Here is a 57,671-nt window from a genome sequence, read left to right as displayed (position 1 = left end):
GGGGGTAGAAATATGAGCCAGTATTTATGCCCTGCTTCAGCGCGCGCCAAAAAGAACAAGCTGGAACAGGGGAATATACGATTTTATTCTGAGAAGGAGACAGACTGGCTTACAGGACTTTATAACAGGGAAGCGATGGCCCAGAGGATTACTGCATACATAAGGAAAGGGCTTTCCGGTACCATGATCATGCTGGACCTGGATCATTTTAAACAGGTAAATGACAGGTATGGACATATGGCAGGAGACCGGCTCCTTCAGAGCGTTGCCGCGGTTCTTAAAAAAATGGCCGGAAGCAACAGTCTGGTTGGAAGGGTCGGCGGTGATGAGTTTCTTATCTTTATCAGCAGCGATATGCCGCAGGAGGAGCTGATGGGCAGGTGCCGGAGGATCAGAGAGAGGTTTCAGCACGTTTATCTGAGCCAGTCCACCCTGATCCATCTCAGCCTGACCGTATCCGGCGTGACCAGCACCGGGTTTAAGCGGTACGAGGATATGTACGACTGTGTGTGCAGGAAAGTAAGGGAGATCAAGCGTTCCGAAAAGCAGGAAAAGGAACGGGGAAACGGCCCTGTTCGCAGAAAGCCGGAACTGGTGGAACCGGATATGAGCCTGATTGCAGATGACCTGGGGGAGGATGACCGGGGACCCGGGGCATACTGCCAGGATTACGAGACATTTAAACAGGTATACCGTCTGACCGAACGCAGGCTTCGGAGGGAGATCAGGGGAGTATTTCTGATCCTGTTCACTCTGACGGATCAGGACAAATGTTTTCTTGACATGGAACGGCAGGCCAGGGAGATGGAGCGGCTGGGGGACGGGATCAGGAAAAGTCTTCGCATGGGGGACTTGTATACCCGGTACAGCAGCTGTCAGTACCTGGTCATGGTGTCGGATATTAATGAGGAAGAGGCTGTGATGATCGCACGGAGGATATCGGATGTTTATTACGGCGGGCAGGAGAATGACGGCAGTGTAATACTGCGCTGCAGCTATCCTTTAAAGCCGGAGGATAAAGGATGGAGCGTTTGAGTGGGGAGGCGGGAAATGAAGGGTAAGATAAAAGCAGGAAGGATTTTTGTACTGGCCATACTATGTTCGCTGGCCCTGTGCTTTACCGTGTATGGGAACTGGAAGAACGAGGGCGGCCAGTGGCACTACTATGACAACAATGGGCAGATGGTAAAGAATGATTTTAAAAAGTCGGGGGATACCATGTTTTATCTGGATGAGAACGGAAATATATCCAAGAATTGTGAAAAGGTGATCGGAAACTATCTGTATCAGTTTGACGAACAGGGGAAATTTATCCGCTCCAAGCTGGGAACGGACGGACAGCCCGAGTACCTGGAAGGTGATTATGCCCTGAATCACCGGCAGCAGTATCTGAACAAGACGGCCAATCCATATAATGACGATCAGGTGGTACAGTGGTTTAATGCCACCTATGCCATCCTGACCAAAAGCAACAGCTGTAATATCCGCGCTTACGGCGGTACTCTGATGCTGTCGGGAGTCGAGGGGGAGGACGGGGCTTCCTCGGATGCATATACAAAGGAACAGAACCGGAAAATGCTGTCTTCCAGTTGGGGTGTCACTGACAGGGCCAGCGCGGACGCTGTTCTGGAACGATTGCTGGAATCGGGCGGAGCTACAGGCTCCGCATGGGATTACAGCCGGGCGATGTCCAATCTGGGGTTTTATTATCTGGCCGGTTACTATACCATGGATGAAGCCATGAACCGCTCCCTGGAGGTGGCAAAGACGATCCAGTCCACCTACCACTCATGGGATGAGTTTATATCCAGCTATCTGGCCGGTTACAATGCGTGGGCCGGAAGGGAAGCAGAGGGCCGTGAGTCCATTTATAAAGGGCTTAAGGGAAGCGCCTTTAATCCCTATGCGGTGGATTGGAATCTGGAACTAAAAAAGACCTGGTAGGGGGAGAGTACTGGAATTCATGGATGAGATCCGCGCCTTCCGGGGACCTTCCTTTGCCTGTGAGAAGTAAGATCAAGAGAAAAATGAAATAAAAATAATTTCCGGCCCATATCCTGAAATCTAAAGGTTTAATTAATTAAATAAAGGATATGGGCTAAAAATTTGCCAAAATATGCATTTTAACTTTAGAAATTTCATGTAAATCTTACCATTTTCCTAAAAAATATGGAAATAATTTTTAATCGGTGTTATAATAGGGCGATATTATAATCAAAGGAGTGATAGATACATGAAAGATGAAAATGGTTTTAAACCATTCATACCGGCTGATAAGGTGGTTCCGGAGATAACCTGGGTGTCCATTGTCCTGGGTATTCTTCTGGCGGTGCTGTTTGGCGCGGCCAATGCCTACCTGGGGCTTCGGGTGGGCATGACCGTGTCCGCATCCATCCCCGCAGCCGTTATATCCATGGGGGTGATCCGGGTGATCTTAAAAAGAGATTCCATCCTGGAGAACAACATGGTACAGACCATTGGATCTGCAGGCGAATCAGTGGCTGCAGGTGCGATCTTTACCCTTCCCGCTTTATTTATGTGGATGAGCGAGTGGGGGGAGGGAGCTCCGTCCCTGGTTGAGATCTCCCTCATTGCCCTGTGCGGCGGTGTACTGGGCGTACTCTTTATGATCCCCCTTCGCCAGGCTCTGATCGTAAAAGAACACGGAAACCTTCCCTATCCCGAGGGCACTGCGTGTGCGGAGGTGTTGATCGCTGGAGAGCAGGGCGGTTCCAAGGCCGGTGTTGTGTTTGCCGGAATGGGCATTGCTGCCGGTTATAAGTTCATTGCAGACGGCCTGAAGCTGTTCCCCAGCGATGTGGATTACGATATCCGGAAATACGGCGGCGGCGTAGGAATCTCCGTACTTCCGGCTTTAGCCGGTGTGGGATATATCTGCGGGCCAAAGATTTCTTCTTATATGTTCTCAGGCGGAATCATTTCATGGCTGATCCTGATGCCCATCATCAAGCTGTTCGGCAGCGGCCTTACGGAGCCATTTGCTCCGGCAACTGTCCTGATCAGTGAGATGGGCAGCCAGGCCATGTGGGGTTCCTATATCCGTTATATCGGCGCAGGCGCCGTGGCAGCTGCGGGTATGATCAGCCTGATCAAATCCCTTCCCATGATCGCCGCCACCTTCATGGATTCAATGAAGGATTTAAAGGGCGGACGCCAGACATCCACCCTTCGTACGGACCAGGATATTCCCATGAACATTGTGCTGCTCGGCGTGCTGGCAGCCGTGGTGGTCATCTGGCTGGTGCCGGCAGTTCCCGTAACATTTGTGGGAGCCCTTTTGATTGCTGTATTTGGTTTTCTGTTTGCAGCAGTGTCCTCACGTCTGGTGGGACTGGTTGGTTCCTCCAACAACCCTGTATCCGGTATGGCCATCGCCACCCTTCTGGTATCTGCACTGGTGCTTAAGGCGGTGTCGGGATCTGGCCATGACAGCATGATGGGCGTGATTGCCATCGGGGGTGTCATCTGTGTCATTGCCGCTATAGCAGGGGATACCTCTCAGGATCTAAAGACAGGCTTCCTGGTGGGGTCCACCCCTAAAAAACAGCAGCTGGGCGAGCTGATCGGCGTCATATCCTCAGCCATTGCCATCGGCGGCGTACTCTACCTGTTAAACCAGGCATGGGGATATGGTTCCACAGAACTTCCGGCGCCCCAGGCCATGATCATGAAGACCGTGGTAGAGGGGGTTATGGATGGTAATCTTCCCTGGAACATGATCCTGGCAGGCGGAGCTATTGCTGTTGTGATTGAAATTTTGGGCATTCCCGTTATGCCTGTGGCTGTGGGATTGTACCTGCCTTTGAGGACTACCGCGGCCATCATGGTGGGCGGATTGATCCGCCATTGGTTTGAGAAGCGTAAATTTGCAAAGGAGGAGGACAGGAAGGAAGCCGTGGACAAGGGTATCCTTTATACCTCCGGTATGATCGCGGGGGAAGGCCTGGTGGGTATCCTGCTGGCCGTGTTCGCTATTATTCCGTTCGCCAATCCAAGAGGCGGGAACCTTAGCAATTTCCTGGACCTGTCCGCCATGGATAACGGGCTGGGTGCATTTCTTGTAAGCCCGGGCGCCAAGATTGTTTCCTTGGTCGTATTCGCGCTTCTGATGCTCACCCTGTGCAAATTCACGATCTGGCATAAGGACAATAAGAAATAAAGGATGGTATAAGTTGAGCCGTATAAAGATTAAAGACAGAAATTATCTGGAGCAGATACCTGTCAAAAATCCTGAATTTCCCTGGAAAGAGAACGAACAGGGGATCGTAACCGTGGATATGGTGCATAAAGGTCTGTTTGACAAGCTTGCCCAGAAGCTGTGGATCACGCCCAAAGTCAGCCATATCAAGCTGGACCGGTTCGGAAGCTTTGTATGGAAACAGATTGACGGCAGCCGCAGCCTTATTGAGATCGGGATCCTGGTAAAGGAAGAATTCGGTGACAAGGCGGAGCCTTTGTATGAGCGTCTTGCCAAGTATTTCGACATGCTGAAGAACAACAGGTTTGTTTCCTATAGGAAGCAGTAGATGGTAATAGAACATAACAGAAACAGTTAACAGAAACAAGTTGAATCCGGCCGGAAATAAAAGAGTAAGCCGCTGTCTGACAGTGGGTGAACATTTATTTCCGGCTGTTTTTGTTTGCTGTCATTTCGCGGCGATTTGCAATTTCTTGCGTTTTCCGGATGGTGTTCCGCAGACTGGGCCATCTGCATTTTGCTTTCCCATCCTTCCAATAAGATGATAAATTTGGCATTTAAAGTAAAAAATGTCTTTGCTAAATGCCCCTCTATCAGTTATGATAAATAAAGAGTTGTGATTGGGAGGAAACGATATGAATCAATTGGAGGAGTTCCAGGAGATGAGATCTCTGACGAGGACGCAGAAATTCGGTCTGCTTTCCCTGATTCCGGTCTATTTTATTGTGATAGGGCTGTTGGTTCAGCCCATCCCGGAGATCGGACCCGGCATTGTACGGATCATCAGGGAGCCGGATTTTCTAATTACGGATTATTTTGTTGTGGGCGGTGTGGGGGCTGCCCTGATCAACGCAGGTATGCTGACCCTTATGAGTATAGGGATCATCTACTTTATGGGGATGGATATGGACGGGCATACCATCACTTCCAGCTGCCTGATGTTCGGCTTTTCGCTGTTTGGAAAGAATCTGCTGAATATATGGGCAATTTTGGCAGGGGTATACTTATATGCCAAATACCATAAGACATCCATGAGGCGTTACATCTATATCGGTCTGTACGGTACCAGCCTTTCCCCCATCATTACGCAGCTGATGCAGGTGGGAAGCCAGCCCGTGATCGTGCGCCTGTTCATATCCATTGGTGTGGGACTGATCATCGGCTTTGTGCTGCCGCCTCTCAGTACCCATGTCCACTACGCCCATAAGGGATATTCCCTTTATAATGTGGGATTTGCCGCCGGTATCATTGCCACGGTGATCGTGTCCGTGATCAAGTCCTTTGGCGTGGAGGTGGAGACAAGGCTGATCTGGTCCACGGGCCATAACCGGATGTTTGGAATCCTTTTGTCCCTGCTGTTTGCGGGCATGATCGTATTTGGCGTGGCGGTCAGGGGGAAAGGCATTATAGAGTCCTACTGCAGGATACTGAAATCCTATGGCATCGGCGGTACGGATTATCTGAGGGACGAGGGCGGTGCCACCACTGTTTTTAACATGGGGGTAAACGGACTCTTTGCCACCTTCTTTTCACTTGCAGTGGGGGGAGACTTAAACGGACCCACCATATGCGGGATCTTTACCATTGTGGGCTTCAGCTCCACGGGAAAGCATCTGAGGAATATCGCACCTATTATGCTGGGGGTTTACCTGGCCAGTTTTACAAAGACATGGGAGATCTATCAGCCATCCCCCATGCTGGCACTTTTGTTCTCCACCACCCTGGCGCCTGTGGCAGGGGAGTTCGGGGCAGTAGTGGGAATGATAGCCGGCTTCCTCCACTCATCGGTTGCATTGAATGTAGGGATCGTGTATGGCGGGATGAACCTTTATAACAATGGTTATGCGGGGGGGATCGTGGCCATATTCATGGTGCCGGTGGTGCAGTCCATCAGGGACAGGAGAGCCAGAGCCAGGGGCGGATTGTCACTGTAGCGCAAAACCCTACAGAAACAATTCCAGGACCAGCACGGCAGCGCAGCCGGCCAGGGAGACCTGGAACAGGCTTTTGCCCCTGTAGGCCAGAAGAATGGCTATGGCCAGGGCGGCGGCGCCGGACCATATGGATGCCGTTGCATACAGGATGGCAGGGAAAGTCATGACAGACAGCGTTACATAAGGGACATAATACAGGAAGGACTTTATATAAACATTCTTAATTTCCTTTTTTATCAATGTAAGCGGCAGGAGTCGGATCAGGTAGGTGACTCCTGCCATTACCAGTATATAGAGGTATACGTTATGATTCATTGACCGGTTCCTCCTTTACAGGGAAAAGGATTGCTGCTGCACCTGCAATCATGATGGTGAGTATAATGATCTTAAAGCCTGATGATATGTGGTCCAGGGCCGGGATCCGGGTAAAGAGGAAGCTGAGGGCCATGGATGCCAGGATCACGCCGGTGAGGATACGGTTGCCTTTGGCCGGGGGGATGACCACTGCCAGGAACATTCCGTAAAGGGCCACGTTCAGGGCGCTGAGAAGGCGGGCCGGGAGAAGGTCTCCGGAGATCGCCCCCAACAGGGTTCCCAGGGTCCAGCCGGGCACCGCAACGCATATGAGGCCGTAATTGTAAAAAGGACTCAGCATTCCGGGCCTGCACACGGATACGCCGAATATTTCGTCCGTCACGCCGTAGGCCATGAGAAATCGGTGGAAAGAGGGAATGCCTGATTCCAGTTTCTGCGACAGGGAGCAGGACATGAGGCAGTAGCGCAGATTGATGATCAGCTGGGTCACGGCCATTTCCACAAAGGGGGCTCCTGCCTGGATAATGCCCAGGGCTGCAAACTGGCCTGCGCTGGTAAGGTTGGTAAAGGACATGGCCACAGCCTGCCAGGTATCAAGTCCTGCCCCCCGTGCCATGATGCCGAATGTAAAGGATACGGCCAGATAGCCCAGCCCGATGGGAACACCGTCTTTCAGGCCGTATCTGAATTGGGATCCATTGCTATTTTTCATCTTTTCCTCCGATTGAGACGTCCACCCTATTCATGGCGAGTCATAACAAATTTGCCTTGGCGGGAGCCTTGATCCCCTTACGGGATAAAGCCGCCGGCGCCTTTTCCATTATATCAGGAATCTTCCGGATGTAAATTGGGTTTTTGCTAAAAAAGGGGAAATATTGCATGGCATGGCCTGTTACAAATGTGTGAAGTTGATTGACATTCCACTGTGCGTGGCGTAATATTGTTAGGAAGCTAACAGATTAAGGGAATATCCGGAGGCCATTGGAGAAGTGTTTCTTTATCATGAAGGGAGTTTTTGTCTTATGAGCGTACATTCAGGTCCGTCAGATCCCGCGCCGGTCAGTCCAAAGGCGGCCGGAACATTGCCGGTCAATCCCACGGTCCGGCTGATCGCCACGCTTTCCAACCTGGTCAGAAGAAAGATTGACAGTCTGGACTGCATCGCAGGCCTGACCCCGGCACAGAACGGGATCCTTCATTTTATCCTGAGCCGTCATAAGGAGAGGGATCTGTTCCAAAAAGATGTGGAGGAGGAGTTTAACCTGCGCCGTCCCACGGCAACGGAGATCCTGAAGCTGATGGAGAAACGGGGACTTATTTACAGGGAGGAGGCATCCCACGATGCCAGATGTAAGAAGATCATTGCCACTGAAAAGGGAGCCGGGATGGAGGAGCAGGTACTGCGGGACATCCTGGAAATGGAACATCTGGTCACCAGGGGGATACCCCAGAGGGAGCTTGAGGCATTCATTGCCACCGGTATGAAGATGATAAATAATCTTATGTGATGGGAAAGGGCCTATGGCCGCAAGGGGCGGCATTTATCTAGGCTCTTTAAATTACCTTAAAATCAGGAAAATGAAACAATGAAGGAGGTTTTAACTGTGATAGGGCAACATAAAAAAACGATCCGGACCCTGCTTTCCTCGGTCCGGGAATATAAAAAGCCCTCGCTCCGGTGCCCTGTATTCGTGGTTCTGGAGGTGTTGATGGAGGTGCTGGTGCCGGGTGTAATGGCACTTATCATTGACAGGGGGATCAATGGAGGAAGCATCCATTATATCCTTAAGGTGGGGCTGGTGCTGATCATCATGTCCATGCTGGCCCTGTTTTTTGGGATCATGGCAGGCACCAATGCCGCAAAAGCCTCAGCCGGCATGGCAAAAAATCTGAGAAAGGATATGTTTTACCGCATACAGGATTTTTCATTTGCCAATATTGACCGGTTTTCGCCTTCCAGCCTGGTGACCAGGCTGACCACGGATGTGACCAATGTGCAGAACGCATACCAGATGGTGATCCGAATCGCCATACGTGGGCCCATCATGCTGGTGTTCGCCCTTCTCATGGCGTTGAGGATCAGCAGGGAACTGTCCACTATTTTCTTTGTCATACTTCCCGTGCTGGGGGCAGGGCTGTTCTATATTGTGATCAAGGCCCACCCGTATTTTGAGGCGGTGTTTAAGCGCTATGATGTGCTGAACCGGGTGGTCCAGGAGAACCTAAACGCCATCCGCGTGGTAAAAGCCTATGTGAGGGAGCCTTATGAGGCGGAGAAATTCCACCGCATATCCCAGGATGTGTTTTACCAGTTTAAATATGCGGAAAAAATTGTGGCATGGAACAGTCCGCTGATGCAGTTTTGCATGTACAACTGTATTCTGCTGGTGTCGGGACTGGGAGCCAGGCTGATCGTGGGAAACAGCATGTCCACAGGCGAGCTGACCAGTATGATCATCTATGCGGTACAGATCCTTTCCAGCCTTATGATGCTGTCCATGGTGTTTGTTATGGTCATCATGGCCCGCTCCTCCGCGGAGCGTATTGTGGAGGTGCTGGAGGAGACCAGTACCCTAAATGCCCCGGAACATCCTGTCCATGAGGTGGCTGACGGCAGCATTGACTTTGAACATGTAAGCTTCAGCTACATAGGAGACAAGGAGAAGCTGGCCCTTAAGGATGTGGATATCCATATCCGGTCCGGGGAAACCGTAGGGATCCTGGGCGGCACAGGCAGTTCCAAGACCACTTTGGTACAGCTGATCCCAAGGCTTTATGATGTGACACAGGGAAGACTTTTGGTGGGAGGCCGGGATGTGAGGGAATATGATCTGGAACGCCTCAGGGACCAGGTGGCCATGGTGCTCCAGAAAAATGTCCTGTTCACCGGCACCATCCGCGACAACCTGAAATGGGGGAACCCACAGGCATCGGATGAGGAAATGATCCATGCATGCAGGCTGGCCCAGGCGGATGAGTTTGTACAGCAGTTTCCGGACCGGTATGACACATTTTTGGACCAGGGGGGAACCAATGTGTCGGGGGGCCAGAAACAAAGGCTCTGCATTGCCAGGGCACTGTTAAAAAAGCCCAGGATACTCATACTGGACGATTCCACCAGCGCAGTGGACACCAAGACGGATGCGCTGATCCGAAGGGCTTTCAGAGAGGAGATACCGGATACCACCAAACTGATCATAGCACAAAGGATCTCCTCGGTGGAGGATGCTGATAAAGTGATCGTGCTGAACAACGGCAGGGTGGACGATTTCGGCACTCCCTCAGAGCTCCTTGAGAGAAACAAAATATACAGGGAAGTGTACCAGTCCCAGAAGAAAGGAGGAGAGGAAGAATGAGAAAGGACAATCATTCATTTAAGCTTAACAGCCATTATGCCAGAACGGCAAAGCGGCTCATGGGATATGTGGCCAGCACTTACAGGCTGCAATTTGTCTGTGTACTGATCACTATTGTGGTCAGCGCTCTGGCCAATGTGGCAGGCCCTCTGTTCCTTATGGTTCTGATCGATGACTTTATCACCCCTCTCCTGGGGCGGCAGGGTCCGGATTTTACATCCCTGAACCATGCCATGATGGGGCTGGCCGTATTCTATGTGGTGGGTGTGGCCTGTACCTATATCTATAACCGCCTGATGGTGAATATCGGCCAGGGCGTGCAAAAGAGGATAAGGGATGAGATGTTTGAGCACATGCAGAGCCTTCCCATCCGTTACTTTGACCAGCATCCCCACGGGGAACTGATGAGCCGGTATACCAATGATATCGATACTTTGCGGCAGATGATCAACCAGGCGCTGCCCATGGCATTTTCCTCCCTGATCACCATCATCGCCATCTCAGGGGTAATGATAAGCATCAGCCTTCCCCTGTCCGTGCTGGCAGCGGCCATGGTGATCCTCATGCTGTTTGTCAGCCGTACACTGGCCGGAAGATGCGGGAAACATTTTGTGGCGCAGCAGCTGGCCATCGGCAGGGTGACCGGGTATATTGAGGAGCGCCTAAGCGGCCAGAAGGTGATCAAGGTGTTCAACCACGAGCCGGAGACAAAGGAGGAGTTTGACGCTCTGAATGAAACACTTTTTCACAGTGCCTTTAACGCCAACCGGTATGCCAATGTGATCATGCCGGTGATAACCAATATAGGAAACCTGCAGTTTGTGCTCACGGCCATCACGGGAGGAGTCCTTTCGCTCAGCGGCCTGGCCAGCCTGAGCCTGGGGCAGATCGCCTCCTATCTGCAGTTTACCAAGAGCTTTAACCAGCCCTTTGCCCAGATATCCCAACAGTCCAACTCCATTATCATGGCCCTGGCAGGGGCGGAGCGGATCTTCAACATGATGGATGAGGCGCCTGAGGCAGACCAGGGGGCTGTGACCCTGGTCAATGCCAGGGAAGGGGAGAACGGGGAGCTGACAGAGGTGGGGGAGCGCACCAACATATGGGCGTGGAAATATCCCAATGGCAACGGAACGTTTTCATATACGAAACTTAATGGGGATGTGCGGTTTCAGGATATGGATTTCGGATACGAACCGGGCCGCATGGTGCTGCACAACATAAGCCTGTATGCGAAGCCGGGGCAGAAGCTGGCCTTTGTGGGCTCCACGGGAGCCGGAAAAACCACCATCACCAATCTGATCAACCGGTTCTATGATATACAGAAGGGCTCCATTACCTATGACGGGATCGACATAGGAGAGATACGAAAGGATGATCTGCGCCATTCTCTGGGGATCGTGCTTCAGGACACCCACCTGTTTACCGGAACCATAAGGGAGAACATACGCTACGGCAAGCTGGATGCCACGGATGAGGAGGTTTACGGGGCGGCCATGCTGGCCAATGCGGACCAGTTCATAGGCATGCTGCCGCAGGGATATGACACCATGCTTACAGGAGACGGGGAGGAACTGTCTCAGGGGCAGCGCCAGCTTCTGGCCATTGCCCGGGCCGCCATTGCAGACCCGCCTGTCCTGATCCTGGATGAAGCCACTTCCAGCATTGATACCAGGACTGAGGCCCTGGTCCAGAGCGGGATGGATGAGCTGATGAAGGGCAGGACCGTATTTGTCATTGCCCACAGGCTGTCCACCATCCGCAATTCAGACGCTATCATGGTCCTGGACCATGGCAATATTGTGGAAAGAGGGGATCACGCCAGCCTGATCAGGGAAAAAGGAATCTATTATCAGCTGTATACAGGCGGACTGGAACTGGATTAAAAGCAGTTGATGAATGTATGATGGAATATAAAAAGCAGAAGTATGGGATGGACGGAGAAAGCCGCGCCGTCCCATGCTCCTGCTTTTTTTTTGTGTGGTGTCTCTGAGGGAACCGTTTGGACGGGTGCGGCAAGATAGGAATAAAACTTGTAAACCAAACGTGTAAACTTATTTTGTTTACCAAAACAGACGAATAGGAGAGAGCGATGTATAGGATATGAAAATTCCTAAAATTGGAGATTGAAATGTAATATATGCACAAAAAATACTATAAAAACTATGCAAAATAGCAGAAAATAATAAGGGATTCAATTTTCTATTGACATCTATAGTAAAGAATACTATACTTCAATCATGAGTAAACCGGTTTACTAAAAAGCGAAAAAGACAATGAATAACAAGGAAAAACAGGTAAACAAGCAGTAAACTTAGAAGGGAGTAAAGAAATGACAGGAATCATTGTAACAGGCCATGGACATTTCCCCACAGGGCTCTTAAGCGCCATTGCGCTGGTGGCAGGACGGCCTGAGAATACGGCCGGGGTGGATTTCCCGGAGGGGTGCAGCCCGTCTGATCTAAAGGAAGCCATGATAGGATCCGTAAAAGCCCTGGAGGGAGAGGAGATCCTGATTCTGGCCGACCTGGTGGGCGGAACGCCCTTTAATGTAGCGGCAGCCCTGAGGGAAGAACTGAGGGACAGGCGGATCAAGGTGATGGCAGGTGTCAATATGGCGGGGTTGGTGGAAGCGGTGTTCTCCAGACCCGTGTACGGTCTGGATGAACTGGCGGCAGCCGTGCTGGCAGCGGGCAGAGAGGGGATCAGGGACCTGGACTGCCTGGACAGTGAAGGGCAGGAACCGGAATTCGAGGACGGCCTGTAAAGAATATGATAGTATAAGGATGGGGAAAGGGAGACATGATGAGAGAGATACATGTGGAACCAATCAAAAAAAAGGACATCTACCTTGCAGGCGGACTTCTCTCCAGACAGGAGGTGGAGGAAGCCATTGACCGTGTGGTCGGGCAGGTGCGCTGTAATATGAAGTATTTCGGAACAAAGTTCCCTTCTTCGGCGGCGAAGGACCAGACATACGGCATCATTGAAAATATTGAATGGACAGACGGTTTCTGGACAGGACTTTTGTGGCTGTGCTATGAGTACACCGGGGATGGGGAATTTCGCCGTCTGGCGGAACAGAATGTATCATCATTCCTGAACCGTGTGGAAAAACGCATTGAACTGGACCATCACGATTTGGGATTCCTTTACAGCCTTTCCTGTGTGGCCGGCTATAAGCTGACCGGTTCTGAGGAAGGGAAAAGAGCGGGGCTTCTGGCAGCGGATAAGCTCTTGGAGCGCTTTCAGGAAAAGGGCGGTTTCATCCAGGCCTGGGGAGAGCTGGGAGCCAGGGATAATTACCGTCTGATCATTGACTGCCTTTTAAATATTCCTCTGCTGTACTGGGCATCCCAGGTGACAGGGGATGATACATATAAAAATGCGGCGGTACGCCATTATGAAACCGCCTGCCGGTATGTGATCCGTGAGGATGCCTCCGCATACCACACCTTCTACTTTGATCCTGAAACAGGGGAGCCGGTCAGGGGCGTCACCAGGCAGGGATACAGTGATGAGTCGGCCTGGGCCAGGGGCCAGGCCTGGGGGATATACGGAATCCCGCTGAATTACAGATACACAAGGGACAGCAGTGCGTTGCCGCTGTTTGAGGGAATGACTAATTACTTTCTCAACCGCCTGCCTCAGGATGATGTGTGCTACTGGGATCTGATCTTTACGGACGGGGACTGCCAGTCCAGGGATTCCTCAGCCGCCGCTGTGGCGGTGTGCGGTATCCATGAGATGCTAAAGTACCTTCCCGAGGTACATCCGGAAAAAGAGACCTATCAACACGCAATGCACAGCATCCTGAAGGCGCTGATGACCGGATACACCAATCCGGATATCAGGGAAGGCGCGCCCGTACTTCTTCACGGCGTCTACTCCTGGCATTCGGGAAAAGGGGTGGATGAGGGGAATATATGGGGAGACTACTATTATATGGAAGCGCTGATGCGTTTTTACAAAGACTGGAACTTATATTGGTAAAATAAACCGCTCCGGCGTCTGAAGGACGGATGACGGACAGCCATAGGAGGATATGAGAATGGCAGAACCAAATATTGTAGCATTCAGAATTGATGAGAGGCTGATCCACGGACAGGGACAGCTCTGGATCAAGGCGCTGGGGGTAAACACGGTGATCGTGGCCAACGACTCAGCCAGCGAGGATCCCATGCAGCAGACGCTGATGAAAGCCGTGGTGCCTAAAACTATTGCAATGCGTTTCTTTTCCATCCGGCACACCTGTGATGTGATCATGAAGGCATCCCCGAAGCAGACCATATTCATTGTGTGCAAGACAACCGGGGACGCCCTTAAGCTGGTGGCGGGCGGAGTTCCTGTAAAGGAGATCAATGTGGGCAATATCCATCATGCGCCGGGCAAGGAGGATGTAAGCAAATACATTGCCCTGGGGGAGGATGACAAGGCGGCCCTGCGGAAAATGCGGGATCAATATGGGATCACTTTTAACACAAAGACCACTGCTTCCGGGGATGACGGGGCTGCAAAAGTGGATTTGAATAAATACTTATAAAAAGGAGAATGGAGGGATTGATTGTGACAATCAGTATGTTTCAGTGTTTACTTATCGGTTTATGGACAGCTTTCTGTCTGGCAGGTATGCTGTTCGGTATCTATACCAACAGGTGCCTTGTAATGGCGGCAGGCGTGGGCCTGATCTTAGGGGATCTGCCAACCGGACTTGCCATGGGAGCTGTGGGAGAACTTGCGTTTATGGGATTCGGCGTATCCCAGGGAGGTTCCGTGCCTCCTAACCCCATGGGCCCCGGCATTGTGGGGACCATTATCGCCATTACCATGAAGGATTCGGGGATCGATGTGGGATCGGCCCTGGCGCTTTCCTTCCCCTTTGCAGTTGCATTCCAGTTTGTGATCACAGCCACCTACACATTTGCCACCACGCTCACCAGCTTTGCCTATAAAGCGCTGGACAAAAAGGATTTCAGAGGATTCCGCATTGCGGCCAATGCCACCGTATGCGTGTTCGCGGTGGTTGGTTTTATCATTGGATTTGGCGGCGCCTTCAGCTCCGAAGGCCTTTCAAAGGTCATCTCCCTGATTCCGGCCTGGCTCAGCAATGGACTGGGAGTGGCAGGGAAAATGCTTCCGGCCATTGGTTTTGCCATGATCCTCAATGTTATGGCTAAAAAGGAACTGATTCCTTTTGTACTGCTGGGCTATATCGCGATCGCATACCTGAACCTTCCTGTTATGGGGGTAGCGGTGATCGGAACAGCGATCGCATTACTTGTATTTTTTAACGCAGGCAGAGGATCCGGCGAATCTGTAGAAGAAGTGGAGGTTGAATTTGAAGATGGCATCTAATCAGTTGGAGAAAAAAGATTATTTAAAGACATCCCTGCGGGCGTATTTCCTGCAGAACGGTTTTAACTACGGCAATTACCAGGGCCTTGGATATGCCAATGTGCTGTATCCCTCCCTGCGCAAGATGTATAAGGATGATGATGACAAGCTTCAGGAAGCGTTAAAGGAAAACATTGAGTTTTTTAATACCAACATCCATTTTCTCCCATTTATTACCAGCCTTCATCTGGTAATGCTGGAGAACCGGACGCCTTCCAGCGAGATCCGCAATATCAAAATGGCTCTTATGGGCCCTCTGGCCGGAATCGGCGATTCCCTGGCCCAGTTTTGTCTGGCGCCCCTGTTTGCCACCATTGGAGCGTCACTGGCCATGGACGGCCTGATCATGGGACCCATCCTGTTCTTTGTGGCAATGAACATAATCCTTCTGGCAGCAAAGGTGCTCACAGGAATGTGGGGTTATAAACTGGGAACCAACATCATCGCCACCCTGAGCAGCAAGATGGAACAGATATCAGGGGTTGCAAGCATGATCGGTGTGACGGTCATCTCCGGACTGGCTGTTAACTTTGTAAAGATAACAACACCCATACAGTACGTGGCCAGCATGCCGGGAGACCAGCAGAAGATTGTGGCAATCCAGGATATGATCGATGCCATTGCCCCCAGGCTGCTGCCCGTATTGTTTACCGGGCTGATCTTCTACCTGATCAAGGTGAAGAAGTGGACCACGTATAAACTGGTCATCTTGACCATTGTGATCGGTGTGGTGCTTTCACTGCTGCATATAATTGCATAATGGCTGATGGAATCCGGGGCCGGATCGGGATGGACCTGCCCCGGGTCCGCTGAGGGAGGCGCCTGAACGGCACCTCCCTGTCCCGCATTATGGCGCTTTTTATCCCGCATCTGTCCGGAAAAGAGAGTGCGGAATGGGGGCGGTGCCCTGGGAAAAGAGAAAGCGGGATGGGGCGGTGCCCCGGGAAAAACAGAGGAACGGAGAGAGACTATGAAACAGGACAGATTCATGGCCCTGGCGGAACGGACCAGGGCCTATATAAAACAGTATGATCCGGCATTTGTGACAGAATATATGGTCGCCCACTGCCTGGACGAAGGGGAGAGGATCGTGGAGCAGGCGGAGCTTCTCATGGATCAGACCTTTATATTTGAGGACAGGTGGGATATGGAACCCTGCAGCACGCCCTATACCCTGAAGGAGATGGTGTGGGATCAAAGCCCCAACATGGATCCGGAATGGGTCTTTATGCTGAACCGCCATGAATACCTGCACAAACTTTTGCTGGCATTCCGTTTGACGGGAAAAGGGAAATATATTGAAAAGCTGATGTGGTACATGGACCACTGGATCGCGGGCAATCCCATATTGCCGGAAGGGTCCCTGACCACACGCTCCATTGATACGGGGATCCGGTGTATGAGCTGGCAGTTCCTTCTGGTGCATCTCATAGGGGAAGGGCTGATGGGACAAAGCCAGGCGGAAAAGATACTGGATAGCCTGAGCAGCCAATATCTTTATATGAAGAAAGGATATATTGACAAATATACCCTCAGCAACTGGGGACTGCTCCAGACCGCTGCCATCTGCCATGGTTATCTGTGGTTTGAAGAATATCTGCCCGGGGACGGGCTTAAGGAATGGGCGTGGGAGGAACTGGAAAACCAGCTGGCCCTCCAGGTGCTGGAGGACGGATCCCATTGGGAGCAGTCCATGATGTACCATATGGAGGTGCTCCTGGCATGTATGAGACTGCTGGCCTACTGGAAGGGGGATGTTCCTGCGGATAAGATATGGCTTAAAACAAAGACAGCTAAAATGAGCCGATATGTGATATATGCAGCCGGGCCGGATCATTGCCAGATGGCCCAGTGTGACAGTGATGTGACGGATGTAAGGGATGTGCTGACAAAGGCCGCTGTGCTCACTGGGGACGGGAAATGCCGTTTTGCCGGTTTTGGTTCCATGGACCTTGACAGCGCATGGCTTCTGGGGCGGGATGGGATCTGCGCATATGGGAGGCAAAAACCGCTGATGCCGGAGACCTTGTCCCTTCATGCAGAGGATTCCGGGAACATCTATGTGAGAAGCAGCTGGTCTGAGGACAGCCATTTTACCTATCTTACCTGCGGTTCCCTGGGCAGCAGCCATGGTCATGCGGACCTGACCCACATATCCCTGTATTATGAGGGAAAGCCATTCCTTGTGGACAGCGGACGGTATTCTTATATGGAAGAGGAGCCTTTGCGGCCGGCGTTAAAAAGTGCCCAGGCCCACAATGTCTGTGTGATCGATGGGGAATCCCAGGGGATTCCCAAAGGAGCCTGGGGATATGAGACATACGGGGAATGCCTGAAAAACTATTTCAGGGAGCAGGGACCGGTGCATTACTGTGAAATGGCGTATCACGGGACCCTTACAAGCGGTTCCGGGTATCTTGTGATCCGCCGGGTGCTGACGGCGGACCCCGGCATCTGGCTGATCGTCAATGACATAGAGTGCAGCGGCAGCCATGTGGTGGAGGAGTCCTATCATCTGGATCCCAGAGTGGAGGCATTGGGGGAACCGGGCGGGGAATGGAATCTGCGTGCTGGGAACAGCTGCCTGAAGCTGGCGGGGGCTGCCGGGTTTATAAAAACCGACTGTGTGGTGTCCGAAACCTACAATCATCTTTCACCGGCTTCCTGCCTGACAAAGAAAAGCAGGTTCACGGACAGGCACAGGGACTGGACCTGTCTGGCGGGAGCGGACATGGAGATGGGCAGTGTGCCTGTGTTCCAGTGGGGGAGTTCTGAACCCGTGCCCGGGACGGAGGTGGTTTCCAGGACCTTCACCTCGCCTTCGGGGGAAAACTGGACCTTCCTGATATGGAACAGGGAAACATGCAAGGGGGGCAAACTGTATCTGTGCAACGGCGTTCCCGTGTATGCAAAGGCAGCTGTGATCCGCAGCCTGAATGGGAATACCACACTTTACCGATTGAGAAATTAATGGTATAGTTATAAAAGTTATAAATCCTGTAAGCTGGGTGGTGGAGGCTGGTATGAAGAAACTGACGATTAATGAAATTGCTGAACGGGCGGGTGTTTCCAAGACAACGGTATCTTTCTATCTCAACGGTAAAACAAACAAGATGTCCGAGGAGACCAAACAGAGGATACAGCATATCATTAATGAAACCGGATATGAGCCCAGTGCGGCGGCCAGGGCCATGAAGGCCAAAAGCAGCGGCCTTATAGGCGTGATCCTGGGGGACAGCTCGGACCCTTACTGCGCACGGGCCTTAAAGGGAGTGGAGGACGCGGCCAGCGCCCAGGGGTATCAGATCATGATGGGCAACAGCGGTCTTGCATTCCAGCAGGAAAAGGACTATGTGGAGCGGATGCTGAAACTGGGGGCGGAGGGATTCATCATCCAGTCCACCTACCGGTTCGGTATGCTGGCCGGTGATCTGGAAAAGAAAAAAAAGCCCATTGTGTACCTGGATGCAAAACCTTATGATTTCAAGGGCAGGTATGTGAAGAGCAATAATTATGACTGTGTTTACCAGGTCATTTCCGAGTGTATAAAAAAAGGATATGAGGATTTCCTTATGATTTCGGACGGGGAGGCGGCCATCAGCGTGGGATTTGAGAACACCCAGGGGTATAAGGATGCCCTCCAGGACGCCTGCAGGGACGGGGGGACCCTGTATCTCCAGGACGGTATCAAATCAGACCAGGTGTATGGGATGCTGAAGGAAAAAGTGGATCTGAACAGAAAAACCCTGATCTATGTGGCCAGCCCGGGCCAGCTCCAGGTGGTGTACCAGGCGATCCGCAATTATCCGGATCATATGGGGCTGTTCCCGGACACGCTGGGCCTGGTGGGGTTTGATGTGGAAGGCTGGACCAGAATGACCACTCCGGCCATATCGGCGATCATCACCCCCGCCTATCAGGAGGGGGTCAGGGCCATGGAAGAACTGATCGATGTGCTGGACGGAAAGAAGCGGGACGGGGATGTAGTGTTTAAAAATATAGTCAAGTGGAGGGGGTCCACCCTCTGACATGCAGCAGGGGCAAAACTGGTTCCATAGGGATACCGGTTTTGCCCCTTTTCAGTTGGTTACGCGGCCATGGCTGCCTCAAGAGGTCTGCGCAGTACGGGATAGAGGGCGCAGGCGATGATGAGCCCGCCGGTTCCCTGGATCAGATTGGAGGGAACACTGGCCAGGGCAGCGCCTGTCCCATAGAGGAAGATCTCGCACAGGAAATATCCTCCCGCCACCACGGCCATATCAATGACCCCGCATCCGGCCACTGCCAGGTAAGAATTCCTGCCCTGGGACGATAAACCGCGGTAGAGCCTGCTGCTTAAATAGGCTACCAGTCCCTTGATCACAAAGGTGATGGGCACATAGATAAAATATCCGCCCAGAAGGTCCGCCATGGAGGAACCGATGCCTGCTGCCAGAAATGCCTCGGCCGGTCCCATGAAAATGCCGCAGAGTATCACCACAGCATCTCCGGGATGGATGTAGCCGCCGGTTCCGGGAGTGGGGATGCGGATGGACATGGTGGCCACGCAGGCCAGGGCGGCAAAAAGCGCGCACATAACAAGTTTTTTAGTGGAAAAACGTTCCATAATACAGAGTCCTCCTTGCTGCCTGAACATGTCAGGATGTTTGTTGCTACCTACTATAATGGAAAAGTGGACTGAACAAAATATCCAGTTAAAGATATTTTGACCAGTCCACTTTTGGGTTTTGCCGGGGAATGCATTTACAACGGTGCAGGACATCCCTGCCTGAACCATCCGGTCATGCTTTCCGGGGAGGCAAAACGGTAGGTGGATACAATGCCATTGGGATGACAGCAGCCCCACAGGGCCAGGGCGCTGTCCACGCCCGCTGCCCTGGCGCAATCCATGTCATAGACGCTGTCGCCCACATAGAGCACCTGGGAGGCATCTGTATCCTCCAGCCACATGTAGGTGTTCATGGGAGCAGGGTGGGGCTTGTGCTGCTTTGTATCGTCCGCAGTAATCACGGTCCGGAACATGCCGCCTATGCCAAAGGGGATAAAGCTGTTTTTATACTGCTCCATGGTTTTGGAGGTGATGATGCCCAGGACATGGCCCTGGGACTTGAGATATTCCAGGAGGGGAAGTATGCCTTCATAGAGGTAGGCCGTGTGCTGATAAGAGTACATATATTGTTCCCAAAGGGGATAGATCTTAAATATCTGTTCCGGGGAACGGATGCCCAGCATCTCGAATGCATTTAAACCCGGAATCCCCAGCACGGGGGTGAGGCGGCTGATTTCCCAGTGCTCCCCGGTTACTTCCCGGATCGCCTTTTGGAGACTGTGCAGTACCGCTGCCGTGGTATCGATCAGTGTGTTGTCAATGTCAAATACAATATGTGGATAGTTCATCTTTCCCTCCCATGGATACTCCCGCCTCTTTAGGCGGCGTGCAATGATTATTCTGTCTTGGAGGGAGCATGGATCTCCTTCCGGGACAATGTTTTCGTGTGATCTCTGTGGTCATGAAACGCTGCGGGCCATGGCAAACAGCCCCCGCTCGTAATCCTTCTGGTAATCTTTGGACAGTTCAATGGAAGGCAGGGCTTTGGCCGGCAGACAGGCAGCACAGCGGGAGCGGATATCATCCAGCCTTCCTTCCAGAAGAGGATTGTGATAAAGGACAACCATGGACGGGTTGACCGTGCATGCGTATACCTGGATCAGTCTGGTGTAAAGCTCCGTCACGTCCGTGACAGTCGGCTGTCTGTCTAATCCTTCCCAGTAACGGTCCATAAAGGGGAGGAAGCAGGGCTCCGTACAGAAGCCGGAAGCGCCGGTCCACAGCCGGTTGTCGATGATCATGCCTCCGCCCATGCCGCATTTGTTCAGGAACAGGGTGATAAGTGAGTTGACGGAGGCCTGCTTTCCGGTCCAGCATCCCATGGTAAGGTAATTCATATCATTCTCAAATACAACGGGAAGGCAGGTCACATCCTTTAGGTGTTCGGGCAGGTTCATCCCCTTTAGACAGTCAAAAACAGTGGATTCCTCCACAATGCCGTGGCTGACCAGGGCCGCGATCCCGATGGAGACGGCGCTGAGACGCCGGTGGCGCTGGATGGCATCCCGGATCAGGGAATCCAGCCGTTCCAGGGAAAAGGATTTAAAACAGAATTCACCGTGGTCAACTGTCTCTTCCCTCATGTCCTTGACATTCCAGCATACCCGTCCGTCCTCTATCTGGATCAGCAGATAGAGGTGGAAGCGGGGGTCCAGCTCATAAAAACACGCGCATCTTCCGCCCGTGGAGGTGCCGGTGCCCTGCTCCAGGAGTTCCCCGGCGGAACACAGTTCATCCACCAGACGTGTCACGGTGGGAAAACTAAGCCCCAGCCGCCTGGATATCTGGCTCTTGGAAACAGAACCTTCCTGGTCCATGAATGCGCGGATCCGATCCAGATTGATTTGCTTGATCGATACAGATTCTTCTGCCATTGAAAAAATCCTCCTGGATATTAAAAGAGTTTTTGATATACTTTTCAATATAACATTAATAACTATCTTTATTTAACCACATTTCCATAAAACTGTCAACAGGAAGATTAGAATTTCTAAATACTCTCAGCGCATAAAGATACCCCCCTTTTTGGCTGTTGAGGGTATGGAAAGTCTTGACAAATAAGGCCTTAGAGTATATTGTTACATGATGATGGACAAAAGAGTAAGCGGAGGCGCAGGGACGTGGAGAATCTGATATTTAGTTTAAATGCAACATTGCCGATTTTTATATTGATGCTGCTGGGAGTTTTTTTCAGAAAGGTGGGCCTGATGGATGGCCGGTTTGTCAACCAGATGAACCAGTTTGTATTTAAGGCGGCCCTTCCGGTACTGCTGTTTGAAGACCTGGCCGGCTCTGATTTCTTTCATGTCTGGGATACCAGATTCGTGCTGTTCTGCTTTGGCGCTACCCTGGCGGAGATCCTGCTGGCGGGCTGCGTTTCTCTTTTGTTAAAGGATAAAAACCTGAGAGGGGAGTTTATTCAGTCCTGCTATCGCAGCAGCGCAGCTCTTCTGGGAATTGCGTTTATAAAAAATATTTATGGAAATGCGGGGATGGCTCCTCTGATGATCATAGGCAGCGTTCCGCTGTATAATACCATCGCGGTCCTGATCCTTTCCTTTACAAGGCCGGGGCAAAAGAACCTGTCAAAGGGAGTGCTGAAGGATACGCTGAAAGGCGTCTGCACCAATCCCATTATTCTGGGGATCCTTGCAGGCATGATATGGTCCGTGATGGGGCTGAAACAGCCGGCCATCATGGAAAAGACAGTTGCAAGCCTTTCGGCAGTGGCAACACCCCTGGGGCTTATGGCCATGGGAGCTTCCTTTGACTGGAAAAAAGCAGGAGAAGCAGTGAGGCCCGCCCTGCTGGCCACGGCCATGAAACTGCTGGTCATGACAGGCGCGTTTCTGCCCGCTGCCATATGGCTCGGGTTCAGGAATGAACAGCTTGTGGCCATTCTGGTGATGCTGGGGTCGGCCACCACGGTCAGCTGCTTTGTCATGGCCAGGAACATGGGCCATGAAGGTGTCCTGACTTCCAGCGTGGTGGCGCTTACCACATGTGCAAGCGCATTTACCCTGACTTTTTGGCTGTATCTGATCAAATCCTTGTCTCTGATCTGATGCATATGATGCAGCAAAGGAGAACTGGATTTTGGACTGGGGGATCTTGAAATGAAAGCAAAATTCGGAGTCATATTTTCCATGGCGGCATTTGGCACCATTGGGGTGTTTGTGAGGAACATACCCCTTGCGTCCGGGGAACTGGCATTGTACCGCGCAGTGATCGCAGTGACGGCCCTTTTGCTGTGGCAGGCATGTACAGGACAATTTATAAAGGTTTTGGACATAAAAAAAGAACTGCCCCTTTTGTTTCTCTCAGGGGCAGCCATGAGTGTGAACTGGATCCTGCTTTTTGAGGCATACCGGTATACCACCGTGGCCATGGCCACGCTCAGCTATTATTTTGCTCCGGTGATCATAACCGTGTCCAGCACCCTGCTGTTCAGGGAACGGCTCACATCCAGGCAGGTGTTCTGTTTTGTCATGTCCACCTTTGGTCTGGTACTGGTGATAGGGGTCAGCAGCGGGGGCGGAAGCAATGACCTGTTGGGTATCCTTCTGGGCCTTGGGGCCGCCCTGTTCTATGCGGCCGTGGTGCTGCTCAATAAAGGGATCCGCAATGTATCCGGCCTGAACCGGACCTTTCTGCAGTTTATTGCCGCCATACTGGTGATGATGCCCTATGTGTTCCTGACAGGGGGCTCCCATCTGGGCAGCCTGGACCTTGCAGGCACGGTGAACCTGCTGGTGGTGGGGATATTCCACACAGGTGTCTGCTACTGCATCTATTTTTCTTCCCTTCGGTATCTGAGAGGACAGGAGGCTTCCATCCTCAGCTACATCGATCCCCTGGTAGCCGTGGTGGTATCGGTCCTTCTGCTCCACGAACGTGTCTTGCCCCTGCAGGCCGCAGGAGGCTGCATGATCCTGGGATTTACCGTGCTCAATGAATGGAATCCTGGTACCAGAGAACATCGCGGTTAATGGTCTCATAGAACAGCCTGCGGATCTCCTCAGGGTCTTTTGTCTGGCCCAGGATCCACATGATCTTAGTCACCACTGCTTCCAGTGTCATATCGTAAGCTTCCAGCAGGCCGAATTCCTGTTTGATATTCCGGCCCACCTCATAAACAGACATATTGCTCCCCTCGTTGGTGACCTGGGTGGTCATTACCACAGTTTTGCCCAGGCCGGTCCACCGGGAAATGGCCCTGTAATAGTCATCTTGCTCATAGGAAGGCAGGCCTCCCACCCCAAAGGACTCAATGATCACAGCGTCATAATGCTCGGCCATATAATCCAGAAGGGACGCGTCCATGGAGGGGATCAGCTTTAGAAGTCCCACATTGGAATCCAGTTCATGGAAGAACTTCACAGTTTCCCGGTCCCTCTCCTTGTCATCCAGATAAAAGATGATGTGGTCCTCCTGGATCACAGCCACATTGGGAAAATTGATACTGGAAAATGCATTATAGCTCTTGGTGCGCTCCTTCTTTCCCCTTGTTCCGGCAATGGCCTTGCCGTCAAATACAATGTTTACATCATGGGCTTTGTCGCAGGAGGCAAAAAACAGGCTGTCCGCCAGGTTGGTGCGGGCATCTGTATTTTCCATGTCAATGGGCTTTTGGGCTCCGGTAATGACAATGGGCTTTTGGGAATGCTGGATCAGATAAGACAGGGCGGCGGCCGTGTAGGCCATGGTGTCCGTGCCGTGGGTGATCACAAAGCCGTCATACTGTTCGTAATGTTCTTCAATGGCGGCCGCAATGGTAAGCCAGTGGGACGGCTGTATATTGGTACTGTCTATGTTCAGGATCTGGATGGTGTCGATCTGGCAGTAACTGCGGCTGTCCGGCACATAGGACAGGATCTCGTCCGAGGTGATGACTGGTTTTAAACCGCTTTCCGTTCGCTTGCAGGCAATGGTCCCGCCTGTTCCCAGCATAAGAATACGTTTCATGTGTGATTCCTCTTTTCCTTTGTTTTTCATAGTATAACCTTTATTTTAAATCATATAATAATAAACTGTAACAGACCCCATGGGCTGTTTACAATTATATTAAGAATATTATAAATTTACAATCCCTTGATTGCTTTTAGACATATCTATGGTAGAATAACAGTATAACCAATTTTCTCCAAAGACGCCGTAAAAAAGGGGGTTTCATATGTCCGTAACATGGCTTATAGCTTTTGTGGTATTTCTGGTAGTGGAAAGTATGACCGCATCCCTTACCAGTATCTGGTTTGCGGGCGGAGCCCTGGCTGCGTTGGTGGCCCAGGTGTGCGGGGCGCCCTTAAGACCGCAGCTGGCAGTATTTGTGATCGTATCCTTCATACTGTTCATCATGGTCCGCCCGTTTACCGCCAGGTATCTTCACCGAAAAAAGACCGACACCAATGTGGACAGTTTTGCGGGCCGCAAGGCCGTTGTAAAAGGGCGCATTGACAACGAGGCCGGAACAGGAACCGCAATCCTGGCCGGAGAGACATGGCTTGCAAGGGCTGCCGTGGAGGGAGAGACATTTGAACCCAACACGGTGGTGGTCATCACATCCGTCAGCGGCGCCAAGCTGATGGTAAAGGCAGCCCAGCCCGAGCACAGAGTAGAACAACCAAAGGAGGAGTAATATGTTTGCAGCAGTAGGAGGCTTTGTTGTATTTATCATCATCGCGATCGTCATCCTGTTGATCCTGTCCACCTGTATCCGCGTTGTGCCCCAGGCACAGGCGCTGGTAGTGGAGCGGCTGGGAGCTTACCAGGGGACTTATGGAGTGGGGATCCATTTCCTGATACCATTTATTGACCGAGTGGCCAAGAAGGTGAACTTAAAGGAGCAGGTGGAGGACTTTCCGCCCCAGCCCGTGATCACCAAGGATAACGTTACCATGCAGATCGACACCGTGGTGTTCTTTTACATCACGGATCCAAAGCTGTATGCCTATGGGGTGGAGCGCCCCTTGCTGGCGATTGAAAACCTGACAGCGACCACGCTGCGTAATATCATCGGCGATCTGGAACTGGACCAGACCCTGACTTCCAGGGAGACGATCAATGCTAAGATGCAGGAGTCATTGGACATTGCAACTGACCCCTGGGGCATCAAGGTGACCAGGGTGGAGCTTAAGAATATCATTCCGCCTTCAGCCATCCAGGAGGCCATGGAGAAGCAGATGAAGGCAGAGCGTGAACGCCGTGAGTCCATTCTCCGCGCAGAGGGTGAGAAGCGGTCCATGATCCTGGTGGCGGAAGGCAACAAGGAATCCGCGGTGCTTAACGCGGAAGCTGAAAAGGAGGCAGCCATCCTTCGGGCGGAAGCTGAAAAGGAAAAGAAGATCAAGGAGGCGCAGGGCCAGGCGGAGGCCATCCGCAGCGTTCAGCAGGCAACAGCGGACGGCATCCGTTTTATCAAGGAAGCGGGAGCGGACAACGCGGTGCTTCAGCTGAAGAGTCTGGAAGCCTTCCAGGCAGCTGCCAACGGAAAGGCCAACAAGATCATTATCCCTTCCGATATCCAAGGGATCGCAGGGATGGTAAAGTCTATTGCGGAAATAGCTGCCAAGGATGAAGGGGCTGAGTAAATTCCGGTAGACAAACGAGGAAAATTGATATAATATGAGAATTAACAGTAGTGCCCATCAGCTTTGTTTGACTGATGGGTGCTATTTTATCTGAAAAAGAATTCCATGGAGAAGCGAGGAACAGGTATGGCACAGGAGGTAAGCACCAAAAACCGTATTACGGAGGGGAGTATTTTCGGACAGCTGCTGCTGTTCTTTTTTCCGATTCTGTTCGGAACATTCTTTCAACAGCTGTATAATACGGCGGACGCCATTGTGGTTGGCCGTTTTGTGGGCAAGGAAGCCCTGGCGGCAGTGGGAGGCAGTACCAGTGTGCTGATCAACCTGCTGGTAGGTTTTTTTGTGGGCCTGTCCAGCGGCGCCACGGTGGTCATTTCCCAGTACTATGGCGCCAGAAAGGCGGATAAGGTGCACTGGGCCGTACATACATCCATTGCCTTTTCCGTCATGGGCGGAATCATCATGATGATTCTGGGAATCCTGGGCTCCTACTGGGCGCTGGAGGCAATGAAGACCCCGGAGGATGTTATGCAGCCTTCCATGATCTATCTCAGGATCTATTTCATAGGCACCATCCCCAACCTGATCTACAATATGGGAGCAGGTATCCTCAGGGCGGTGGGAGACTCCAAGCGCCCTCTGTATTTTCTGATCGCCAGCTGCTTTGTGAACATTGTGCTGGATGTGCTTCTGGTGGCTGTCCTGAAGATCGGTGTGGCCGGTGCCGCCATTGCCACCATCGCGTCACAGCTTCTCAGCGCTGTCCTGGTGGTATGGACCCTGATGAAGACAGAGGACACCTACAAGCTGGAGTGGAAGAAGGTCAGGATCGACCAAAGGATGCTGAGGCGGATCGTGCGGATCGGAATCCCTGCGGGAATGCAGTCCATTATGTACAATATCTCCAATATTATCATCCAGGCAGGCGTGAACACACTGGGAACAGACAATGTGACGGCATGGGCCACCTACGGAAAGGTGGACGGCCTGTTCTGGATGATGATCAATGCCCTTGGGATTGCGGCCACCACCTTTGTGGGACAGAATTACGGTGCGGGCCGGATCGACCGTGTGAGGAAAGGCGCCGGAGCCTGTATGGTGGTGGGAGCGGTAATGACAACCATGGCCGGTGCCGCCCTGTATCACTGGGGCCATTATCTGGTACTTATGTTTACAACAGATCCCCAGGTCCAGGAGATCAGCATCCGGCTGCTGCATTTTATGGTCCCCACCTTTATCACATATATTGCCATCGAGATACTGTCCGGTACGCTGAGAGGCGTGGGAGATGCATGGATGCCCCTGATCATCACCGGTGTGGGGATCTGCGGTGTACGCGTGCTCTGGATCATGTTTGCCCTGCCCCATTTCCACAACATCATTGGCGCAGCCTTCTGCTACCCCCTGACCTGGAGCCTGACCAGCGTATGCTTTATCATCTACTACTATTTTTTCAGCTCCCTGGCCAGGTGGAAAATAAAACCTTTCTGGAAAAAGCTGGAACGGTATAAACCTTTTTAAAAGGGGAAAACTTCCTGTATCAATAAAAATACGGCCCATAACATAAGCCGTATTAGATACAGGAGGTTTTTTATGACAACAAAGGAAATTACATTTAATACAATAGAGGACGTCAAACAGTTTGTAAACCGCGTAGAGCAGTACCCCCAGGACGTGGACGTATGCTGCGGCAGCTGCATGGTGGACGGCAAATCCATACTGGGAATCTTGAGCCTTGGAATCCGCAAAAAACTAAACGTAGTAATACACGATTAAGGAGGGGCGCGCAGGTCTGTGACCTGCCGGCCCAGAAGCCGTACCCTCCCCCCGTCCCGTCCCATTCTCTTCACGGACTGGCGCCTATCCTTTCAGCCAATTAAATCCCAATTATCTCTTTTACAACCCTCCGATCCTGTGATACAATAGACATCAAACCCGAAAAGGACTTGGAAAGGAAGATGATATAATCTATGATACAGGATATAGCGCCTCATACATATGATCCCACATTCCGCAAAAAGGCGCCGGAGGAACAGGACTTTGTCCTCCATTATGAGTACAATAAGGTTATGCTTTTACGGCAGGGGGAGGGGTACGTGATCCCTACCTTCAGGGATCTTTTGGACGAGGAGGATGTGAGGCCTGGGGCCAGGTATCTGTTCTGTATTGACGACAGGGCCTACTATCTGGTGACGGATATGAAGGTGCCGGAGTTCGGCGGTTACGTCATGGAAGGACTGCCGGTTTTCAGGACCTTTGAACCCCTTTATCAGGCGTTTGCAGGGATAACGGGCAGCCAGCTTTACAGATGGCTCCAGAGCAGGAAGTACTGCGGGGGCTGCGGGCAGAAGATAGCGCCCAGTGAAAAGGAACGGGCCATGGTCTGCCCTGAGTGCGGACAGACGGAATATCCCAAGATCAGTCCGGCCATAATTGTGGCTATTAAAAACAAGGACAAACTCCTCATGTCCAGGTATGCAAGGGGGACTTACCGCAATTACGCTCTGATCGCCGGATTTGTGGAGATCGGTGAGACCTTTGAGGACTGCGTGCGCAGGGAAGTGATGGAGGAAGTGGGACTGAAGGTAAAGAACATACGCTATTATAAGAGCCAGCCCTGGGCATTCTCAGACACGGAGATGATCGGATTTACGGCGGAGCTGGACGGGGACGATACCATACGCCTGGAGGAGGACGAACTCTCGGAGGCCGGATGGTTTACACGGGATGAGATCGTGGAATACGGACCTTATATCAGCGTGGGACATGAGATGATGAAAGCGTTTAAGGACGGGAAAATATAACGGAATGGGAGAAACGGATGGATCATAAGACTCATATATTATTTGATTTGGACGGAACACTGACAGACCCCAAAGAGGGGATCACGAAATCCGTGTGTTATGCCCTGAACCATTACGGGATCCAGGTGGAGGACCTGGATTCCCTTTGCCCCTTTATCGGGCCGCCCCTGACGGACAGCTATAAGAAGTTTTATGGCTTTTCCAATGAGCAGGCCTGGGAGGGCGTGCTCATATACCGGGAGTATTTCAGCAGGCAGGGATGGTATGAGAACAAGGAATATCCCGGAATCAGGGAAATGCTCCAGGCCCTAAAGGACGCGGGCAAAACCCTGCTGGTGGCCACCTCCAAGCCTGAGGAATTTGCAGTGAAAATACTTGAGCATTTTAAACTGGCAGAGTACTTTGATTTTATCGGCGGAGCCAATTTGGATGAGACAAGGTGCAGGAAGGGTGATGTGATCCGGTATGTGCTGGAGTCCAGCGGCCTGGGCCTACAAAAAGAGGCGGTGGACAATGCCGTGATGGTGGGGGACCGGGAACATGATGTGCTGGGAGCCAGGGAGTGCGGCATGGAATGTGTAGGCGTGCTCTACGGATACGGGAGCCGTCAGGAGATGGAAGACTGCCGGGCCGCCCATGTGGTTGAAACTGTTTCAGAACTTGAACAGTTTCTTTTGTCCCTTTAATAAAGGTACTAGTATAACTAAAACTCATAATAACCATTCCTATTATGCAATTGACAAATAGAACAATGGTTGTTATGATTGAAATTACTATATGGAAAGGGCAGGACCATAACTGCCTGAACCATGATGAGAGGGTGGGATTATATGGATGACAGAATCGTGTTATCGCTGCTTGTAGACAATACTGCCGGCGTGCTGGCCCGGGTGGCCGGACTGTTCAGCCGCCGTGGTTACAATATTGAAAGCCTGACCGTTGGTGTCACCGCAGACCCGCGGTATTCCAGGATGACCGTGGTCTCCCTGGGTGATCAGACTGTTCTGGAGCAGATCAAGAACCAGTTAAACAAACTGGAGGATGTAAGGGATATCAAGGAGTTGAAGCCGGACCGTTCCGTGTACAGGGAACTGATGATGGTCAAGGTGAAGGCCAATGCTTCGGACCGCCAGTCGGTCAGCGCTATTTCCAGCATATTCCGTGCAACCATCGTGGATGTGGGCAAGGACTCCCTGACAGTCATGCTGACAGGCGACCAGTCCAAGCTGGACGCGCTCATCAATCTGCTGGAAGATTATGAGATCTTGGAACTGGCCCGTACCGGTCTGACCGGACTTGAGCGAGGCGCTGAAGATATCAGGATGCTTCCGTAGGGATCGGTTGCGGTAAATAAGAGCTTAAGGGGGCGGCCAAGGGCGGACTGAGAGTCGTCGGTTTTGTTGCCTTAACATATACATTTTCAAAGGAATCAAGGAGGAAGAGAGCAATGCCAAAGATTTATTATCAGGAAGATTGTAATTTATCATTACTGGAAGGCAAGACCATCGCTGTCATCGGTTACGGCAGCCAGGGACATGCACATGCATTAAATTTAAAGGAGTCAGGCTGCAATGTAATTGTAGGTCTGTATGAGGGAAGCCGTTCCTGGAAAAAGGCCGAGGAGCAGGGCTTTGAAGTATATACGGCAGCAGAGGCAACCAAGAAAGCCGATGTTATTATGATCCTTATCAATGACGAAAAGCAGGCGGCTATGTATAAAGAGTCCATCGCTCCAAACCTGCGTCCAGGCATGATGCTGATGTTTGCTCACGGTTTTGCCATCCATTTCGGACAGATCGTTCCGCCTAAGGATGTGGATGTGACCATGATCGCGCCAAAGGCTCCGGGCCACACGGTAAGAAGCGAATATCAGAGAGGCAGAGGAACCCCATGTCTGATCGCGGTACATCAGGATGCAACAGGCAAGGCAACCGATATGGCTCTGGCTTATGGTCAGGGGATCGGCGGCGCAAGGGCCGGTATCCTGGAGACTACCTTTAAGGTAGAGACAGAGACAGACCTCTTTGGAGAGCAGGCTGTTCTGTGCGGCGGCGTGTGCGCTCTGATGAAAGCCGGATTTGAGACCCTGGTTGAAGCCGGTTATGCTCCTGAGAATGCATATTTTGAGTGTGTGCATGAGATGAAGCTGATTGTTGACCTGATCTATGAGAGCGGCTTTGCCGGTATGAGATATTCCATCTCCAACACGGCAGAGTACGGCGATTACATCACCGGACCAAAGATTGTGACAGATGAGACAAAGAAGGCCATGAAGAAGATCCTGTCCGATATCCAGGACGGTACTTTTGCAAAAGACTGGCTCACAGAGAACCAGGTAGGCTGTCCTCATTTTAATGCCATGAGAAAGAACGAAGCTGCCCAGCCGCTTGAAAAGGTTGGCTCTGAGCTGAGAAAGCTGTACAGCTGGAATGACACCGATAAGCTGATCAATAACTAATTGCCGGCATCGGGACAGTGGTTACATAGGTAAAAGGCCATAGAAGAAACGATAAAATTGTGGGTATGAGTATGTAATGTATAAAAGGCGGTTTCTCCCCGGCATGGGAGGAACCGCCTTTTGACTGCCTGAACTTTAGTATAAGAACTCCAAAAATGTTCTCAAAGCCAGGGCCTGGTTGGCCGGATGGTAGGAAAAACCAATGGTCCTTCTGTGAATGGGGATTTCCAGGGGGATCTCCACCAGAATGCCGTTGTCCAGTTCCTTTTGGATCAGTTCCTTGATCACGCACCCGATCCCCAGACCGATTTTTGCAAACTCAATGAGCAGGTCCATGGTGGTCACCTCCAGCACCTGCCTGGGTATGATATTGTTATCGGACATATACTCATCCACATGGTGGCGCGTCATGTTGCTGGTATCCAGAAGCATGATGTTGCCGGTCTCAAAAATATTGGTATCCTGTCCCTCTCTTAAGTACAGGTTCTCCAGATAAGAGGGTGTGGTGACAAAGATATCCTGTATGTCCATTACTGGTATGAATGCCAGATCCCTGCGCACGGAGGGTTCGGCCACAAGTCCCAGATCGATTTTCTGCTGTTCCAGACGCGTCAGGGTCTGGGCCGTGGACTGGCTTTCTATGGTCACCTTCATGTGGGGGTACTGGTCAATAAAGGTTTTTAAATAGGGAAGCAGGATATACTTGCACAAGGTGTTGCTCACCCCAATGCGCAAATGGCCGATATCGAACTCCTGGATCCTCTTTAACTCGGATTCACCCCGCTCCAAAGCATCAAATGCTTCCCTGGTGTGCTCGAACAGGATCTCCCCCTCCGCGGTGAGCTGCACGCCCCTGGAGCTGCGGGTAAACAGGGAAAGTCCCAGGCTGTCCTCCAGCTTGCTGATGGCCTTGCTGATGGCCGGCTGGCTGATATAGAGTTCTTTAGCGGCTTTGGAAATATTGCCGGCTTTTGCCACCTCATAGAATATCTTATATTGTGATAGGTTCTGCTCCATCCCTTACCTCCATGCGATATAACAAATTTTCATACCATTTTTTTTTGCTATATGTTTTTATTATAACAATATGGGTGGGGAAATGTAAAGCGCAGATATATAAATTCCAAGTTTTTCAGGTTTTTTTCAAAAACTCCCCGGAGCTGCGGACCGTTTCCTGTTGTCCGGCAGCCCTGCAGTTATTTATTACGGTTTTATGGTTCACCTTATACCCGCAGATGTATATACTTACAATAGATACCCCGGTAGATAAGGGAATCTTAAACAGGGAAACATGTAATGATACAGACATTGACCTGGGGGCATAAAATGTGGTACTCTTTTAGTAACCGGATTCCCAATACAGATCACTGAAAGGGAATTTTGGCAGCGGACCGGATCGTGGCAGGGAATCCACAAAAGGAATGGGAGGTGATGGCTGAGGTTACACCAGAGAAGGCGGCATTGTGACAAGTGGTGTCGAGGCAACACGTAAGAATGTTGGTCTGCCTGGAAATAAAGGGATGAGGGAGACCGGCGAAGGGATCATAAAAATTATGATTGGAGAATAGGTATGAAAAAAATAACAAGTAGTTTACCGTTCCGATTACTGTTGGGGGTTATTCTGGGTATTGTCATTGGCCAGGTTTCCGGCGAAGGTCTTATGCATGTCATTGTAACGATCAAATACATACTGAACCAGGTGATCGTATTCTGCGTTCCGTTGATCATCATTGGATTCATTGCTCCCTCCATTACAAGGCTTGGGAATAATGCGTCCAAAATGCTGGGAGTTGCTGTTTCAATTGCGTATATTTCATCTATCGGCGCTGCGCTGTTTTCCATGGTGGCAGGCTATCTTATAATCCCCCACCTTTCCATTGCCACAGAGGTGGAGGGGCTGAAGGAACTGCCTGAGATCGTGTTCCAGCTGGACATTCCCCAGATCATGCCGGTGATGAGCGCCCTGATCTTTTCACTGCTTTTGGGCCTGGCTGCCACGTGGACCAAAGCAAGGGTGATCACAGATGTCCTGGAGGAATTCCAGCAGATCGTACTGTCCATTGTAACAAAAGTTGTTATTCCCATTCTTCCTGTATTTATCGCTTTCACCTTCTGTGCATTGTCATATGAAGGAACCATAACAAAACAGCTGCCCGTATTTATCCAGGTGGTCGTCATTGTCATGATCGGGCACTATATCTGGATGGCCCTGCTGTACGCCATCGGCGGAGCATATTCAGGCAAGAACCCCATGGATGTGATCAAGAATTACGGGCCGGCCTATATTACGGCTGTGGGAACCATGTCCTCCGCAGCAACCCTGGCGGTTGCTCTGCGCTGTGCAAAGAAATCCCAGCCTCCTCTGAGGGATGATATGGTGGATTTTGGCATCCCGTTGTTTGCCAACATCCATCTGTGCGGCTCCGTGCTCACGGAGGTGTTCTTTGTTATGACAATATCTAAGATACTTTACGGTTATATCCCGTCCACGGGAACCATGCTTTTGTTCTGTGCCCTCCTGGGAGTATTTGCCATTGGTGCGCCTGGCGTTCCGGGCGGTACGGTAATGGCGTCCCTGGGCCTGATTACAGGCGTTCTCGGGTTTAATGAGACGGGAACAGCCCTGATGCTCACTATTTTTGCCCTGCAGGACAGCTTTGGAACAGCCTGTAACGTAACAGGAGACGGAGCGCTGACCATGATCCTTACCGGCTTTGCCGAAAAGCATGGGATCAAACGGCAGAAAATTGAGAGCGGATTATAAAGGAGAACATGCGTGCCCCATTCCCCTGCCTGCGGTTTGAGATGCCCCGGGCAGGGGTTTTTCCGCCCTGGATCCCAATGCGCCCCGGTGCACCTATGCCCCGGTGCGCCTATGCTCCGGAAAAGGTCCGACAAAGAGAATTCCTTTCCGGGGATTGACAGCCCATGGGGGCTGTAGTAATATGCAATATAATAATGAAAGTAACAGTTGGGTATCAGCTTTTCGGCCAAGAAGATGAGCCGTCCTTAAACAGTTACAAATGAAAAAGGAAAAGAGGAGCAAAAGCGTATGGGAATGAATAACACACCGGCATCGGATCGGGTCCATATTGGGTTCTTTGGAAGGAGAAATGCAGGCAAGTCCAGCGTGCTCAATGCTGTCACGGGCCAGAATCTGGCTGTGGTCTCTAATGTGAAGGGAACCACCACGGACCCTGTGTACAAGGCCATGGAGCTGCTTCCCCTGGGACCTGTGATGATGATCGACACTCCGGGGATCGATGATGAGGGGGAGCTGGGCAGCCTGCGTGTCAGGAAAAGCTATCAGGTGCTGAACAAGACGGATGTGGCTGTCCTGGTGGTGGACCATTGCCATGGCATGACGCCTGAGGACAGCTCCCTTTTAAAACGCATAGAGGAAAAGCGGATTCCCTGTGTGATCGTCTGTAACAAGATGGACCTGGAACAGAAAGATCCTGGGCAGGTGGATTGGAAACAAAGCCTCCCGCTGGTAAAAGTCAGTGCCTTGACCGGTCAGGGGATCGCCGATCTTAAGGAGTGCCTGGCCGCACTGGGAAAGATCCAGGAGAACAGCCGCAGGATTGTGGGAGATCTGCTGGAACCACAGGATTTTGCAGTGCTGGTAGTGCCCATTGACAAGGCTGCTCCCAAGGGACGGCTGATCCTGCCCCAGCAGCAGACCATACGCGATATCCTGGAAGCGGATGCGACTGCCATTGTCCTTAAGGAAAATGAACTGGCAGGGGTGCTGCCGGCGCTGGGGAAGAAGCCCAAAATGGTGATCACGGACAGCCAGGTATTTGCCAGGGTTTCTGCAGATACGCCAAAGGATATTCTTTTGACTTCTTTTTCCATCCTTTTTGCCAGATATAAAGGGGATCTGGAACAGCTGGTGGAGGGCGTGACGGCTCTGGATCACATAGGAAAAGGGGACCGGATACTGGTATCAGAGGGGTGTACACACCACAGGCAGTGCGGTGACATAGGTACGGTGAAGCTTCCGTCCTGGATACAGGGTTTTACGGGAACAGAACCTGAATTTGTATTTACATCAGGAACGGAATTTCCGGACGACCTGGGCGGCTACCGTTTGATCATCCACTGCGGCGGATGCATGCTCAATGAGCGGGAGATGAAGTACAGGATGAAATGCGCCCGGGATCAGTGCGTACCCATGACCAATTATGGGATCACCATTGCATATATACATGGGATCCTGCGGCGCAGTCTGGAACCCTTTCCGCACATAGCCGCTCTTCTGGACCGAAAAGGAATATAAGCAGAAATGAAAGGGAACCATAAACAGTGGTCCGGCAGGTATGCGGTCACTGGTCATGGTTCCTTTTTTGTATCATGTCCGTTCCTTTTCGGTGAAAACCTGTGTGTGTAAAGATAATAAAAAATATTTTTATTTTAAGAACTATATTGAAAAATATTTCTAACGTGTTATACTGTACTCAAAGGATATAAACTAAGGATATAAATAATAGAGGTGGGAGTACCCTCAGTGAACAAGGGCACACACGCCCCAACCGCCGTCTTTTGGCGGCTGGCCGCCTTAACGTCAGTCGGCTACGCCCAGAGACAGTAACGCCGCAGAATCGCAAATCTGTGGTGCAAAACCGTGTACTCCCCTGTCCGCTGAGGGTATCAAAGGGAAAGAAAGAGAAAGGAGAAGATGATATGAGGATTCAGGGTAAGAGGATTTGGATAGGAGGCCAGTTTGTGGCAGCGCAGCTGGAGATTGAAAAGGGAACCATTGAACGCATTTACAATTACGGTACAGGACCTGTGGACCATGATTACGGGGACAAGAGGATCCTTCCGGGATTTATTGATATCCACACCCATGGGGCTTATGATTTTGATACCAATGACGGAGAGCCGGAGGGATTGAGAAACTGGATGAAGCGCATTCCTGAGGAGGGGGTCACCTCTATTCTGCCCACCACCGTGACCCAGATGCCGGAGGTGCTTACAAAGGCGGTTGCAAATGTGGCTGCCGTGGTGGAAGAAGGCTATGAGGGCGCAGAGATCCTGGGGATCCATTTTGAAGGCCCGTTCTTGGACATGGAGTACAAGGGGGCCCAGCCTCCGGAAGCCATTGCCACTGCCTCTGTGGAACAGTTTAAACGGTATCAGGCGGCGGCCGGGGGGCTGATTAAGTATATCACTTTGGCTCCGGAGCGTGATCCGGACCATGCGCTCACAAGATATTGTTCCACCCACGGCGTGGTGGTGAGCATGGGGCATTCCGCGGCCACCTATGAGCAGGCTCTTTTGGGAATTGCCAATGGCGCAACCTCCATGACCCATGTGTACAACGGCATGACGCCGTACCATCACCGCAAGCCGGGGCTGGTGGGAACTGCTTTGAGGGTCAGGGACATTTACGGCGAGATCATATGCGATGGCTGCCATTCCCACCTGGCTGCCCTTAACAATTTCTTCCATTCCAAGGGACGGGATTATTCCATTATGATCAGCGATTCCCTGCGCGCAAAGCACTGCCCTCCGGGAGGACAGTACCAGCTGGGAGGGCACGACATCGAGATCGGGGATGACGGACTGGCACGGCTGAAGGGATCTGACACCATTGCGGGAAGCACCCTGAACATGAACCGGGGACTTAGGATCCTGGTGGAGGAAGCCATGGTTCCCTTTGACACCGCTGTCAATTCCTGTACCATTAATCCTGCCAGGTGCCTGGGGGTGGATAAACGAAAAGGCAGGATCGCAGCCGGATGCGATGGAGACCTGGTGGTGCTGGATGACGATTACAGTGTGATCCAGACCTGGTGCAGAGGACGTGCAATGCTTTAATTTACAGGAATATTTCAACAAAATCCTTGAAAATGCTTGCATTTACCGGAACATGATGGTATAGTGTATACGATAACTAATGTAGATTACTGATAAAGAGTGGACGCCGGTCCACTCTTTCGTTTTGAGTAGAATCAGAAAGGTGGTGTAAGGATGGGAAAAAAGGAGAATTATGAGAGCAGAGTAGAAAAATACCTCCTTCCGCTGATGGATGAGCATCATTTTGAACTTGTGGATGTGGAATATGTAAGGGAAGCAGGTACCTGGTACCTCAGGGCTTATATTGATAAGGAAGGCGGGATCGCTGTGGACGACTGCGAGGTCATCAGCAGAAAGTTAGGCGAATGGCTGGATAAAGAAGATTTTATTGATGAAAGCTATATCCTGGAAGTCAGTTCACCGGGTCTGGGCCGTCCTCTGAAAAAAGAGAAGGACTTTATCAGAAGCATGGGCAAGGATGTGGATGTGCGCCTGTATCGTCAGATTGATAAGCAGAAGGAATTTACAGGTGCCTTAAGTGCATATGATGAAAATACTGTGACGCTGACCATGGAAGACGGCAGCCTCATGGTATTTGAGAAGCCGGACATTGCCCTTATACGGCTGGCACTGGATTTTTAAGCATTTTTAATTCACATGCCCAGGCATGGATAGGAGGATAAACATGAACAAGGAACTGTTGGAGGCAATGGAGGTTTTGGAAAAGGAGAAGAATATCGCCAAGGATACACTGATCGAAGCGATCGAAAACTCCCTGCTCACTGCCTGTAAGAACCATTTTGGAAAAGCCGATAACGTAAAGGTCACAGTGAATCCAAACACCTGTGATTTTGCCGTATATGCTGAGAAGACCGTTGTAGAGAACGTGGAAGACGATATCCTGGAGATCAGCTTGGCGGATGCCAAAATGCTGAGCCCAAAGTATGAGGTGGGAGACACGGTGCAGATCCCCCTGGATTCCAAGAAGTTTGGCCGTATCGCCACTCAGAACGCAAAGAACGTGATCCTGCAGAAGATCCGTGAGGAAGAGCGCAAGGTCCTTTACAATGAGTATTATACCAAGGAAAAGGATGTTATGACAGGTATCGTCCAGCGCTATCTGGGCAGGAACGTGAGTATTAATCTGGGAAGAGTGGACGCGATCTTAAATGAGAGCGAGCAGGTAAAGGGAGAGACGTTCCGCCCAACCGAGCGTATCAAGGTATACGTGATCGAGGTGAAGGATACTCCAAAGGGACCCAGGGTTTCCGTTTCCAGAACCCATCCGGACCTTGTAAAGCGCCTGTTTGAATCTGAAGTTGCGGAGGTGCGTGACGGCACGGTGGAGATCAAGGCCATTGCCAGGGAAGCAGGTTCCAGAACAAAGATCGCTGTAAAATCCAACGATTCCAATGTGGATCCCGTGGGCGCATGCGTGGGCCTTAACGGTGCAAGGGTCAACTCCATTGTAAGCGAACTGCGTGGAGAGAAGATTGATATTATCAACTGGGACGACAATCCCGCGTACCTGATCGAGAATGCGCTGAGCCCGGCCAAGGTGATCTGCGTGGTGGCTGACGAGGAAGCGCGGGAGGCACAGGTGATCGTGCCGGATTACCAGCTGTCCCTGGCCATTGGCAAGGAAGGCCAGAACGCAAGGCTGGCTGCAAGGCTTACAGGCTTTAAGATCGACATCAAGAGCGAGACACAGGCAAGGGAGATGGGGCTCTTTGAGCAGATGGGCCTCCAGTACGGAGACACACCGGCTGCAAGCTTTGAGGAAGAAACGTATGAGGAGCCGGAAAACTACCAGGAATATCAAGAGGACTACCAGGAAGACGTAAACGAACAGGAATAGGGATACTCTGAAAAGATTAGGAGTGATGTATGTGAGCATGAAAAAAGTTCCGCTCAGACAGTGCATAGGCTGTCAGGAGATGAAGAGCAAGAAAGAAATGATAAGAGTTATAAAAACCGCCGAAGATGAGATTGTGTTAGATGCCACCGGCCGTAAGAACGGCAGAGGCGCTTACCTGTGCCCATCGATGGAATGCCTGAAAAAGGCCGTGAAAAGCAAGGGGTTGGATCGGTCCTTTAAAATGCCCATTCCAAAAGAGGTATATGAGACTCTGGAAAAGGAGATGGAAGAGCTTGGTAAATAGCAAAAAGCTGCTAAGCCTGCTTGGCCTTGCAAAGAGGGCAAGGAAAGTGGTCAGCGGAGAATTTTCGACGGAGAAATCTGTAAAGAGCGGAAGGTCGCAAATGGTAATCGTATCGGAAGAAGCTTCGGATAATACGAAGAAAATGTTTACCAATATGTGCACTCACTATAAAGTCCCAATCTATCTGTTTGGAACAAAGGATGAACTGGGGCACGCCATCGGTCAGGAGTTTCGAGCATCCCTGTCCGTGGAAGATGCAGGGTTCGCAAAGTCAATGGCAGAACTAATGAATATAAATGGAGGTAGTTTGAATGAGAGTAAGTGAACTGGCAAATGAACTGGGTAAAACCAGTAAAGAGATATTGGAAATTATAAAACAAAAAGATACTGCTGCCGCTTTGTACGCTGCATCCAATGTTACAAGGGAGCAGGAGAATATTGTGAGATCATCTGTAAATCATAAGAAGGCGGGGGCTGGTCCGAGAACTGAGATGTCAAGGACAGAAGCACCAAAAACAGAAGGGCCGAGAAGTGAGACACCCAGGACAGAAGCACCCAGGACAGATGTGTCCAAACAGGAGGCGCCTAAGGCGGAAGCTTCTAAAACTGTTTCTGAGTCCACAGGCAGACCTGAGGCGGGAAAGAAAAAACTGACGGCTGTGTTCAGGCCGCAGAATGCCCAGCAGCAGATCAAGCGTCCTGCTCCTCCCAAGCCGCAGCCAAAACCACAGCCACAGCAGCAGGCGCCCAGGGCGGAAGCGCCGGCCCCTGCACCGTCTGTGCAGCAGGAGACGCCGCGTCCTCAGGTTCAGGCTCAGGAAGTTCAGCCGGCCGCTGTAAAGGAAGCGCCCGCTGCCCATCCGGCCGAGACTGCGGCTGCGCCTGAGGCAAGGGATAATAACAGGACACAGAGCCCTTCCCAGGGAGGCGATCAGGGCAACCGCGAGGGAGGTTACCAGGGCAGCCGTGAAGGCGGCTACCAGGGCAACAGACCTCAGGGTCAGGGAAGCTACCAGGGCAACCGCGAGGGAGGCTATCAGGGCAACCGTCAGGGAGGCTATCAGGGCAACCGTGAGGGAGGCTACCAGGGCAACCGTCAGGGAGGCTACCAGGGCAACCGTGAGGGCGGCTATCAGGGCAACCGCCAGGGAGGCGGCTACCAGGGCAACCGTGAAGGCGGCTATCAGGGCAACCGCCAGGGAGGTTACCAAGGCAACCGTGAAGGCGGCTATCAGGGCAACCGCCAGGGAGGCTACCAGGGCAACCGCGAAGGCGGCTACCAGGGCAACAGACCTCAGGGCCAGGGAGGCTACCAGGGCAACCGCGAAGGCGGCTACCAGGGCAACAGGCCCCAGGGTCAGGGAGGCTACCAGGGCAACCGTGAAGGCGGCTACCAGGGCAATAGGCCCCAGGGCCAGGGAGGCTACCAGGGCAACCGCGAAGGCGGCTACCAGGGCAACAGACCTCAGGGCCAGGGAGGCTACCAGGGCAACCGCGAAGGCGGTTACCAGGGCAACAGACCTCAAGGTCAGGGTGGTTACCAGGGCAACAGACCCCAGGGCCAGGGAGGCTACCAGGGCAACAGACCCCAGGGGCAGGGAGGCTACCAGGGTAACCGTCCAGGCGGTTATCAGGGCAACAGACCCCAGGGCCAGGGAGGCTATCAGGGCAACCGTCCCCAGGGAGGCGGCTATGGCGGCAGACCCCAGGGAGGCTATGCAGGCCGTGGTGATGATAAAGATAAGGATGCAAGGGATAACAGAGGGCCCCGCGGCGATAACCGCCGTCCGGGCGGCGCAAGGGACGGTAAACCCTCCTTTGAGACATCCATCCAGGCAAAACCCACCAGCAACCGTGGTAATAAGAATGCTCACAGAAATGACCGTTACGATAAGAGAGACCGCGTAGAGGACGGAAAGAAGACTCCGAAAACAGGCAAGGGCGCATTTATCATGCCGGTGCCGAAAAAGGAGGATGCAAAGGTTGATGAGGTGAAGACCATCACTCTTCCGGACAGCCTGACCATTAAGGAACTGGCTGACAAGATGAAGCTGCAGCCGTCCGTGATCGTTAAGAAGCTCTTCTTAAAGGGACAGATCGTGACCCTGAACCAGGAGATCGATTATGAGCAGGCGGAAGAAATCGCCATGGAGTTTGATGTACTCTGTGAAAAAGAAGTAAAAGTTGATGTGATCGCAGAACTCTTAAAGGAAGATGATGAGAGCCAGGAGGATATGGTGCCCAGATCACCGGTTGTGTGTGTAATGGGACACGTTGACCATGGTAAGACCTCGCTTTTGGATGCGATCCGTGAGACCAATGTAACTGCAAGGGAAGCGGGCGGCATTACACAGCATATCGGTGCATCCGTCATCGAGATCAATGACCGCAAGATCACCTTCTTAGATACACCCGGACATGAGGCGTTTACAGCTATGCGTATGAGAGGCGCCCAGTCCACTGATATAGCAATCCTGGTGGTTGCCGCAGATGACGGCGTGATGCCTCAGACCGTGGAAGCCATCAACCATGCAAAGGCAGCGGGCGTGGAGATCATTGTTGCCATCAACAAGATCGATAAGCCAAGCGCCAATGTGGATAAGGTAAAACAGGAGCTGTCCGAGTATGAACTGATTTCTGAGGATTGGGGCGGCAGCACGATCTTTGTACCTGTATCCGCGCATACCAAAGAGGGAATTACGGACCTGCTGGAAATGGTTCTCCTGACAGCAGATGTCCTTGAACTTAAGTCCAATCCAAACCGTAAGGGAAGAGGCCTTGTGATCGAGGCTGAGCTGGATAAGGGCAAGGGCCCCGTGGCCACTGTCCTGGTACAAAAGGGAACCTTAAGGGTAGGAGATACCATTGCCGCAGGCGCATGCTTTGGCAAGATCCGTGCCATGATGGATGACAGGGGCCGCAGAGTAAAAGAGGCAGGGCCATCCACGCCGGTAGAGATCCTGGGTCTGAATGATGTGCCCAACGCAGGCGAGGTATTTGTGGCAACAGAGAGCGAGAAGGAAGCAAGAAGCTTTGCTGAGACATTTATCTCAGAGGGCAAGAGCAAACTGATCGAGGATACCAAGGCGAAATTATCCCTGGATGACCTGTTCAGCCAGATCAAGGCAGGCAATGTAAAAGAACTGCCGCTGATCATCAAGGCTGATGTGCAGGGATCTGTGGAAGCGGTTAAGCAGAGCCTTACAAAGCTTTCCAATGAAGAGGTTATGGTAAAAGTGATCCACGGCGGCGTAGGCGCGATCAATGAGTCTGATGTTTCCCTGGCATCTGCCAGCAACGCCATCATCATTGGCTTCAACATCCGCCCGGACGCAACGGCCAAGTCCATTGCCGAGAGGGAGAAGGTGGATATGCGCCTTTACAAGGTGATCTACCAGGCGATCGAGGATGTGGAAGCAGCTATGAAGGGTATGTTGGATCCTGTATTTGAGGAGAAGGTGATCGGCCATGCCGTGATCCGACAGACCTTTAAGGCATCCGGCGTGGGTACCATTGCAGGTTCCTATGTCCTGGACGGCAAGTTCCAGAGAGGATGCAGCTGCAGGGTCAGCAGAGGCAAGGACCAGATCTTTGAGGGTCCGCTGGCATCCTTAAAACGTTTCAAGGATGATGTAAAGGAAGTGGCTGCCGGCTACGAGTGCGGCCTTGTATTTGAGAAGTTTAATGATCTCCAGGAAGATGATGAGATTGAAGCTTACATCATGGTAGAAGTACCAAGATAGATACGCTCATACACACGATGACAGGCGGAACCGGTGAAAGGGTCGGCCTGTCACGCCCTTTCCTGGACGGAAAGAGAGGAGCAACATGCGCAAGAACAGCATAAAGAATACTAGAATCAATGCGGAGGTACTCAGGGAATTGAGTGAGATCATTCGCAATGGCATTAAAGACCCAAGGATCCATCCCATGACAAGTGTGGTTTCCGTGGAAGTCACGCCTGACCTTAAGTACTGCAAGGCATATATCAGCGTACTGGGAAATGAAGACGCGGCAAAGGCAACCATTGAAGGCTTAAAGAGCGCGGAGGGGTATGTGCGCAGGGAACTGGCAAGAAGGATCAATCTGCGCAATACACCGGAACTTAAGTTCATCCTGGATCAGTCCATTGAGTATGGTGTTAATATGTCAAAGCTCATTGATGAGGTCACAAAGGACCTTCACCAAGGGGAAGGACAGGATGAGGAAGGTGAAGAGGAGGAGATCTGATGACAATTTTGGAACAGATGTTAGAGGGTACGGGTTCGGTAGCGATTCTTGGACACATTCGCCCTGATGGGGACTGTCTGGGTTCCGCACTGGGACTGTATAACTATCTCCGCCTTAACTGCCCGGATATCCGGGCAGCAGTGTACCTGGAGGAGGCCTCGGATAAATTCGGCTATCTGAAGGGATTTGATGAAATACGCCACCGGGCGGATGGGGAGAACTATGAGCTCTGCGTCTGCCTGGACTGCGGTGATGTGGGCCGGCTGGGAGAATTTTCCAGCCTGCTTGCACAGGCAAAGAAGAGCCTGTGTCTGGATCACCATGTGACTAACACCCGTTTTGCAGGCAGTAACCTGGTGGTTCCTGAAGCCAGTTCCACCTGCGAAGTCCTTTATGGACAGCTGGATGAGGAAAAGATCGATATCCGGGTGGCGGAATGCCTTTACACGGGGATTGTCCATGACACGGGCGTATTCAAATACTCCTGTACCTCAGGAACCACCATGGAGATCGCAGGAAAACTGATGGCCAAGGGGATTGATTTTGGATCCATCATTGACAACAGCTTTTATAAAAAAACATATATCCAGAACCAGATCCTGGGAAGAGCACTGCTGGAAAGCATTACATTCTTTGACGGAAAGTGTATTTTCAGCGCGATCCGCCAGAATGAGATGGAGTTTTACGGCGTAGACAGCAAGGATATGGACGGGATCATTGACCAGCTGCGCCTCACAGATGGCGTGGAGGTGGCCATTTTCCTGTACCAGACAGGAGCCCAGGAATATAAGGTGAGTATGCGCTCACAAAGCCTTGTGGACGTGAGCCGGATCGCCGCATTTTTTGGCGGGGGCGGCCATGTGCGGGCGGCGGGATGCACCATGACAGGAAGTATCCATGATGTGATCAACAACCTGTCCGGACACATTGCAAAACAGCTGGAACCCGAGGCCGCAGACCGTGCCTGAAAGCAAAGCCCAAACATACTTTGGCACAGAAATAAAGGATAAGACCATGTACCACGGAATCATAAACATATATAAGGAGCCGGGCTATACCTCCCACGATGTGGTAGCCCGGCTCAGAGGGATTTTAAAGCAGAAAAAGATCGGACATACCGGCACACTGGATCCCGCGGCGGAAGGCGTACTTCCGGTGTGCCTTGGCATGGGCACCAGATTGTGTGATATGCTCACAGACCGGTCCAAGACATATGAAGCCGTCATGCTCCTGGGAACAGTGACCGATACCCAGGATACCACCGGAACGGTGTTAATGGAACACAGGGAGTCTGCCATGGATCTGGATGAAAAGGCTGTGACAGAGGCAGTGATGGGATTTCTGGGGGAATATGACCAGATCCCTCCTATGTATTCCGCGCTTAAGGTGGACGGGAAAAAGCTGTATGAGCTTGCCAGGGCAGGGAAAGAGATTGAACGCCAGGCCAGGCGGGTACAGATCCTGGAAATACAGGTGGAGCGGATGGAACTGCCCAGGGTGTGGATGAAAGTCACCTGCTCCAAGGGCACGTATATCAGAACCTTGTGCCATGACATTGGAGCACGGCTGGGATGCGGGGGATGTATGGAACACCTGACGCGGACCAGGGTGGACCGCTTTGAGATCAAAGACAGCCTTAAGCTGGATGAGGTTGAGGCCATCAGGGATGAAGGGCGCCTTGACGCCTGTATCTTCCCGGTAGAAGCAGCCCTGCAGTCATACGCTGTTTTGAAGGTGCGTCCTGAGGCGGATCCTTTGTTATACAATGGAAATCCCTGCTTTAAGAACCAGCTGGATACAGGGGATGACAGGGAGTGGGTAAAGGATCTGGCCGAGGGACAGAAATTCAGGATGTATGACAGCAGGGGCCGGTTTGTGGGCGTTTATGAATACCAGGACAGCAGGCACTGGTGGAAGCCCTGGAAAATGTTCCTGACATCCGGAATGAATGAATTTTTTAAACAGGCCCCAGTACCAGAAGAGAACGAGGAATAGCAGTATGAGGTATATAGCAGACACCACAGAATTTCAGATAGAAGAACCAACCATTGTGACCCTGGGGAAGTTTGACGGAAGACACAGGGGGCACCAGAAGCTTTTGCTCACCATGCAGGAGTTGAAGTCCAGCCTTGGATATCCCACTGCCATCTTCACATTCGGCACACCACCGCTGTCCATGATGAGCGGACAGCCGCAGACCGTGATCACCACCAATCTGGAGAGACGGGCCAACATGGAGAAGATGGGGGTGGATTACCTGGTGGAATATCCCTTTAGTGAGGAAACGCGCCGCATGAAGCCTGAGGATTTTGTAAAAGACATTCTGGCAGGCCGGATGCAGGCAAAGGTGATCGTGGTGGGTCCTGACTGCAGCTTTGGATACAAAGGCGCAGGGGATGCGCGGCTTTTAAAGCAGCTGGAGGAGACCTTGGGATACCGGCTCCATGTGATTGAAAAGGAAAAGGACCATCTGAGGGACATCAGCAGCACCTATATCCGGGAAGAACTGGAAAAGGGAAATGTGGAAAAAGCCAATGCTCTGCTGGGCGAGCCCTATGCGGTCCACGGCGAGGTGGTCCATGGAAACCATATCGGAACAAGCATCCTGGGATTTCCCACCGCCAATCTGCTGCCTCCCTCCATTAAACGGCTGCCGCGGTTTGGAGTGTATGTGTCCCGGGTCCTGGTGGATGGAACCTATTACCGGGGCGTTACCAACATCGGGCGCAAGCCCACGGTGGAGGGCAGAAATCCGGTTGGGGTGGAAACCTATATATTTGATATGCATCAGGACCTTTACGGAAAGGTCATAGAAGTCCAGCTGCTGGCCTTTGACAGGCCGGAGCAGAAATTTTCCTCTTTGGAGGAACTGAAGCAGCGCATCGAGATGGACAAGGTGTTTGCAGCTGATTACTTTGAGCGCCACCCCGAGATCCAGGTAAAGAGATAGGTTAAGAGATAAAAAATAAATGTAAAATTACCGGTTTACAACCAGCTTGGACTGTGCTATACTGAACCGGTATGAAATGACGCCGATGCCCGGTTACCTGGTTACTCCAGCCATTAGCCTGGTTTACGGTGAGACGAATAATATTAAGGAGGAACTACCATGATTTCTAAGGAAAAGAAAGCACAGATCATTGCACAGTATGGCCGCAAGCCTGGAGACACAGGCTCACCGGAGGTTCAGATCGCTATCCTGACAGAAAGGATCACCGAACTGACCGAACATTTAAAGCAGAATCCAAAGGATCATCACTCCAGAAGAGGTCTTCTGATGATGGTTGGACAGAGAAGGGGTCTTCTGGATTACTTAAAGAAGACTGATCTGGAAGGATATCGTGCATTAATCGAGAAGCTGGGTATCAGAAAGTAATTCTGAAGATTAGGGTGGAGGGGACTCCACCCTATATTTGCTTTTTCAAACAGGCAAAAGACATGGAAGTACCAGGGAGAAAGCCATAAGGCATAGTATCATGGGCGGACAAGGGAGAAATTCCGAGACCGCTGATGTACCTGCAGGAATTGACAAAAAGCAAGTCAGGGTCAGGCATTCTGCAGGCAGATCAGTAGTTTCGGCATCTTTTTTGTCTCCCAACTAACAATATTTAATGAAAGAAAAGGAGACACCAATATGTTTAAAAGTTTTAGTATGGACCTGGCAGGACGCAAACTGACCGTGGAAGTGGGCAGGGTGGCAGCACAGGCCAATGGTGCAGCATTCATGCACTACGGCGATACCGTTGTACTTGCAACCGCAACAGCATCCTCAAAGCCAAGGGAGGGAATCGATTTCTTCCCCCTGAGCGTGGAATACGAGGAGAAATTATATTCCGTAGGAAAGATCCCGGGAGGATTTAACAAGAGAGAGGGAAAGGCATCTGAGAACGCTGTCCTTACATGCCGTGTGATCGACCGCCCCATGCGCCCTCTGTTCCCAAAGGATTACCGCAATGATGTTACGCTGGATAATATCGTAATGTCCGTTGATCCGGACTGCAGCCCTGAACTGACCGCTATGCTGGGTTCCGCCATTGCGACCAGTATTTCCGATATCCCCTTTGCCGGACCATGCGCAACCACACAGGTAGGTCTTGTGAACGGAGAGTTTGTCATCAACCCCACAGCAGATCAGAAGCAGGTTTCCGACATGGCTCTGACTGTTGCATCTACCAGGGAAAAGGTGATCATGATCGAGGCCGGTGCCAATGAGGTCCCGGAGCAGCAGATGATCGATGCTATTTTTAAGGCACACGAAGTGAACCAGGAGATTATCCGCTTTATCGACACCATTGTAGCTGAGTGCGGCAAGGAAAAGCATACCTATGAAAGCTGCGCTGTTCCGGAAGAACTGTTTGCAGCCATTAAGGAGATCGTTCCTCCCTCAGAGATGGAGGAGGCTGTGTTTACTGATGACAAGCAGACACGTGAGAGGAACATTGCTGCTGTGACAGAGCGCCTGGAAGAGGCATTTGCCGACAACGAAGAGTGGCTTTCCGTGCTGGGAGAGGCTGTTTATCAGTACCAGAAGAAGACCGTGCGCAAGATGATCTTAAAGGATCACAAGCGTCCGGACGGCCGTGCCATTGATCAGATCCGCCATCTGGCGGCTGAAGTGGACCTTCTGCCCAGAGTACACGGTTCCGGTATGTTCACACGCGGACAGACCCAGATCCTTAACGCCTGCACCCTGGCACCTCTTTCCGATGCACAGAGGATTGACGGCCTGGATGAGAATGAGACCAGCAAGCGTTATATGCACCACTATAATTTCCCGTCCTTCTCCGTTGGCGAGACAAAGCCAAGCAGGGGACCGGGACGCCGTGAGATCGGTCATGGCGCACTGGCAGAAAGGGCGCTGATCCCCGTGCTGCCAAGTGCGGAAGAATTCCCATATGCGATCCGTACCGTGTCCGAGACCATGGAATCCAATGGTTCCACCTCTCAGGCAAGTATCTGTGCATCTACTCTGTCTCTGATGGCGGCAGGTGTGCCCATCAAGGAGATGGTAGCCGGTATTTCCTGCGGTCTGGTGACAGGTGATACGGATGACGACTATATTGTACTCACCGACATCCAGGGCCTGGAAGACTTCTTCGGCGATATGGACTTTAAGGTTGGCGGTACCAAAAACGGTATCACAGCCATCCAGATGGATATCAAGATCCACGGCCTTACAAGACCCATTATCGAGGAGGCCATAACCAGGACCAGAGAAGCCAGAATGCACATTCTGGAGGATGTAATGAAGCCTGTTATCTCCGAGCCCAGAAAGCATTTAAGCCCATATGCTCCAAAGATCAAGCAGATCAGCATTGATCCTCAGAAGATCGGCGATGTGGTAGGCAAGCAGGGTAAGGTGATCAATAAGATCATCGAGGAGACTGGAGTTAAGATCGATATCACAGATGACGGTTCCGTCAGCGTGTGCGGTACGGATGAGACCATGATCGACAAAGCCATCACCATTATTACCGGAATCGTGACAGACATTGAAGCCGGTATGGTATTTAACGGCAAGGTAGTGCGCATCATGAACTTCGGCGCATTTGTGGAGTTGGCTCCCAACAAGGACGGCATGGTCCATATTTCCAAGCTGTCCGACAAGAGAGTGGGCAAGGTTGAAGACGTGGTCAATATTGGAGACGAAGTTACTGTTAAGGTAACTGAGGTTGACAAGATGGGCAGGATCAACCTGACCATGAGACCAAGCGACCTGGCCGGCAAAAAGGAAGAGGCTGCAGCAGAAAAATAAAATTTCTGTTATGATAGCAATATAGAAAGAGGAGAAAAGTATTATGAAAAAAATGAAAACAAAGCTGGCGCTGCTGATGGCAGCAGTCCTGATGATGTGCAGTGTGGTTCTGACAGGATGCCAGAGCAAGCTCGCACCGGCAGATCAGGTAGTGGGAGCCATGTACGACCTGGTGGTAAAGGAAAATGCAATCCCAATGAAGGATCTGCTGGGATTTGCCTCTGAGGATGATGTAAGGTCATCCCTGCTGGCGGAAGACTATACTGAGATGACTGATATGCTAAAGGATCAGTTTGGCGGGTTTGGCATTGACTTCACGGATGAGGAAGTTCAGGAAATGTCCGATACCATGACAGGCCTTTTGAACAAGCTGAGCTACACGGCTGAGATCCAGAGTGAGACAAAGGATGAGACCACCGTCCTTCTCAAAGTGACAGGCTATTCCAGCGATGGTCTGGCTCAGATCATGAACGACCTTATAACCGAGATGCAGACCAACATGGACGAAGAGACCATGGCTGCAGTCATGTCAGGTGACGAGGAAGCCGCCCAGAAGCTGATGCAGGATGTGATCAAGCAGTTTGTGGCAAAGGTTGGAGAGATGGAGCCGTCTGCGGAAACCACTGACGTGACTGTGAAGTGCGAGAAAATGAAGGTGGAAGTAAGCGGCAAGGAAAAGGTTTCATGGATGCCTGTTGATATGGATAAGTTTGCATCCGATCTGGAAGGTGCCATCTTTAAATAAGACGCACAATGAGGCAGTGCCTGGTGGAAAATCAGGCATTGTCTTTTTTTGACCTTCGTTATATAATATTTTTTATGAGTAATAATCAGGGGATGACAGTGCCCGAGATACAGGCGGGCCCGGTTCATTTCCCTGAAAAAGGAAAATATAGGAGACTGATAAACATGAGCAGAGTAAGGACAAGATATGCACCCAGCCCAACCGGCAGGATGCATGTGGGGAATTTGAGGACGGCATTATATGCCTATCTGATCGCAAAGCATGAGGGCGGGGATTTTCTGCTCCGCATTGAAGATACAGACCAGGAGCGTTATGTGGAAGGCGCTGTGGAGATCATTTACCAGACGCTAAAGGACACGGGGCTGATCCACGATGAAGGCCCGGACAAGGACGGCGGCGTGGGTCCGTATGTACAGAGCGAGCGCCAGGCATCAGGGATCTATCTGGAATACGCCAGGAAGCTGGTTGATAAGGGGGAAGCATATTACTGCTTTTGTACCCCGGAGCGCCTTTCGTCCCTGAAAAAGACAGTGAACGGCGAGGAGATCATGGCTTACGACAAACACTGCCTTGGCCTTTCCAGGGAAGAGGTGGAGGCCAATCTGGCGGCCGGTATGCCCTATGTCATCCGTCAGAATAATCCTGTCACCGGTACCACTACCTTTAAGGATGAGATCTATGGAGACATCACAGTGGATAATTCCGAGCTGGACGATATGGTACTCATCAAGTCGGACGGGTATCCCACCTATAATTTTGCCAATGTGGTGGACGACCATCTGATGGGCATCACCCATGTGGTGAGGGGCAATGAATATTTGTCCTCATCACCCAAGTATAACCGCCTTTATGAGGCATTTGGCTGGGAGGTGCCTGTGTATGTGCACTGCCCGCTGATCACGGACGAGGAACACCATAAGCTGAGCAAGAGAAGCGGCCATTCATCCTTTGAGGATCTTCTGGAGCAGGGGTTTATATCCGAGGCAGTGGTGAATTATGTGGCCCTTCTTGGCTGGTCACCGGAGGATAACCGCGAGATCTTCTCGTTGGAGGAGATGGTAAAGGAATTTGACTACCGCCGCATGAGCAAATCGCCGGCCGTGTTTGACATGACCAAGCTTAGGTGGATGAACAGTGAATATATGAAGGCCATGGATTTTGAACAGTTTTTCCAGATGGCAGAGCCCTATATCAGGGCAGTGATCAAAAAGGACCTGGACCTTAGGAAGATCGCATCCATGGTCAAGACAAGGATCGAGGTATTCCCCGAAATTGCAGGCCATATTGACTTCTTTGAGGAGCTTCCGGAGTATGATGCAGCCATGTACACCCATAAGAAGATGAAGACCAACAGTGAAACCGCGCTAAAGGTACTGACAGACCTTCTGCCTGTACTGGAAGATCAGGAGGATTACAGCAACGATGCTCTTTACTCTGTCCTTTCCGGGTATGTGGAGGAGACTGGGGTGAAGACCGGATTTGTGATGTGGCCCATCAGGACCGCTGTATCCGGCAAGCAGATGACCCCAGCAGGCGCCACTGAGATCATGGAAGTGCTTGGAAAGGAAGAGTCCCTGGCAAGGCTGAGAAAGGGAATTGAAAAACTCCGTGAACAAGTGAACGGCGGAACAGACCGGTCTTAGGAATAGTAAGGACAGTATTGCATGGCATTTAATGAAACTCAAAAAAAGGCGATCCGGCATAGGCAGGGGCCTATGCTGGTGCTGGCAGGACCCGGTTCGGGAAAGACTACGGTCATCACCAACCGGGTCCGCTATCTCACGGAAAAAGCCGGAGTGGACCCGGGACATATACTGGTAATTACCTTTACCAGGGCAGCGGCCAGGGAGATGAAGGAGCGGTATGAACAAATGACCCAGGCAGGATGCAGCAGAGTTTCCTTTGGAACTTTCCATTCTGTCTTTTTTCTGATCCTCAAACTGGCGTACCGGTATCAGGCCGCCAATATTGTGAGGGAGGAACAGAGGATCCAGTTTGTCAGGGAACTTTTGGAACACTGTGACCTGGAGGTGGAGGATGAGGGGGAGTTTATCGCTTCTGTCCTCAGTGAGATCAGCATGGTCAAGGGGGAGCTGATGGACCTGGACCACTATTATGCAAAGAACTGCTCAGAGGATGTATTTAAGCAGCTGTTCCTTGGGTACGAGGAGCAGCTGAGAAAGCGCAGACTCCTGGATTTTGATGATATGCTGGTCATGTGCTATCAGCTGTTTAAAGAAAGGCCGGATATCCTGTCTGCATGGCAGAACAAATACAAGTACATACTAATTGATGAGTTTCAGGATATTAACAGGATCCAGTATGAGATCGTGAGAATGCTGGCTGAGCCTGAGAATAACCTGTTCATAGTGGGGGATGATGACCAGTCCATCTACCGGTTCAGAGGCGCCAAGCCTGAGATCATGCTGGGGTTTGAGCGGGACTATCCCGATGCCCCGCGTCTTTTGCTGGACCAGAATTACCGCTCCAGCCGCCAGATCGTGGAGGCTGCCGGAAATGTGATCCGGCACAACAGAACCCGGTTTCCCAAAGACATACGGGCAGCCAGGGGCAATGGACGCCCCCTGGACATACGTGAGTGGCCTGAGCCCATAGACGAGAGCCTGGCCATTGCCGGGGAACTTCGGGACTATGCCTCCATGGGAATTGCCTATGAGGACATGGCCGTGCTCTACCGCACCAATCTGGGGCCGCGTCTGTTGATCGAAAAACTGATGGAATACAATATTCCTTTTAATATGCGGGATACGGTTCCCAACCTCTATGACCACTGGATCGTCAAAAATGTACTTTCTTATATAAAAGCAGCAACCGGCGACCTGAGCCGGTCCAATATCCTCACCATCATCAACCGGCCCAAGCGGTATGTGAGCAGGGATGCGCTGGAAGGGCAGATGGTGAACTGGGAGGCGGTCAAATCCTTTTACCAGGACAAAAACTGGATGCTGGACAGAATTGAACAGCTGGAATACGATCTCATCATGCTGAAGACCATGGCGCCTGCAGCTGCTGTAAACTATATCCGCAAGGCGGTGGATTATGATTCATACCTGAGAGAGTATGCCGGGGAGCGCAGGATGAAGCCGGAGGAGCTTCTGGAGGTATTGGACCAGCTTCAGGAGAGTGCAGCTGGGTTTAAGACATACGATGCATGGTTTGCCCATATGGACCATTACAGGGATCAGCTGCTAAAACAAGCCCAGGGGGGAAACGGGCGGGAAAAAGGGGTAAGCCTCATGACCATGCACAGCTCCAAAGGACTTGAATTTCGGGTGGTGTATATCCTGGACGCCAATGAAGGGATCACGCCCCATCACAAGGCGGTTCTGGATCCGGATGTGGAGGAGGAGCGCAGGATGTTTTACGTTGCCATGACAAGGGCAAAGGAAAGGCTCCATATCTATTATGTGAGGGAACGCTATCACAAAAAGCAGGAAAAGTCGCGATTTGCAGAGGAGGCAGAAGAATGAAAGGTCTGGTTCATATATATTGCGGAGATGGAAAAGGGAAGACCACCATGGCCATTGGAAGTGCGGTGCGTGCGGCAGGCAGAGGAATGCGTGTACTGATCGCGCGTTTCCTGAAAACAGATGATTCCGGCGAGGTTTTGGCTTTGGCCCACGTGCCTGGGATCACTCTGCTGCCCTGCGACCAGAACTTTGGTTTTTCCTGGGAAATGACTCCGGCCCAGAAGCAGGCTGCATCCGTCTATTACCGGGACAATTTTTATAAGGCCTGGGAAATGGCCGTGGGCCAGGATGGGGAAGGCGGATTTGACATGCTGGTTCTGGATGAGATCATAGGTGCATGTAATCTGGGATTTGTAGATGAGGACCTGGTGTTAAATTCCATCCGCCACAGGCCGGAGCACATGGAGGTCATCCTGACAGGCAGGGGGCCTTCGGAGCATATGGAAAAATGCAGTGATTATATTACGGAAATGGTCATGCGCAGACACCCCTTTGAACAGGGGATCGGCGCAAGGGAAGGGATTGAATATTAAATAATATTTTCTTGCAATTTTAGGGCTAGTCTGATAGAGTGTAAGAATGAAACATCAATACGGTACCTGTCAGCAGCGTACCGGGAAAGAAAGTAAGAGAGGAATTACAATATGGCAGACGAGAAGAATTTGAATGAAGAAGAGCAGGAGATGACAGTAACCCTGACCCTGGATGATGATACAGAGGTAGAGTGTGTGGTACTGACCATTTTCACCGCAGGCGAGCGGGAATATATTGCCCTTCTTCCGGTAGAAGGCGTGGAATCAGAGGAGGGAGAGGTTTACCTTTACCGCTACAGCGAGACTGAGGACGGCGCTCCTACCCTGGACAACATCGAGGATGATGATGAGTATGAGATCGTGGCAGATGCATTTGACGAGCTGTTGGATTCCCAGGAGTATGATGAACTTGTGGGCGAGGATGAATTAGAAGAAGAGGACTAAAAGACCGGTCCATTCACAGGATAATATACAGGAAGACAGACAAGATAACAGACAATATTACAAACGGCCATTGGGCTTCGGGAGCTTTCCCGGGGCTCTTTTTGTCTCTTTATGTAATTATCATGGCCAAGGTGTGAAACTTGTGTGAAATGATGGAAAAAATTCTTTTTTTTTGTTAAAATAAAGCCTATAAAATCAATTGATCATGCCTTGTGCAGTACAAAAGCAGTACCGTGTCGGCAAAGTGAAGGAGGCAGCACCGTGGATGCTCTTAAAATATTAGTGGTGGATGATGAAGCCAGAATGAGAAAACTGGTTAAGGATTTCCTTACCAATAAAGGATTTTCAGTGATCGAGGCTGGGGATGGCGAGGAGGCAGTGGATATATTCTTTGCACAGAAAGACATTTCCCTGGTGCTTCTGGACGTGATGATGCCAAAGATGGACGGGTGGGAGGTGTTAAAGACCATTCGCAAATATTCCCAGGTCCCTGTTATCATGCTGACGGCCAGAAGCGAGGAGCGGGATGAACTTCAGGGATTTTCACTGGGAGTGGATGAGTATATATCCAAACCCTTCAGTCCCAAGATCCTGGTGGCCAGGGTGGATGCGATCCTGCGCAGGAGCAATGTGGTATCCACTGAGAATATGAGTGTGGGAGGCATATGTATTGATAAGGCGGCCCATCAGGTGACCATAGACGGCAGGGAGATCGAACTGAGTTATAAGGAGTTTGAACTCCTCAGTTATTTTATAGAGAATCAGGGAATTGCCCTGTCCCGTGAGAAGATACTGAACAATGTGTGGAATTACGACTATTTTGGAGATGCCCGTACCATTGACACCCATGTAAAAAAGCTTCGCAGCAAAATGGGGGACAAAGGTGATTATATTAAGACGATCTGGGGCATGGGATATAAATTCGAGGTGAATGAAGGATGAGACAGTCAATCAGGGTGAGGTTTACCATGATATTTGTCGGCCTTATGGCGGCGGTGCTCATCACCCTGTGGGCGGTGAACAGCTTCTTTTTGGAAGGCTTCTATACAAAACAGAAGCTTAAACTGCTGGAGGACGCATACGAACAGCTGAATGAGTTTGTCATTGCAAAGGCGGAGGAAGGGGAAAACATAACCGATGACCTTCAAAGCCTTTATTCCAAGGACGGGGAACAGAATGAGGCAAGCCGAATGCTGCGCCTGATGAGCGAAAAATATAACACCACCATTGTGATCGTGGACAGCATGAACGACAATACGGTGCCTCCCTTCAGGGACGGCAGGTTCCTGGCTGAAAGGGTGCACCAATATATTCTTGGAAAGAACGCGCCCCAGACAGAGACCCTGATCTCGGAGGACAATTATAAGATACAGAAAAGCTATGATATGCGTTCCCAGGGATATTATCTGGAGAGCTGGGGATTTTTTGATGACAACCGCACCATATTCATCATGTCCATGCCCCTGGCCAGTATCCATGAAAGTGTTGCTGTTTCCAATAAGTTTATGGCCTATGTGGGACTTGCAGCCCTGGTGTTCGGCAGCATCCTTATGTACGGGACCACCAAAATGGTGGTTTCCCCCATCCGCTCCCTTGCCGCCTTGTCGGCCAGGATGTCGGAACTGGATTTTGAAGCCCGCTATACCGGTAATTCGGAGGATGAGATCGGAATCCTGGGACACAGCATGAACACATTGTCGGAAAAACTGAAAGAAACCATTGGAGCGCTGAAGACAGCCAACAATGAACTCCAAAGGGATATAGAAGAAAAAATCCGCATTGATGAAACGAGAAAAGATTTTATCGCCAATGTATCCCATGAACTGAAAACACCCATTGCCCTGATCCAGGGATATGCAGAAGGATTGACGGAGGGTATGGCTGAGGATCCGGAGAGCAGGGATTATTACTGTGATGTGATCATGGATGAAGCCAATAAGATGAATAAGATGGTAAAACAGCTCCTGAATCTTACCGCCCTTGAGTTTGGCAATGACATGCCCGTGATGGAGCAGTTTGACCTGGTGACCCTGATCCAGGGCGTGCTGTCATCCTCCGGTATCCTGTTCCAGCAAAAGGACGCGACCGTTATATTTGAGCCTGCTGGGCCGGTACGGGTATGGGCCGATGAGTTTAAGATAGAGGAAGTCATCATCAATTACCTGAACAATGCCCTGAATCATCTGGAAGGCGAAAAAAGGATTGAAATCCGTGTGGAACAGTTGGAAGGTGAGGTACGGGTCACTGTGTTTAATACCGGACAGCATATACCGGAGGAGGATTTAGACAATCTTTGGACCAAGTTCTACAAAGTAGACAAGGCCAGGACCAGGGAATATGGAGGGAGCGGAATCGGCCTGTCCATTGTGAAAGCCATTATGGATTCCCACAACAAAGCCTGCGGTGTTGAAAATGTAGATGGCGGAGTCCGGTTCTGGTTTACATTGGACAGTGGGATGTAGTGTTGGAAACAAACAGACGGATGATGAAGCAGGCCCGGCAAAGCAGGCCCAGCGAAACAAGCCCGGTAAAACAGGCCCGGCAAAGCAGTCTCAGCAAAACGAGGACAGCAAAAAGCAGCGAAAAGTTGGTCAAAAGTTTTTACAAAAAATGAAAAAAGCTGTTGACATTTGTCGAACCATCTGGTAAGATATCTCTTGCGCTGCGGTGAGAGCTTAAGCGCAAGAGAGTAAGAAATAAAAAAAGTTTAAAAAGTTGTTGACAAACGCAAACGACTGTGATAAGATATAAAAGTTGCTGCTGAACAAGACAACAACAAACGAACCTTGATAATTGAAGATTAAATAGTATGTAAAACCCTGAAAATTCT

The 57,671-nt window shown here is 51.2% G+C and carries 53 protein-coding genes; 46 read left to right on the top strand and 7 right to left on the bottom strand.

The features are described from left to right. Positions 1-12: 12 nt before the first annotated feature. The 5 genes from ABID13_RS23500 (at position 13) to ABID13_RS23480 (ending at position 6,153) form a co-directional block, all read left to right on the top strand. The gene (locus ABID13_RS23500; RefSeq protein WP_045091989.1) at positions 13-1,035 is read left to right on the top strand and encodes a GGDEF domain-containing protein; all 1,023 of its coding nucleotides are present in this window, start codon (positions 13-15) and stop codon (positions 1,033-1,035) included. Between the two features lie 15 nt (positions 1,036-1,050). Next, on the top strand, positions 1,051-1,944 hold the full coding sequence (locus ABID13_RS23495; protein WP_048930712.1) for a DUF1266 domain-containing protein: 894 nt from the start codon (positions 1,051-1,053) through the stop codon (positions 1,942-1,944). A 289-nt stretch (positions 1,945-2,233) separates the two neighbouring features. Continuing rightward, the gene (locus tag ABID13_RS23490) at positions 2,234-4,180 is read left to right on the top strand and encodes an OPT family oligopeptide transporter (protein WP_045091990.1); all 1,947 of its coding nucleotides are present in this window, start codon (positions 2,234-2,236) and stop codon (positions 4,178-4,180) included. Positions 4,181-4,193: 13 nt separating this feature from the next. Then, positions 4,194-4,547 carry a PqqD family protein gene (locus ABID13_RS23485; protein ID WP_117451190.1) on the top strand — a complete coding sequence of 118 codons (354 nt, stop codon included), beginning with the start codon at positions 4,194-4,196 and terminating at the stop codon, positions 4,545-4,547. Between the two features lie 307 nt (positions 4,548-4,854). After that, complete coding sequence (locus ABID13_RS23480) at positions 4,855-6,153, top strand: DUF1576 domain-containing protein (protein WP_045091992.1); 1,299 nt, start codon at positions 4,855-4,857, stop codon at positions 6,151-6,153. Between the two features lie 9 nt (positions 6,154-6,162). Here the strand turns inward: ABID13_RS23480 and ABID13_RS23475 are convergent, their stop codons facing one another. Next, entirely contained in the window at positions 6,163-6,468 is a 306-nt protein-coding gene (locus ABID13_RS23475) for an AzlD domain-containing protein (protein ID WP_007869944.1), read from the bottom strand. Next, entirely contained in the window at positions 6,458-7,180 is a 723-nt protein-coding gene (locus tag ABID13_RS23470) for an AzlC family ABC transporter permease (protein WP_048930711.1), read from the bottom strand. Before ABID13_RS23470 ends, ABID13_RS23475 begins: the two co-directional genes overlap by 11 nt. A gap of 310 nt (positions 7,181-7,490) precedes the next feature. Between ABID13_RS23470 and ABID13_RS23465 the strand changes: the two genes are divergently transcribed. The 10 genes from ABID13_RS23465 to ABID13_RS23420 all read left to right on the top strand — a co-directional run bounded on the left by ABID13_RS23465 (position 7,491) and on the right by ABID13_RS23420 (position 19,246). After that, positions 7,491-7,976: a MarR family winged helix-turn-helix transcriptional regulator gene (locus ABID13_RS23465; RefSeq protein WP_242849285.1), complete on the top strand. Its 486-nt coding sequence runs from the start codon at positions 7,491-7,493 to the stop codon at positions 7,974-7,976. Between the two features lie 96 nt (positions 7,977-8,072). Next, positions 8,073-9,824: an ABC transporter ATP-binding protein gene (locus ABID13_RS23460; protein WP_007869936.1), complete on the top strand. Its 1,752-nt coding sequence runs from the start codon at positions 8,073-8,075 to the stop codon at positions 9,822-9,824. Continuing rightward, positions 9,821-11,710: an ABC transporter ATP-binding protein gene (locus ABID13_RS23455; RefSeq protein WP_048930710.1), complete on the top strand. Its 1,890-nt coding sequence runs from the start codon at positions 9,821-9,823 to the stop codon at positions 11,708-11,710. The genes ABID13_RS23460 and ABID13_RS23455 overlap by 4 nt, the downstream gene beginning before the upstream one ends. A gap of 446 nt (positions 11,711-12,156) precedes the next feature. Then, positions 12,157-12,591 carry a PTS sugar transporter subunit IIA gene (locus ABID13_RS23450; RefSeq protein ID WP_007869932.1) on the top strand — a complete coding sequence of 145 codons (435 nt, stop codon included), beginning with the start codon at positions 12,157-12,159 and terminating at the stop codon, positions 12,589-12,591. Positions 12,592-12,629: 38 nt separating this feature from the next. Beyond that, a complete protein-coding gene (locus tag ABID13_RS23445) occupies positions 12,630-13,817 on the top strand; it encodes a glycoside hydrolase family 88 protein (protein ID WP_334291752.1) in 1,188 nt (395 codons plus the stop codon). 58 nt (positions 13,818-13,875) lie between these two features. After that, complete coding sequence (locus ABID13_RS23440; protein ID WP_007869926.1) at positions 13,876-14,367, top strand: PTS sugar transporter subunit IIB; 492 nt, start codon at positions 13,876-13,878, stop codon at positions 14,365-14,367. Positions 14,368-14,390: 23 nt separating this feature from the next. Further along, positions 14,391-15,179 carry a PTS mannose/fructose/sorbose/N-acetylgalactosamine transporter subunit IIC gene (locus tag ABID13_RS23435; RefSeq protein WP_048930808.1) on the top strand — a complete coding sequence of 263 codons (789 nt, stop codon included), beginning with the start codon at positions 14,391-14,393 and terminating at the stop codon, positions 15,177-15,179. Continuing rightward, positions 15,169-15,978: a PTS system mannose/fructose/sorbose family transporter subunit IID gene (locus tag ABID13_RS23430; protein WP_007869921.1), complete on the top strand. Its 810-nt coding sequence runs from the start codon at positions 15,169-15,171 to the stop codon at positions 15,976-15,978. Before ABID13_RS23435 ends, ABID13_RS23430 begins: the two co-directional genes overlap by 11 nt. A gap of 210 nt (positions 15,979-16,188) precedes the next feature. Then, entirely contained in the window at positions 16,189-18,189 is a 2,001-nt protein-coding gene (locus tag ABID13_RS23425) for a heparinase II/III family protein (protein ID WP_048930709.1), read from the top strand. A 52-nt stretch (positions 18,190-18,241) separates the two neighbouring features. Continuing rightward, positions 18,242-19,246, top strand: a complete 1,005-nt coding sequence (locus ABID13_RS23420; RefSeq protein WP_007869918.1) for a LacI family DNA-binding transcriptional regulator — start codon at positions 18,242-18,244, stop codon at positions 19,244-19,246. 59 nt (positions 19,247-19,305) lie between these two features. Here ABID13_RS23420 and ABID13_RS23415 read toward each other — a convergent pair whose 3' ends face one another. The 3 genes from ABID13_RS23415 to ABID13_RS23405 form a co-directional block, all read right to left on the bottom strand. Further along, positions 19,306-19,827: an ECF transporter S component gene (locus ABID13_RS23415; RefSeq protein ID WP_197092208.1), complete on the bottom strand. Its 522-nt coding sequence runs from the start codon at positions 19,825-19,827 to the stop codon at positions 19,306-19,308. A gap of 134 nt (positions 19,828-19,961) precedes the next feature. Continuing rightward, positions 19,962-20,615 carry an HAD family hydrolase gene (locus ABID13_RS23410; protein ID WP_048930708.1) on the bottom strand — a complete coding sequence of 218 codons (654 nt, stop codon included), beginning with the start codon at positions 20,613-20,615 and terminating at the stop codon, positions 19,962-19,964. A gap of 111 nt (positions 20,616-20,726) precedes the next feature. Further along, entirely contained in the window at positions 20,727-21,701 is a 975-nt protein-coding gene (locus tag ABID13_RS23405) for an ROK family protein (RefSeq protein WP_048930707.1), read from the bottom strand. A 246-nt stretch (positions 21,702-21,947) separates the two neighbouring features. Between ABID13_RS23405 and ABID13_RS23400 the strand changes: the two genes are divergently transcribed. Continuing rightward, positions 21,948-22,892: an AEC family transporter gene (locus ABID13_RS23400; protein ID WP_007869908.1), complete on the top strand. Its 945-nt coding sequence runs from the start codon at positions 21,948-21,950 to the stop codon at positions 22,890-22,892. A 51-nt stretch (positions 22,893-22,943) separates the two neighbouring features. Further along, positions 22,944-23,816, top strand: coding sequence for a DMT family transporter (locus ABID13_RS23395; protein ID WP_007869905.1), 873 nt, complete (start codon positions 22,944-22,946; stop codon positions 23,814-23,816). Here the strand turns inward: ABID13_RS23395 and ABID13_RS23390 are convergent. Further along, positions 23,776-24,792 carry an asparaginase gene (locus ABID13_RS23390; protein WP_007869902.1) on the bottom strand — a complete coding sequence of 339 codons (1,017 nt, stop codon included), beginning with the start codon at positions 24,790-24,792 and terminating at the stop codon, positions 23,776-23,778. The genes ABID13_RS23395 and ABID13_RS23390 overlap by 41 nt on opposite strands. A 208-nt stretch (positions 24,793-25,000) precedes the next feature. On the opposite strand from ABID13_RS23390, the gene ABID13_RS23385 reads away from it, so the two are divergent. The 8 genes from ABID13_RS23385 to ilvC all read left to right on the top strand — a co-directional run bounded on the left by ABID13_RS23385 (position 25,001) and on the right by ilvC (position 31,676). After that, on the top strand, positions 25,001-25,462 hold the full coding sequence (locus ABID13_RS23385; protein WP_007869900.1) for an NfeD family protein: 462 nt from the start codon (positions 25,001-25,003) through the stop codon (positions 25,460-25,462). Position 25,463: 1 nt separating this feature from the next. After that, positions 25,464-26,414, top strand: coding sequence for an SPFH domain-containing protein (locus ABID13_RS23380; protein ID WP_007869897.1), 951 nt, complete (start codon positions 25,464-25,466; stop codon positions 26,412-26,414). A gap of 126 nt (positions 26,415-26,540) precedes the next feature. Then, positions 26,541-27,935, top strand: a complete 1,395-nt coding sequence (locus ABID13_RS23375; protein WP_045092001.1) for an MATE family efflux transporter — start codon at positions 26,541-26,543, stop codon at positions 27,933-27,935. A gap of 72 nt (positions 27,936-28,007) precedes the next feature. Next, entirely contained in the window at positions 28,008-28,190 is a 183-nt protein-coding gene (locus ABID13_RS23370) for an HPr family phosphocarrier protein (protein WP_007869891.1), read from the top strand. Between the two features lie 194 nt (positions 28,191-28,384). Then, entirely contained in the window at positions 28,385-29,218 is an 834-nt protein-coding gene (gene nudC / locus ABID13_RS23365; protein WP_048930706.1) for an NAD(+) diphosphatase, read from the top strand. Positions 29,219-29,235: 17 nt separating this feature from the next. Further along, the gene (locus ABID13_RS23360; RefSeq protein ID WP_048930705.1) at positions 29,236-29,904 is read left to right on the top strand and encodes an HAD family hydrolase; all 669 of its coding nucleotides are present in this window, start codon (positions 29,236-29,238) and stop codon (positions 29,902-29,904) included. Between the two features lie 144 nt (positions 29,905-30,048). Then, positions 30,049-30,552, top strand: a complete 504-nt coding sequence (gene ilvN / locus ABID13_RS23355) for an acetolactate synthase small subunit (protein WP_007869881.1) — start codon at positions 30,049-30,051, stop codon at positions 30,550-30,552. A 113-nt stretch (positions 30,553-30,665) separates the two neighbouring features. Beyond that, positions 30,666-31,676: a ketol-acid reductoisomerase gene (gene ilvC / locus ABID13_RS23350; RefSeq protein ID WP_007869879.1), complete on the top strand. Its 1,011-nt coding sequence runs from the start codon at positions 30,666-30,668 to the stop codon at positions 31,674-31,676. Positions 31,677-31,811: 135 nt separating this feature from the next. On the opposite strand, the gene ABID13_RS23345 is transcribed toward ilvC, so the two are convergent. After that, positions 31,812-32,693: a LysR family transcriptional regulator gene (locus ABID13_RS23345; RefSeq protein WP_007869877.1), complete on the bottom strand. Its 882-nt coding sequence runs from the start codon at positions 32,691-32,693 to the stop codon at positions 31,812-31,814. A 553-nt stretch (positions 32,694-33,246) separates the two neighbouring features. Between ABID13_RS23345 and ABID13_RS23340 the strand changes: the two genes are divergently transcribed. From ABID13_RS23340 to ABID13_RS23240, 21 genes are all read left to right on the top strand, one after another. Then, positions 33,247-34,440 (top strand): dicarboxylate/amino acid:cation symporter, encoded by a 1,194-nt coding sequence (locus tag ABID13_RS23340; protein ID WP_048930704.1) that lies wholly within the window; start codon positions 33,247-33,249, stop codon positions 34,438-34,440. Positions 34,441-34,728: 288 nt separating this feature from the next. Then, a complete protein-coding gene (gene hydF / locus ABID13_RS23335; protein WP_048930703.1) occupies positions 34,729-35,958 on the top strand; it encodes a [FeFe] hydrogenase H-cluster maturation GTPase HydF in 1,230 nt (409 codons plus the stop codon). A 404-nt stretch (positions 35,959-36,362) separates the two neighbouring features. Beyond that, positions 36,363-37,502, top strand: a complete 1,140-nt coding sequence (gene nagA / locus ABID13_RS23330) for an N-acetylglucosamine-6-phosphate deacetylase (RefSeq protein ID WP_007869870.1) — start codon at positions 36,363-36,365, stop codon at positions 37,500-37,502. 153 nt (positions 37,503-37,655) lie between these two features. After that, positions 37,656-38,123 (top strand): ribosome maturation factor RimP, encoded by a 468-nt coding sequence (gene rimP / locus ABID13_RS23325; RefSeq protein ID WP_007869868.1) that lies wholly within the window; start codon positions 37,656-37,658, stop codon positions 38,121-38,123. Positions 38,124-38,166: 43 nt separating this feature from the next. Then, positions 38,167-39,339: a transcription termination factor NusA gene (nusA, locus tag ABID13_RS23320; protein WP_007869866.1), complete on the top strand. Its 1,173-nt coding sequence runs from the start codon at positions 38,167-38,169 to the stop codon at positions 39,337-39,339. A gap of 31 nt (positions 39,340-39,370) precedes the next feature. Further along, positions 39,371-39,643 carry an RNase P modulator RnpM gene (rnpM, locus tag ABID13_RS23315; protein WP_007869864.1) on the top strand — a complete coding sequence of 91 codons (273 nt, stop codon included), beginning with the start codon at positions 39,371-39,373 and terminating at the stop codon, positions 39,641-39,643. Continuing rightward, positions 39,633-39,968, top strand: coding sequence for a L7Ae/L30e/S12e/Gadd45 family ribosomal protein (locus tag ABID13_RS23310; protein WP_007869863.1), 336 nt, complete (start codon positions 39,633-39,635; stop codon positions 39,966-39,968). The genes rnpM and ABID13_RS23310 overlap by 11 nt, the downstream gene beginning before the upstream one ends. Further along, the gene (gene infB, locus ABID13_RS23305) at positions 39,955-43,386 is read left to right on the top strand and encodes a translation initiation factor IF-2 (protein ID WP_354021268.1); all 3,432 of its coding nucleotides are present in this window, start codon (positions 39,955-39,957) and stop codon (positions 43,384-43,386) included. Before ABID13_RS23310 ends, infB begins: the two co-directional genes overlap by 14 nt. Before the next feature lie 85 nt (positions 43,387-43,471). Then, a complete protein-coding gene (rbfA, locus tag ABID13_RS23300) occupies positions 43,472-43,873 on the top strand; it encodes a 30S ribosome-binding factor RbfA (RefSeq protein ID WP_007869850.1) in 402 nt (133 codons plus the stop codon). Then, the gene (locus tag ABID13_RS23295; RefSeq protein WP_007869848.1) at positions 43,873-44,841 is read left to right on the top strand and encodes a DHH family phosphoesterase; all 969 of its coding nucleotides are present in this window, start codon (positions 43,873-43,875) and stop codon (positions 44,839-44,841) included. The genes rbfA and ABID13_RS23295 overlap by 1 nt, the downstream gene beginning before the upstream one ends. Before the next feature lie 46 nt (positions 44,842-44,887). Beyond that, a complete protein-coding gene (gene truB / locus ABID13_RS23290) occupies positions 44,888-45,868 on the top strand; it encodes a tRNA pseudouridine(55) synthase TruB (protein ID WP_007869846.1) in 981 nt (326 codons plus the stop codon). Between the two features lie 4 nt (positions 45,869-45,872). After that, a complete protein-coding gene (locus tag ABID13_RS23285) occupies positions 45,873-46,823 on the top strand; it encodes a bifunctional riboflavin kinase/FAD synthetase (RefSeq protein WP_007869844.1) in 951 nt (316 codons plus the stop codon). Positions 46,824-46,982: 159 nt separating this feature from the next. Further along, positions 46,983-47,249, top strand: coding sequence for a 30S ribosomal protein S15 (gene rpsO / locus ABID13_RS23280; protein ID WP_007869843.1), 267 nt, complete (start codon positions 46,983-46,985; stop codon positions 47,247-47,249). A 258-nt stretch (positions 47,250-47,507) separates the two neighbouring features. Further along, positions 47,508-49,628, top strand: a complete 2,121-nt coding sequence (locus ABID13_RS23275; protein ID WP_007869840.1) for a polyribonucleotide nucleotidyltransferase — start codon at positions 47,508-47,510, stop codon at positions 49,626-49,628. A gap of 43 nt (positions 49,629-49,671) precedes the next feature. Beyond that, positions 49,672-50,373 carry a hypothetical protein gene (locus tag ABID13_RS23270; protein WP_007869836.1) on the top strand — a complete coding sequence of 234 codons (702 nt, stop codon included), beginning with the start codon at positions 49,672-49,674 and terminating at the stop codon, positions 50,371-50,373. Between the two features lie 164 nt (positions 50,374-50,537). Further along, complete coding sequence (gene gltX / locus ABID13_RS23265) at positions 50,538-52,016, top strand: glutamate--tRNA ligase (RefSeq protein ID WP_007869834.1); 1,479 nt, start codon at positions 50,538-50,540, stop codon at positions 52,014-52,016. A gap of 21 nt (positions 52,017-52,037) precedes the next feature. Further along, positions 52,038-53,864 (top strand): ATP-dependent helicase, encoded by a 1,827-nt coding sequence (locus tag ABID13_RS23260; RefSeq protein ID WP_007869832.1) that lies wholly within the window; start codon positions 52,038-52,040, stop codon positions 53,862-53,864. Continuing rightward, positions 53,861-54,397 carry a cob(I)yrinic acid a,c-diamide adenosyltransferase gene (locus ABID13_RS23255; protein WP_048930702.1) on the top strand — a complete coding sequence of 179 codons (537 nt, stop codon included), beginning with the start codon at positions 53,861-53,863 and terminating at the stop codon, positions 54,395-54,397. Before ABID13_RS23260 ends, ABID13_RS23255 begins: the two co-directional genes overlap by 4 nt. 111 nt (positions 54,398-54,508) lie before the next feature. Then, entirely contained in the window at positions 54,509-54,841 is a 333-nt protein-coding gene (locus ABID13_RS23250) for a DUF1292 domain-containing protein (protein ID WP_007869817.1), read from the top strand. Positions 54,842-55,102: 261 nt separating this feature from the next. Continuing rightward, entirely contained in the window at positions 55,103-55,783 is a 681-nt protein-coding gene (locus ABID13_RS23245) for a response regulator transcription factor (protein ID WP_007869814.1), read from the top strand. After that, positions 55,780-57,303 (top strand): sensor histidine kinase, encoded by a 1,524-nt coding sequence (locus ABID13_RS23240; RefSeq protein WP_007869811.1) that lies wholly within the window; start codon positions 55,780-55,782, stop codon positions 57,301-57,303. The genes ABID13_RS23245 and ABID13_RS23240 overlap by 4 nt, the downstream gene beginning before the upstream one ends. Positions 57,304-57,671 lie beyond the last annotated feature (368 nt).

The organism is Enterocloster citroniae (genome assembly GCF_040545455.1).
Classification (GTDB): Bacteria; Bacillota; Clostridia; order Lachnospirales; family Lachnospiraceae; genus Enterocloster; species Enterocloster citroniae.
The sequence above is the reverse complement of the archived record's forward strand: the minus strand, read 5'-3'. Positions and strand labels throughout refer to the sequence as shown.

Coding starts and splice junctions, on each gene's coding strand:
- ABID13_RS23500 (WP_045091989.1), top strand. CDS start 13: ATGAGCCAGTATTTATGCCCTGCTTCAGCGCGCGCCAAAAAGAACAAG.
- ABID13_RS23495 (WP_048930712.1), top strand. CDS start 1,051: ATGAAGGGTAAGATAAAAGCAGGAAGGATTTTTGTACTGGCCATACTA.
- ABID13_RS23490 (WP_045091990.1), top strand. CDS start 2,234: ATGAAAGATGAAAATGGTTTTAAACCATTCATACCGGCTGATAAGGTG.
- ABID13_RS23480 (WP_045091992.1), top strand. CDS start 4,855: ATGAATCAATTGGAGGAGTTCCAGGAGATGAGATCTCTGACGAGGACG.
- ABID13_RS23475 (WP_007869944.1), bottom strand. CDS start 6,468: ATGAATCATAACGTATACCTCTATATACTGGTAATGGCAGGAGTCACC.
- ABID13_RS23470 (WP_048930711.1), bottom strand. CDS start 7,180: ATGAAAAATAGCAATGGATCCCAATTCAGATACGGCCTGAAAGACGGT.
- ABID13_RS23465 (WP_242849285.1), top strand. CDS start 7,491: ATGAGCGTACATTCAGGTCCGTCAGATCCCGCGCCGGTCAGTCCAAAG.
- ABID13_RS23455 (WP_048930710.1), top strand. CDS start 9,821: ATGAGAAAGGACAATCATTCATTTAAGCTTAACAGCCATTATGCCAGA.
- ABID13_RS23450 (WP_007869932.1), top strand. CDS start 12,157: ATGACAGGAATCATTGTAACAGGCCATGGACATTTCCCCACAGGGCTC.
- ABID13_RS23445 (WP_334291752.1), top strand. CDS start 12,630: ATGAGAGAGATACATGTGGAACCAATCAAAAAAAAGGACATCTACCTT.
- ABID13_RS23440 (WP_007869926.1), top strand. CDS start 13,876: ATGGCAGAACCAAATATTGTAGCATTCAGAATTGATGAGAGGCTGATC.
- ABID13_RS23430 (WP_007869921.1), top strand. CDS start 15,169: ATGGCATCTAATCAGTTGGAGAAAAAAGATTATTTAAAGACATCCCTG.
- ABID13_RS23425 (WP_048930709.1), top strand. CDS start 16,189: ATGAAACAGGACAGATTCATGGCCCTGGCGGAACGGACCAGGGCCTAT.
- ABID13_RS23420 (WP_007869918.1), top strand. CDS start 18,242: ATGAAGAAACTGACGATTAATGAAATTGCTGAACGGGCGGGTGTTTCC.
- ABID13_RS23410 (WP_048930708.1), bottom strand. CDS start 20,615: ATGAACTATCCACATATTGTATTTGACATTGACAACACACTGATCGAT.
- ABID13_RS23405 (WP_048930707.1), bottom strand. CDS start 21,701: ATGGCAGAAGAATCTGTATCGATCAAGCAAATCAATCTGGATCGGATC.
- ABID13_RS23395 (WP_007869905.1), top strand. CDS start 22,944: ATGAAAGCAAAATTCGGAGTCATATTTTCCATGGCGGCATTTGGCACC.
- ABID13_RS23390 (WP_007869902.1), bottom strand. CDS start 24,792: ATGAAACGTATTCTTATGCTGGGAACAGGCGGGACCATTGCCTGCAAG.
- ABID13_RS23385 (WP_007869900.1), top strand. CDS start 25,001: ATGTCCGTAACATGGCTTATAGCTTTTGTGGTATTTCTGGTAGTGGAA.
- ABID13_RS23380 (WP_007869897.1), top strand. CDS start 25,464: ATGTTTGCAGCAGTAGGAGGCTTTGTTGTATTTATCATCATCGCGATC.
- ABID13_RS23375 (WP_045092001.1), top strand. CDS start 26,541: ATGGCACAGGAGGTAAGCACCAAAAACCGTATTACGGAGGGGAGTATT.
- ABID13_RS23370 (WP_007869891.1), top strand. CDS start 28,008: ATGACAACAAAGGAAATTACATTTAATACAATAGAGGACGTCAAACAG.
- nudC (WP_048930706.1), top strand. CDS start 28,385: ATGATACAGGATATAGCGCCTCATACATATGATCCCACATTCCGCAAA.
- ABID13_RS23360 (WP_048930705.1), top strand. CDS start 29,236: ATGGATCATAAGACTCATATATTATTTGATTTGGACGGAACACTGACA.
- ilvN (WP_007869881.1), top strand. CDS start 30,049: ATGGATGACAGAATCGTGTTATCGCTGCTTGTAGACAATACTGCCGGC.
- ilvC (WP_007869879.1), top strand. CDS start 30,666: ATGCCAAAGATTTATTATCAGGAAGATTGTAATTTATCATTACTGGAA.
- ABID13_RS23345 (WP_007869877.1), bottom strand. CDS start 32,693: ATGGAGCAGAACCTATCACAATATAAGATATTCTATGAGGTGGCAAAA.
- ABID13_RS23340 (WP_048930704.1), top strand. CDS start 33,247: ATGAAAAAAATAACAAGTAGTTTACCGTTCCGATTACTGTTGGGGGTT.
- hydF (WP_048930703.1), top strand. CDS start 34,729: ATGGGAATGAATAACACACCGGCATCGGATCGGGTCCATATTGGGTTC.
- nagA (WP_007869870.1), top strand. CDS start 36,363: ATGAGGATTCAGGGTAAGAGGATTTGGATAGGAGGCCAGTTTGTGGCA.
- rimP (WP_007869868.1), top strand. CDS start 37,656: ATGGGAAAAAAGGAGAATTATGAGAGCAGAGTAGAAAAATACCTCCTT.
- nusA (WP_007869866.1), top strand. CDS start 38,167: ATGAACAAGGAACTGTTGGAGGCAATGGAGGTTTTGGAAAAGGAGAAG.
- infB (WP_354021268.1), top strand. CDS start 39,955: ATGAGAGTAAGTGAACTGGCAAATGAACTGGGTAAAACCAGTAAAGAG.
- rbfA (WP_007869850.1), top strand. CDS start 43,472: ATGCGCAAGAACAGCATAAAGAATACTAGAATCAATGCGGAGGTACTC.
- ABID13_RS23295 (WP_007869848.1), top strand. CDS start 43,873: ATGACAATTTTGGAACAGATGTTAGAGGGTACGGGTTCGGTAGCGATT.
- truB (WP_007869846.1), top strand. CDS start 44,888: ATGTACCACGGAATCATAAACATATATAAGGAGCCGGGCTATACCTCC.
- ABID13_RS23285 (WP_007869844.1), top strand. CDS start 45,873: ATGAGGTATATAGCAGACACCACAGAATTTCAGATAGAAGAACCAACC.
- rpsO (WP_007869843.1), top strand. CDS start 46,983: ATGATTTCTAAGGAAAAGAAAGCACAGATCATTGCACAGTATGGCCGC.
- ABID13_RS23275 (WP_007869840.1), top strand. CDS start 47,508: ATGTTTAAAAGTTTTAGTATGGACCTGGCAGGACGCAAACTGACCGTG.
- ABID13_RS23270 (WP_007869836.1), top strand. CDS start 49,672: ATGAAAAAAATGAAAACAAAGCTGGCGCTGCTGATGGCAGCAGTCCTG.
- gltX (WP_007869834.1), top strand. CDS start 50,538: ATGAGCAGAGTAAGGACAAGATATGCACCCAGCCCAACCGGCAGGATG.
- ABID13_RS23260 (WP_007869832.1), top strand. CDS start 52,038: ATGGCATTTAATGAAACTCAAAAAAAGGCGATCCGGCATAGGCAGGGG.
- ABID13_RS23255 (WP_048930702.1), top strand. CDS start 53,861: ATGAAAGGTCTGGTTCATATATATTGCGGAGATGGAAAAGGGAAGACC.
- ABID13_RS23250 (WP_007869817.1), top strand. CDS start 54,509: ATGGCAGACGAGAAGAATTTGAATGAAGAAGAGCAGGAGATGACAGTA.
- ABID13_RS23240 (WP_007869811.1), top strand. CDS start 55,780: ATGAGACAGTCAATCAGGGTGAGGTTTACCATGATATTTGTCGGCCTT.